Source organism: Kitasatospora sp. NPDC057015, from assembly GCF_042673745.1.
Classification (GTDB): domain Bacteria; phylum Actinomycetota; class Actinomycetes; order Streptomycetales; family Streptomycetaceae; genus Kitasatospora.
Window position 1 is genome coordinate 1 of the sequence record NZ_JBHUSG010000009.1, and the last position, 44,353, is coordinate 44,353.

A 44,353-nucleotide genomic window follows, 5' to 3' on the forward strand; every position below is an offset into this window, starting at 1 on the left:
AGTTGCATGCCCAAGACCCGAAGCGGAGTGATCTAGCCATGGGCAGGTTGAAGCGGAGGTAAGACTTCGTGGAGGACCGAACCCACCAGGGTTGAAAACCTGGGGGATGACCTGTGGTTAGGGGTGAAAGGCCAATCAAACTCCGTGATAGCTGGTTCTCCCCGAAATGCATTTAGGTGCAGCGTCACGTGTTTCTTGCCGGAGGTAGAGCACTGGATAGGCGATGGGCCTCACCGGGTTACTGACCTTAGCCAAACTCCGAATGCCGGTAAGTGAGAGCGTGGCAGTGAGACTGTGGGGGATAAGCTCCATGGTCGAGAGGGAAACAGCCCAGAACACCGACTAAGGTCCCTAAGCGTGTGCTAAGTGGGAAAGGATGTGGAGTCGCAGAGACAACCAGGAGGTTGGCTTAGAAGCAGCCACCCTTGAAAGAGTGCGTAATAGCTCACTGGTCAAGTGATTCCGCGCCGACAATGTAGCGGGGCTCAAGCACACCACCGAAGTCGTGTCATTGCAGCAATACCCCCAACGGGGGCTGTGATGGGTAGGGGAGCGTCGTGTTCCGGGTGAAGCAGCGGAGGAATCCAGTTGTGGACGGGACACGAGTGAGAATGCAGGCATGAGTAGCGATACAAGAGTGAGAAACTCTTGCGCCGATTGACCAAGGGTTCCTGGGTCAAGCTGATCTGCCCAGGGTAAGTCGGGACCTAAGGCGAGGCCGACAGGCGTAGTCGATGGACAACGGGTTGATATTCCCGTACCCGCTTTGAAGCGCCAACGTCGAACCTCTGAATGCTAAAGCCGCGAAGCCGGCCCGGAGTCTTCGGACAATGGGACGTGGTGGAGCCGCTGACCCAACAGGGTAGTAGGTGAGCGATGGGGTGACGCAGGAAGGTAGTCCAGCCCGGGCGGTGGTTGTCCCGGGGTAAGGGTGTAGGCCGAGTGATAGGCAAATCCGTCACTCATTAAGGCTGAGACCTGATGCCGAGCCGATTGTGGTGAAGTGGATGATCCTATGCTGTCGAGAAAAGCCTCTAGCGAGTTTCATGGCGGCCCGTACCCCAAACCGACTCAGGTGGTCAGGTAGAGAATACCGAGGCGTTCGGGTGAACTATGGTTAAGGAACTCGGCAAAATGCCCCCGTAACTTCGGGAGAAGGGGGGCCGGAACTGGTGATCGGATTTACTCCGTGAGCTGGGGCCGGCCGCAGAGACCAGCGAGAAGCGACTGTTTACTAAAAACACAGGTCCGTGCGAAGCCGTAAGGCGATGTATACGGACTGACGCCTGCCCGGTGCTGGAACGTTAAGGGGACCGGTTAGTCGAGATTCGTCTCGGCGAAGCTGAGAACTTAAGCGCCAGTAAACGGCGGTGGTAACTATAACCATCCTAAGGTAGCGAAATTCCTTGTCGGGTAAGTTCCGACCTGCACGAATGGCGTAACGACTTCTCGACTGTCTCAACCATAGGCCCGGTGAAATTGCATTACGAGTAAAGATGCTCGTTTCGCGCAGCAGGACGGAAAGACCCCGGGACCTTTACTATAGCTTGATATTGGTGTTCGGTTCGGCTTGTGTAGGATAGGTGGGAGACTTTGAAGCAGCCACGCCAGTGGTTGTGGAGTCGACGTTGAAATACCACTCTGGTCGTGCTGGATGTCTAACCTGGGTCCGTGATCCGGATCAGGGACAGTGTCTGGTGGGTAGTTTAACTGGGGCGGTTGCCTCCTAAAGAGTAACGGAGGCGCCCAAAGGTTCCCTCAGCCTGGTTGGCAATCAGGTGTTGAGTGTAAGTGCACAAGGGAGCTTGACTGTGAGACCGACGGGTCGAGCAGGTGCGAAAGCAGGGACTAGTGATCCGGCGGTGGCTTGTGGAAGCGCCGTCGCTCAACGGATAAAAGGTACCCCGGGGATAACAGGCTGATCTTCCCCAAGAGTCCATATCGACGGGATGGTTTGGCACCTCGATGTCGGCTCGTCGCATCCTGGGGCTGGAGTAGGTCCCAAGGGTTGGGCTGTTCGCCCATTAAAGCGGTACGCGAGCTGGGTTTAGAACGTCGTGAGACAGTTCGGTCCCTATCCGCTGTGCGCGTAGGAATATTGAGAAGGGCTGTCCCTAGTACGAGAGGACCGGGACGGACGAACCTCTGGTGTGCCAGTTGTCCTGCCAAGGGCATGGCTGGTTGGCTACGTTCGGGAGGGATAACCGCTGAAAGCATCTAAGCGGGAAGCCTGCTTCGAGATGAGTATTCCCACCTCCTTGAGAGGGTAAGGCTCCCAGTAGACGACTGGGTTGATAGGCCGGATGTGGAAGCCCTGTAAGGGGTGGAGCTGACCGGTACTAATAGGCCGAGGGCTTGTCCTCAGTTGCTCGCGTCCACTGTGTTGTTCTGAAACAACGACCCCGCTTTTCCCGGGCCACGGGAAGATGCGGTGCGGTGACAGTTTCATAGTGTTTCGGTGGTCATAGCATGAGGGAAACGCCCGGTTACATTCCGAACCCGGAAGCTAAGCCTCATTGCGCCGATGGTACTGCAGGGGGGACCCTGTGGGAGAGTAGGACGCCGCCGAACAATCATTCCGAAGAACCCCCACCCGATTCCGGGTGGGGGTTCTTTGCGTTGGTGCGGGATACGATCGCGGTATGGCACGACCTGGCCCCAAGGCCCACCCCGAACCCCAGCCGCGTACCGAGCCCTTCAGCTTGTCGACCGACCCCTTCGCCATGGAGACCTCGCACGAGGTCGCCGGCCTGTACCTGGCGCCCCCGGAGCGGGTGCTCGCGCTGCACGTGGACGCGGAGACCCTGCTGCGGCCCAAGCTCCGGACCGCGCTGGAGACGCTGAAGGACGAGCCGCTGCCGGCCGCCGTCTCCGATCTGCTCGCGACCCTGGACAGCACCACCGACCGGGTCTCCGGGACGCTGCACCGCCGCCGTCGCGGCGTCGCCTTCCGGCAGTACCTGGCCCGGCTGGACAAGGAGCTGCCCGAGGGCGGCGAAGTCCACCTGATCTGCGACAACTACTTCACGCACAAGTCGCCGACGGTCATCAACTGGCTGCGGGTGCATCCCCGTTTCACCATGCACTTCGCGCCGGACGAGTCGGCCTGGCTGGCGCACGTCGAGCGCTGGTTCGCCTACCAGGCGGCCCGTGAGGGGTTCCACGGGGACAAGTCCTCGGCGGTCGCGCTGGCGGCGGGGGTGGCCGACTGGCAGAACCGGTCCGGGATCGGCCCCGCGGAGGAGGACGAGGACGGCCACGCGGGCGTGCACGTCTGGGTCAAGCCCCGCTACTAGGGTCTTCGCGCGCTGCCTGCATGCCTTGCGGTCGAAGGCAGCGGGCGGCCCGGCGGCGGCCTCAGTCGTGGTTGCGGGGTTCCGGCTGCATCGAGCGCGCCGGCTCGGCGACGTGCCGGGACTGGGCCGCGGACAGGCGTCGCGCTCCGTCCTGGGCGATGTCCGGCACCCATCGCGCGGCCGCGGCGTCCGACGGCACCAGGTCGTCCGGGACGGGCATCCCGGCGAGGACGAACAGGTCGACGGCGTGCAGCCCCGAAGCGGCGGCGAGCCGCCGAAGCAGTCCCGCCGCAGGAGGTGCCCCGGCGAGCACCGCCCGGATGTCCGACGGCAACGCTCCGGCGCGGTCGGCGAGTTCCGGCACGCCGAGCTCACGGTGGCGCAGCAACCGGCCCAGCATCGCGCTGAATGGGAGGGGCTCCGTCATGGCAGCAGTCCAGGTGTTCCGTCCCAGGGGGCGGCTCGGTGGTCAGCACGGTGAGCGTGACACCGTGCGCCCGCGGTCAGGCGCCGGCCGGTGCCGCGGATGCCAGGCGTGGCGCCGGCGGTAGCGGTGCGTGGTGCGGGCAGGCTTCGAACGCCTGGATCGCCAGCGCTGCGAAGCGTCGGGAGGCCATGACCCGGGTGGCGGTGGATGCGGCGTGGATCCCCTTGTTGGCCATGAGCATGAGGATGAGGTCGTCCAGAACGAAGTCCGGCCTCAGGTGCCCCGCGTCCTTGGCTCGCTGGGCGAGTCCGGCAACCGCTTTCACCGTGTACTCACGTCCCGCGGCGTCCGGGGCTCCCGGGAGGGTCGACAGGAAGGCTTCGGTGAAGCCCCGATCGCGTGCGTGCAGCTCACAGATCCGCTCGATCACCAGGCGCAGGCCGCGCCACGGATCAGGATCTGCGCACCCCTCGTCGACGATGGTGCGACATGCGCGCAGCTGGTCGGCGAAGGCTTCGGCGACCAGCACCTGCTTGGTCGGGAAGTGACGGTACAAGGTGGCAGGTCCCACCCCGGCCCGCCGAGCGATCTCCCGCATCGGCACATCCAGGCCCTCGGCCGAGAACAGTGCCCGGGCCGCGTCCTGGATGCGGTCGCGGTTGTCCATCGCGTCGGAACGCAGCTTGTGAGGCAAACGGTCGGTCACCGCTCTCACTTTAGCCAAGCGGACGGGGGCGTCCGTTACCGTCCCGGAAGGTAGGGGCTCGCCGAGATCATCGGGGCGCGCAGGAGCGGGACCGACGTGGGCCGCGGTGCGAAGCCCCGTCCCGCCGGGCGGCGATCGGTGGCGGGCACGGAGCACGGCCGCGCTCGAGCGGCCGGAGAACGTGGAGACGACATTGAAGGCGATCGCGATCCAGACGTACGGCGGCCCCGAGGGTCTGGCCGTTGTCGACCTGCCGGCCCCCGCACCCGCTGCCGGGCAGGTGCTGATCACCACCGAGGCGGTGGGCGTCGGCGGTGTCGACACCCTGATCCGAAGCGGGGCTCTGGCCGCCTACGGCTTCAAGGAGGGTCACATCCCGGGTGGCGAGGTGGCGGGCACCGTGACCGCGGTCGGCGACGGCGTCGACGCGTCGTGGATCGGCCGGCGGGTGTGGGGCTCCACCGGTACCGGCGGAGGCTACGTCGAACAGGCCGTCGTGCCGGTCGAGGAGATCGTTCCGCTGCCCGGTGGCCTGTCGGCCGTCGACGCGGTGACGCTCGGCAGTTCCGGTGTGGTGGCCCACTTCGGCCTCCGGCACGCTCGTTTCGCTCCCGGGGAGAGGGTCCTGGTGCGTGGCGCGGCCGGCAGTATCGGGATCATGGCGGTGCAGCTCGCGGCTCGTGGTGGTGCCGCCGCGGTGGCGGTCACGACCTCGTCGGTGGAGCGCGGAGAGCGGCTGCGCCGGCTCGGAGCGAGCCACGTGCTGGACCGCTCCGGAGACGGAGGGGAGGAGGCTCCCGCGGGCTATGACGTCGTCATCGACGTCGTGGCCGGTGAGGCCATGCCGTCGTTCTTCGACAGGCTCAACCCGAACGGCCGCCTGGTGGCCGTGGGCGCCGTCGCGGGTCAGCCGCCCGCGGACTTCGGCACGAGGATCATGGCGGCGTTCCAGAAGTCGTTGTCCTTCGCCGCCTTCAGTGCGGCCACCGTCACCCGAGCCGACCGGCGTGCCGTGCGCGCCGAGCAGTTCGCCGCAGCCGGCCGCGGCGAGATCGAAACGGTGGTGCACGAGGTGCTGCCACTGGACAAGGCGGTACTGGCGCATCAGAAGATGGCTGCGGGTGAGGTCTTCGGGAGGATCGTGCTGACGCCGTAGCCGAAGGTGTCCACGCCGGGACTGCCACGACCCCCGCGCAGTCGAGGCGAGGGAGTCCCACGGACACCGACCGCACCGGTCGGCCGGTGCCGCGGGAGGTCCGTCAGAGCCGGCCGGCCGCCTTCAGGGCGAGGTAGGCGTCGGCGAGGGCCGGGGCCAGGGCGGCGGGCGGGGCGTCCAGCACGGTCACGCCGAGCCTGGTGAGGTGCTCGGCGGTGCGGCGGCGGTCGGCCCGGGTCTGCTCGGCGGCGGCCGCCGCGTACACGGCGTCGAGGGTGCCCCGGCCCGCGGCCAGGGCGTCGAGGTGCGGGTCGGCGACCGAGGCCAGGACGACCTCGTGGCGCTTGGTCAGCAGCGGCAGCAGGGGCAGCAGGCCGTCCTCGACGGGGGCCGCGTCGAGACCGGTGACGAGGACGATCAGCGACCGGTGCGGCGCCATCCGCAGGGCGGTGGAGACCAGCGACCGCATGTCGGTCTCGAAGAGCGCGGGCTCCAGCACGGCCATCGCGTGGGTGAAGGCGGGCAGGATCTCGGACGCCGAGCGGCCGACCACCGAGGCCCGCCGGCGCACGTCGTGGGCGAGCAGGTCGACCCGGTCGCCGGCCTTGGTGGCGAGTGCGGTGAGGAGCAGCGCGGCGTCCAGCGCCGCGTCCAGCCGGGGGGCGTCGCCGACCCGGCCGGCGGAGGTGCGGCCGGTGTCGAGGGCGATCAGGATGTGCCGGTCGCGCTCGGGTCGCCAGGTGCGGACGGCCACGGTGTGGCGCCGGGCGCTGGCCCGCCAGTCGATCGAGCGGACGTCGTCGCCCGGCAGGTACTCGCGCAGGGAGTCGAACTCGGTGCCCTGGCCGCGGGTCAGCACCGAGGTGCGACCGTCCAGTTCACGCAGCCGGGCGAGGCGGGACGGCAGGTGCTTGCGGCTGGTGAACGGCGGCAGCGCGCGGACCGTCCACGGCACCCGGTGGGAGCCCTGGCGCCCGGCCAGGCCCAGCGGGCCCAGCGAGCGGACCGTCACCCGGTGCGCGTGGTGATCGCCGCGCCGGGTCGGGGTGAGCACGGTGGTGATCCGGCGTCGTTCGCCGGGCGGCACCAGCAGTCGGTGCCGGGACGCGGCCAGGGCGGTACCCGGCTGCCAGGCCGAGGGCGGCCAGGCGTCCCGGACGGCGCTCCGGAGCGGGCGGCCGGAGGGGTTGGTGACGGTCAGTTCGACGGCCGCCGGCTCGCCCAGCCGGACGGCGGTGTCCCCGGCGCGGTCGATCAGCAGCGGGCGGACCGGAGCAGCGAGCAGCAGATCGACGAGCACGGCCAGCAGCAGGGACCCGGTGACCACGCCGATCCCCGCCCAGGAGGGCAGCAGCAGGCCGACGACGAGCGCGCCGAGGGCGGCGAGCAGGGCGGTGCGCCCGGTGACGGCCATGCGGGGACTCCCAAGCGGGTGGCGGACCGCCGGCAGGCGGGGGCCGGCGGGGTGGTGGGGTGGCGACGGGTCAGCGCGGAGCGGGGGTCTGGGCGAGGACGGCCTGGATCACCGAGTCGGCGGTGACGCCCTCCATCTCCGCCTCGGCCCGCAACTGGACGCGGTGCCGCAGGGCGGGCAGGGCGAGGGCCTTGACGTCGTCGGGGGTGACGAAGTCGCGGCCGGCCAGCCAGGCCCAGGCGCGGGAGGCGTTCAGCAGGGCGGTGGCCCCGCGCGGGGAGACCCCCATCGACAGCGACGGGGACTGCCGGGTGGCCCGGCAGAGGTCGACGATGTAGGCGAGCACCTCGGGGGAGACGGTGACCTTCGCGATCCGGGCCCGGGCGGCCAGCAGGTCGGCCGGGCCCGCCACCGGGCGCACCCCGGCGGCCGCGAGGTCGCGCGGGTCGAAGCCGGCGGCGTGCCGGGCCAGCACCTGGAACTCCTGGTCCCGGGAGGGCAGCGGCAGGATCAGCTTCAGCAGGAAGCGGTCCAGCTGGGCCTCGGGGAGCGGGTAGGTGCCCTCGTACTCCACCGGGTTCTGGGTGGCGGCGACCAGGAAGGGCACGGGCAGGGCGCGGGGGACGCCGTCGACGGTGACCTGGTGCTCCTCCATGGCCTCCAGCAGGGCGGCCTGGGTCTTGGGCGGGGTGCGGTTGATCTCGTCCGCGAGCAGCAGGTTGGTGAAGACCGGGCCGGGCTGGAAGGAGAACTCGGCGGTGCGGGCGTCGTAGACGAGCGAGCCGGTGACGTCGCCGGGCATCAGGTCCGGGGTGAACTGGATCCGCTTGGTCTCCAGGCTGAGGGCCGTGGAGAGGGTGCGGATCAGCAGGGTCTTGGCGACCCCGGGGACGCCCTCCAGCAGCACGTGGCCGCCGCAGAGCAGTGCCACCACCAGGCCGGTGACGGCCGCGTCGTTGCCGACCACGGCCTTGGCGATCTCGGCGCGCAGGGCGGTGAGCGCCTGACGGGGGTCGTCGTCCGCCGTGCCGGTGGCGGTGAGGGGGGTGGTGGCGGTGGCCTGCTCGGTCACGGCTGTCGTACCTGCCTTTCAAGGGCGTCCAGGTCGTCCGCGAGCCGCAGCAGCGCGGCGTCGTCGGTGGGGGCCGGGCCGTACAGCAGGAACTGGACGGCGGCGGCGGTGGCGTCGCCGGCGAGCCGCTCGGCGACGGCCGCGCAGAGCGCGACGGGGTCGGGTGCGCCGTGCACCGACGGGATCCCGAGGACGGGGGCGATCCGGTTCAGCGCGGCGCGGCGCAGCGCCTCGGCGGCCCGGCCGCGGGCCCGGGCCCGCCGGTAGAGCCGGGCCCGGCCCTCGGTGGTCTCGGCGGCCCGGACCACCACGGGCAGGTTCTCGCTGACCACCGGGCCGAGCCGGCGGGCGCGCCAGGCGGCGGCGAGCAGGGCGGCGACGCCGAGCTGCAGGCCGGCCCAGTACCAGCCCCGCGGGATGAAGTCGGTGATCTGCGTCTGCCGCTCGGCCGGGGTGGGGGCGCTGTAGTCGGGCAGGTACCAGGTCAGCCGGGGCTGGGAGCCGAGCAGGCCGAGGGCGAGGGAGGCGTTGCCGTCCTCGCCGAGCCTGGCGTTGGTGAGGAAGGAGCCGTCGCCGAGGACCAGGACGTCGCCGCGCGGGCCGCCGGGCGCCAGGACCAGCGGGTAGGCGTTGTGCCGCGGGTAGCAGCCCTCGCCGTGCGGGCCGGGCCGGTAGAGGTACCCGCCGAGCCGGGCGGTGCCGGCCCGGACGGCGTCCGGCAGGGCGCAGGCCGCCGCGGTGCCGGTGGGCGGGGCGTAGTCGGGTCGCTCGCCCTGGCCGGCCTGGCTGACCTCCGGGGCCAGGGCCGCGAGGGTCTCGCCGCCGGGCGCGATCAGCACCAGCCGGGCGTGGTGCGCGGCGGCGAGCGCGCGCAGCTGGCCGGCGTCCAAGCGGTCGGGATCCGGGACCACGAAGGTGTCGGAGCCCGGGGTCGGGGCGCCCGGGTCGGTGGTGGTGCCGACGGCGAGGCCCTGTGCTTCCAGGAGGCGGACGACGGCGTGGGTGCCGCCGGGGTCGGTCGAGCGCGGGTCGAGCGGGGGGTACCGGTCCTCGCCGCTCTGGAGGGCGGCGAGGAGTACCCCGGTGGTCAGCAGGATGCCGGCGGAGAGCAGGTACCAGCGGGAGCGGAGCCAGCGGGTACGGCGGGTCGGGGTCAGGCTGGTGCCGGCGTCCGGGGCCGCGAGGGGCTCGGCTGAGGACGCGGCAGGGCCCGGTGCGGCCGGTAGCGCCGGGGCGGGTGTGGCGGAGGCCGGTGTCGGAGTGCCGGTGCCGGTCATGTCGCGCCCTCCGGGGACTGGGCGTGGGCCTGGGCCGGGACGAGGGTCGGGCGGGTGCGCTCCAGGGCCTGGTCGAGCTCGCTCAGCAGCTGGTAGGCGCCCTGGTCGGCGGGCCGGTCGCCGAAGGCGATGGCGTCGAAGGTGCGGGCGGCCGCGGTCAGGGCGGCGGCGTGCTGGGGCAGGGTCCGGCCGGCTTCGGCCGCCGCCTCGTCGGCGGTGCGCCCGGGGCGCGGGTCGAGCAGGGTGCGCTCCTCCAGCGAGCGGACGAGGGCGCGCATCTGTTCGCGGACGGCCTCGGACCAGCGGCCGGCCGCCGCGTGCCGGCGGGCCTCGGCACGGTACCCGTCGGCGCTGAGCGGGCCCCGGGTGTCGAAGAGCTCGGTGGCGGTGCGGGCGGCGCGGCCGGGTGCGCCGAGGCGCCACCAGACGGCGGCGACGAGGACCACGGCGACGATCAGGAACAGCACCAGCCCGGTGGTGCCGGTGGTGGCGGTGCCGACGCCGTCCAGGGCCTTGCCGATCTGCTCGAAGAACCAGTCGCCGATCCGCTGGATCAGGCTCGGGTCGTGCCGGTGGTAGGCGGGGTTGAGCAGCTCCTGCCGGGCGGCGTCACGGGCCGGGTCGCGCGGGACGGTGACCGGGGCGCCGCCGGCCAGCAGCGCCCCCTCCCCCCAGGTCGGCATCCGGTCAGAGCCTCGCCGCCGCCGGGTCGCCGTCGGCCGGTCCGGCGGGGCCGGGCTCGGCCAGACCGGCCGCCCGGGTCAGCTCGATGTCGAGGGCCTCGCGGCGGATCCGCTGGTCCACGTAGATCAGCACGTTGATGGCGGCGCTGGCCGGGATGGTGAGGGTGCCGCTGATCAGGCCGCCGAGGGCGATCACCACCAGGGCGGCGGGCGGCAGGCCGGGGTCGAACCCGGCGGCCGCGGAGTCGCCGAAGAGCTCGTCGCCGGCCATCACCATGCCGGCGATGCTGAACGGGGCCTGGATGATCCCTGCGACCACGACGACCAGGATCCAGGCGAGCGCGCTGATGCCGAAGACCCGCCACCAGGACCCGCGGACCAGTCGGCGGGATCGGGAGAAGGCGGCCCGGACGCCCTGCTTCTCCAGCATCAGGGCGGGGGCGGCCAGGCCGAGCTGGATCGCGACCCAGAAGGCCGCCGCGATTCCGGCGATTGCGACCAGGACGAGCAGGACGACGAGCCCGGGGTTCGGGTCCGGCGAGGTGGCGACCAGGTAACCGATCAGCGGTGCGGCGGCGAGCAGGACGATCCCGAGCATGATCAGGGCGTTGAGCAGGGTCAGCCCGAGGAGCTGGAGCAGCCGGGGCCGGGCGTCGCGCCAGGCCTCGCCGATCGTGACCGGCCGGCCCAGGATGGCCCGGCTGACCACCATGGTGAGCAGCGCGGTGGCGACCACCCCGATCAGCAGGGCCAGCGGCACCGAGACGAGGGTGGCCACGGCGGGCAGCACGCTGTCCGGGTTCTTGTAGGACTGCCACTGGACGAGCACGATGATCGTCTGCTGCAGGGCGGCGAGCCCGAGCGAGATGCCGAGCGTGGTGCGCCAGTGCCGGCGGACGGTGGACACCGCGCCGTCCAGGATCTCGCCGACGCCCAGCGGGCGCAGCGGGATGACGCCGGGCTTGGGGCTCTGCGGCCAGCCCCAGGGCTGTCCGCCCCACGGCTGTCCGCCGGGCGCGCCGCCCCAGGGCTGCGGGCCGCCGGGCGGGGGGCCGCCGTAGCCGCCGCCCCAGGCGGGCGGCGTGCTGGCGTGCGGTGATGACTGCCCGGGCACGGTGGCGGGTGCGGCGGCCGGCGGCCGGCCTTCCTCGCCGGGCTGCTCGGACGAGCTGGGCGGTGCCCAGCCCGGGGTGTCGGTCATCACTTGCTCCTGGGAGGGGGCTCGGTTCACAGGCCGGATCGGCGTCCTGTGCGGCCCATCGTGCCATGGTGGGTGCGCACGCCCCAGGGGTATCCCGTTGCTGATCGACAACGGGCGTCCCTGGACCTGCGGGGGGTCGCTGTTCGTCCGGTTTGCACGTGTTTCGTCTAGGGCTGAGGGAAGAAATGGCACTGCTGTGGGCCAGGTCACAATCCGGTAATGAGAAGATGGAAGCATGAAGGGACGCGTCCTCGTCGTTGATGACGACTCCGCACTGGCCGAGATGCTCGGCATTGTGTTGCGTGGTGAAGGTTTTGAGCCGTTTTTCGTCGCCGATGGGGACAAGGCACTAGCCGCGTTCCGGGAGACCAAGCCCGATCTGGTCCTGCTGGACCTGATGCTGCCCGGCCGTGACGGCATCGACGTCGCCCGCCAGATCAGGGCGGAGTCCGGCGTCCCGATCGTCATGCTCACCGCGAAGACCGACACGGTCGACATCGTGGTGGGCCTGGAGTCGGGTGCTGACGACTACGTCGTCAAGCCGTTCAAGCCCAAGGAGCTGGTGGCGCGGGTGCGGGCCCGGCTGCGGCGGGCCGAGGAGCCGACGCCCGAGCAGCTGACGATCGGCGATCTGGTGATCGACGTCGCCGGCCACTCGGTCAAGCGGGAGGGCCGGGGCATCCCGCTCACCCCGCTGGAGTTCGACCTGCTGGTCGCGCTGGCCCGCAAGCCCTGGCAGGTGTTCACCCGTGAGGTGCTGCTGGAGCAGGTCTGGGGCTACCGGCACGCCGCCGACACGCGCCTGGTGAACGTCCATGTCCAGCGCCTGCGGTCCAAGATCGAGAAGGACCCGGAGCGGCCCGAGATCGTGGTGACCGTGCGGGGCGTCGGCTACAAGGCCGGGCCCAGCTGACGTGAGGTACGAGGCTGACGACTCCCCGCCGGGCACCGACGCCGACGGGGAGGCCGCCCTGCGCGGGGACGTGCTGAGCTCCACGACCGAGGGCCGCCGGCCCCGGCGCGGTCCGGCCGCCCTGCTGGCGATGGTGGCGCGTCAGCTGCGCCGCCCGCTGCTGCGGGTGACGGCGCTCTACCGGCGCTCCATCCAGCTGCGCGTGGTCGCGGCGACGCTGTTGCTGTCCGTCACCGTGGTGCTGGTGCTCGGCGTCGTCGTGGTCGCCCAGGTCAGGGCCGGGCTGCTGGACACCAAGAAGCTGTCGGCCCGCAGCCAGGCCGGCGGCGGGTTCCAGAGCGAGCAGAAGAAGATCAACGAGGCGGCCGCCCTCAAGTCCAAGGTGGGCAGCGCCGGCGACCCGACCACCGACGAGATCGGCACCTGGCTGCTCAAGCAGGTCTCCGACCTGGCCATCAGCGGTCAGGGCCTGTACTCCGTGATCGCGATGGTGCCCTCCACCGGCGCCCACGTGTCCGCGAAGAGCTCCGACCTGCTCGGCCCGCGCTACTCCGGCGACATCCTGCCGAGCAGCATCCCGACGGCGCTGCGCGAGCAGGTCGCCGCCGAGCCCGGCGCCTCCTTCGAGAAGCCCACCGTCATCGACCGCTCGGCCGACGGCGGCGCCGACCCGCGGCACGATCCGGGCCTGGCGATCGGCAAGCAGTTCACCGGCCCGGGGGACATCGAGTACCAGCTGTACTACGTCTTCTCCTTCGAGCAGGAGAGCAAGACCCTCGACCTGGTCACCGGGACCCTGGCCACCGCCGGCCTGTTCGTGGTGATCCTGCTGGTCGGCATCGCCTGGCTGGTGGTGCGGCAGGTGGTCACGCCGGTGCGGATGGCCGCCGGGATCTCCGAGCGGCTCGCCGCCGGGCACCTGGAAGAGCGGATGAAGGTCACCGGCACGGACGACATCGCCCGGCTCGGCGACTCCTTCAACCGGATGGCGAACGGCCTGCAGGCGCAGATCCGCCAGCTGGAGGAGCTGTCCCGGGTGCAGCGGCGCTTCGTCTCCGACGTCTCGCACGAGCTGCGCACCCCGCTCACCACCGTGCGGATGGCCGCCGACCTGATCTACGACAGCCGCGAGGACCTGGACCCGATGGCGGCCCGCTCCGCCGAACTCCTCCAGGGCCAGCTGGACCGCTTCGAGTCGCTGCTCGCCGACCTGCTGGAGATCAGCCGGTTCGACGCGGGCGCCGCCATCCTGGACGCCGAGCCCGTCGACCTGCGCGACATCGTCGCGCGGGTGGTCGAGGCCGCCGATCCGCTGGCCCAGGCCAAGGGCAGCGCGGTGGTCATCCGCGGCGACGGCGAGCCGGTGGTGGCCGAGGTCGACTCCCGGCGGATCGAGCGGATCCTGCGCAACCTGGTGGTCAACGCGCTGGAGCACGGCGAGGGCCGCGACGTGGTGATCCGCCTCGGCTCCGCCGAGGGCGCGGTCGCGGTCGGCGTCCGGGACTACGGCATCGGCCTGAAGCCCGGCGAGGCCTCCCGGGTCTTCCACCGCTTCTGGCGGGCCGACCCCTCCCGGGTGCGCACCACCGGCGGCACCGGGCTGGGCCTGTCCATCGCGGTGGAGGACGCGCACCTGCACGGCGGCTGGCTCCAGGCCTGGGGCGAGCCCGGCGGCGGCTCGCACTTCCGGCTCACCATGCCCCGCACCCGCGGCGGCGAGATCAACCGCGCGCCGTTCCGGCTGGAGCCGGAGGACTCCCGCAACAACCGGGGCCTGGGCTCGACCGGGACGCCGTACCGCCGGGCCGCGCGCCCGGCCGGGGCCACCGCGCTCACCGCGGCGGGCGAGCCGACGGTCGTCCCGGAGACGCCGGACGGCGGCCTCAGCGGCTTCGGCAGCGGCCTCGGCGGGGTGCTGAGCATCGGCCCCGGCCTGGGCGCCCGCCGGGCACCCGAGGCACCTCGCTCGGACCCCTCGGACGTCAGTGCGGCCGGGGCGGGATACGGTGCCACCGGGGCCCAGATCGTCGTCGACCGGACGGTCGCACGGCCCTCCGTCGCGCAGCGCACGGCCGGGCCGGACACCGTGGTGGGCGTGGACGCCGACAGCGGGGCGCAGCCCGGGACCAGCAGGGCCGGGACGGACACGGAGGGGTCGCAGCGTGCGAAGGACCAGCACCAGGAGGGCTGACCCGCGCCGGTCCGCGGTGGCCGGGGCCGTGCTGGCCTCGCTGCTGCTGGGCGGCTGCGCGGCCATGCCGGACTCCGGCCCGGTCAGCAAGGTGGAGTTCTCCCAGGGCGCCGCGGACAAGAACCTGCAGGTGCGGGTCTTCCCGGTGGCCCCCTACAAGGGCGAGGAGCCGCGCGGCCTGCTCGCGGGCTTCCTGGACGCCTCGATCGCGGACGAGGAGAACTACGACACCGCCCGCAAGTACCTCACGGAGGCCGCCGGGGCCCGCTGGAACGCCGCGGCCGGCATCGTGGTGCTCGCCACCGACCCGACGGTCAGCGGCAGCCCGGAGCTCAGGGAGGGCGACACCTCGGCCTCCCTGACCGCCTCCGGCACGCAGGTGGCCCGGATCGACGACCGGCACTCGTACCGGTACGCCGACGGGGAGACGAAGCTGGACTTCAGCTTCGTCAAGGAGAACGGCGAGTGGCGGATCGACCGGCTGCCGGACGGCCTGCTGGTCAACCAGACCAACTTCCGCAACAGCTACCGGCAGTTCTCGCGCTTCTTCTACACCGCCGCGGACCCCTCGCTGCCGAGCGCGCGCGAGGTGCTGATCGCCGATCCGATCTACCTGCGGCGGCGAATAGATCCGCTCGCCACCGCCGCCAAGGCGCTGGCCACCGGCCCCTCCGAGTGGCTCGCGCCGGTGGTCACCACCACGCTCGACGGCGTCACCGTCCAGCAGGTCGCCGTCGACGACAGCAAGGTCGCCCGGGTGGAGATCGCGGGCGTCGACCTGGCCGGCCGGCCGCAGCTCTGCCAGCGGATGGCCGCGCAGTTCTTCTTCACCCTCGCCGACCAGGGCAAGGGCCAGATCGACCGGCTGGAGCTGCGCAGCGGCACCGGCGCCTGCTCGACCAGCAGGTCGCTCGCCGAGCAGGTCGCGCCCGGCAGCCTGGCCGGCGGGTCCACCGCCACCAGGCAGTACTACCAGCGCCACGACACCGGGCAGCTGATGGCCGCCGCCGACCAGGGCGAGGGCACGGCGGTGCCGGGCGAGCTGGGCAAGGCCCCGGCGCCGGGCGGCCGGACGCCGCTCGGCACCGTCGCGGTGCGCCGGGACGGCCAGCGGGCCGCCGCCGTCAGCGGCGACGGGCAGCAGCTGTACACCGTGAACGTCACCGAGGGCAGCGCCCTCGGCCAGGCCGTGCTGACCAGCGCCGGCCACCCCGCCAAGCCGGAGGACGGCCTGGCCTCGCCGAGCTGGGACGGCCGGGGCGACCTCTGGGTGGTGGACCGGACGGCGCCCGCCCCGCGGGTGCACATGATCCGGGACGGCAAGGCGGTCGTCGTGCCGGTGGACGACCTCGGCGGCCGGACGGTGCAGAGCCTCAAGGTCTCCTCGGACGGCGCCCGGGTCGCGCTGGTCCTGAAGGACGAGACCGGTGCCCGGACCCTGGCGCTGGCGCTGGTCGTGCACAGCGGCGCTCCCGGTACCCAGCAGGCGCGGATCTCCGGGCTGCGCACGGTGGCGCCCCTGCTGGCCGAGGTGGCCTCGGTGTCCTGGGCGGACACCGACCAGCTGCTGGTGCTCGGCAAGGAGAAGGACCGCCTCCAGCAGCTGTACTACATCAGCACGGACGGCTCGCAGAGCGCCGACGCCCCGCTGCAGGGCGGCGAGGGCATGGCCACGGTGGCGGCCTCGGAGGGCCGGGAGAACGGCGGCGTGCCGCCGGTGCTGGCGGTGCAGACCACCGAGAGCAAGATCTACCGGCTGATCGGCAACCAGTGGCGCGAGCTCGTCCTGCCGTACACGGCGAGTTCGTTCATCTACCCCGGGTGACGGTCCCGTCCTGGGCCGGCCGGGCCGCCGCCCGGGTGCGGTGCAGGGCGGCCGCGGCCACGGTGGCGCAGGCGTCCGGCGGGGCTCCGGCGAGGGTCAGCGCGCGGGCCGCCTCGGCGAGGCTGGCGCCGGTGGTGACCAGGTCGTCCACCAGGACGAGCCGGCACGGTGCCGGTCGGCCGGCTGCCCGGCCGGCCGCCCGTCCTGGGGCCCGGCCTGGTGACCGGCCGGCTGTGCGGCGGGACGCCGGCTGACCCGGTGTCGGGTGACCCGCCGCCGGGTGAGTGCGCGTCGGACGGCCCGCCGCCGGGTGAGTGTCCGTCGGCTGATGCGCCGCCGGGTGACCGGCCGTCGGCCGACAGGGCGCCAGCCGGCCCGCGAGCCGGGCCGGTACGGTCAGTGCGCCGTCCAGGTTGAGCCGCCGCTCGGCGGCCGACAGCCCGGCCTGGTCGGCCACCCGCCGGGTGTGCCGCAGGACGGGGGCGACCGCGGCGGGCCGCCCGTCGCGGCGCAGCGCCCGGGCGGCGGCCCGGGCCAGCCGCAGGGTGGGGTCGTGGCCGCGGGCCCGGACGGACTCGCGGGTGGAGGGCATCGGGACCAGCAGCACCGGGCAGCCGCCCCCGTCCGGGCCGAGGGCCGTGCGGACGGCTCCGGCCAGCGCCTCGCCCAGTGGCGCCGCGAGCGGCAGCGCGCCGCGCTCCTTGTGGGCGATCAGCAGCCGGCGGACCGGGTCGGCGTAGGTCGTCGCGGCGTACACGGCGGTGCCGGCGGTTGGGGCGGGCCGGGCGCCGGTGAGGAGGGCGCGGCAGGAGTGGCACAGCTGGATCCGGCCGGCGCCGCAGCCGGCGCAGGGAACGGGCAGCAGCAGGCCCAACAGCTCGCTGAACAGGGACAAGACGCCTCCTGACCGCTCGTGGGCACGGAGAGTGAGGCCCAGAATGAGCCGTCCGAGTGGAGTTGTCGAGGTGTTTACCCGTATTTCACTCACAGGGGGGTAGGCAGGGTGCAACAGCTTTACAGCCAGCCCGGCCGCGCTAGGTTCGAATCGTTCCACCCGCTGAAGAGGCGAAATCCCCGTGTGAGGTGTTCCATGAGGCTCCAGGGGGTTTCAAGCGTCCCTGGTGGGGAGGAAGTGAGGTGAGGGCCAGTCGCGCTCGCCGCCCGCGGCGACGCGGAGGGCCGGCAGAGAATGGGCTGGTCCGGCTGGGTCTCAGCCCGATCCGGTAGTCAATCCGGGTCGGCGTCAGCACGAGGGATCGGAGTTCTGCGTGGACATCGTCGTCAAGGGCCGCAAGACCGAGGTGCCCAAGAGGTTCCGCGAGCACGTGGCCGAGAAGCTGGAGAAGGTCCAGAAGTTCGACGGCAAGGTGATCAGCCTCGACGTCGAGGTGTCCAAGGAGCACAACCCGCGGCAGGCCGACCGGTCCGAGCGGGTGGAGATCACTCTCCGTACCCGTGGCCCGGTGATCCGGGCCGAGGCCGCCGCCGCCGATCCGTACGCGGCCCTCGACCTGGCCTCGGCGAAGCTCGACGCGCAGCTGCGGAAGTCCGCCGACCGGCGGCGGGTGCACAAGGGCGGCAACGGCCGTACCCCGATCAGTGTCGCCGAGGCGACCGCCGCGCTCGCGGCCCTGCCGGAGGCCACGAAGCCCGAGGCCGGCGCCAACGGGGCGGTCCGCAAGACCAAGATGGGTTCCCTGGAGGTGGAGGGCGACGGCCCGCTCGTCGTCCGCGAGAAGACGCACCCCGCCGCGCCGATGGCGCTGGACCAGGCGCTCTACGAGATGGAGCTGGTCGGCCACGACTTCTACCTCTTCGTCGAGAAGGACAGCGGCCTGCCGAGCGTGGTCTACCGCCGGCACGGCTACCACTACGGAGTCATCCACCTCAAGGCCGACGGGAGTGCCGTCGAGGGTGAGGCCGGTGGCGCCGGAGGTGCGATCGGCGGTCCCGACGACGAGGACTGACCGACCGCGGCGCTGATCCGCGGGTGACCCCGGCGGCCGATGCCGCCGGGGTCACCCGTGCGCCGGCGCGTGCGCGGGCGCGTGCGCCCTCGTGACCGAAGCGGAACCGGGCCGACTCGGAGTGTGATCGGGGAGTGCGTCATTCGTGGAATGATTGGCGCGACGACGACCGGCGACGGGGGAGGAGCGGATGGGGGATCACTTCGGGCTGGGGCCCACCGGTGGGCCGGTCTCGGGAGGGCCCGCAGGCGCGGGGGAGGCCGTGGAGTCCGACTACTCCCCGCGGCGGGGGGAGCCCATCCGCGTCCTGGTGGTGGACGACCACGCACTGTTCCGCCGCGGCCTGGAGATCGTGCTGGCCGAGGAGGAGGACATCAAGGTCATCGGGGAGGCGGGGGACGGCGCCGAGGCGGTGCTGAAGGCCGCAGACCTGCTGCCGGACATCATCCTGATGGACGTCCGGATGCCGCGCCGCAGCGGGATCGAGGCCTGCACCGCGATCAAGGACGTGGTGCCCAGCGCCAAGATCATCATGCTGACGATCAGCGACGAGGAAGCCGACCTCTACGAGGCCATCAAGGCCGGCGCGACCGGCTACCTCCTCAAGGAGATCTCCACCGACGAGGTCGCCACCGCGATCCGCGCGGTCGCCGACGGCCAGTCGCAGATCAGCCCCTCGATGGCCTCCAAACTGCTGACCGAGTTCAAGTCGATGATCCAGCGGCGGTCCGACGACCGTGACCTGGTGCCCGCCCCCCGGCTCACCGACCGGGAGCTGGAGGTGCTCAAGCTGGTGGCGACCGGGATGAACAACCGGGAGATCGCCAAGGAGCTCTTCATCAGCGAGAACACCGTGAAGAACCACGTCCGGAACATCCTGGAGAAGCTGCAGCTGCACTCCCGGATGGAGGCCGTGGTCTACGCGATGCGGGAGAAGATCCTCGAAATAGGGTGAGGCCCCGGGCGCCCGGTCAGCCGCCCAGCGACTTCTCCAGGGCCGGGCGCAGCGACTCGTCGTCGAGCAGCTCCACCCGGACGTCGGTGCAGCCCACCCAGTCGGCCGCCTCGCGCAGCGCGCGGGCCAGCGGCTCGACGTGGCGCGCTGCGTCCAGCGAGATCTGACGGGCCACCAGGGTCCTTCCCTCGCGGGCCGGGTCGACCCGGCCCACCAGCCGGCCGCCGGTCAGCAGCGGCATCGCGAAGTACCCGTGCACCCGCTTGTGCCGGGGCGTGTACGCCTCCAGCCGGTGCGCCATGCCGAAGATCCGCTCGGTCCGGGCGCGGTCCCACACCAGCGAGTCGAACGGCGAGAGCAGGGTGGTGCGGTGGCGCCCGCGCGGTACGGCGGCGAGCGCCGCGGGGTCGGCCCAGGCCGCGGCCGGCGCACCCTGCGGGCCCCAGCCGGCCACCTCCACCGGCACCAGGCCGGAGTCGGCCAGGGCGGCGTCCACCTGCTCGGCCCGCAGCCGGTGGTAGTCCGCCAGATCCGCCCTGGTCGCCACCCCGAGGGCGGCGCCGGACTGCGCGACCAGGGTCCGCAGGCAGCTGAGGTCGTCCGGGTCGCGGCCGAACAGCTCGGCGGGGACGGCCCGTTCGGCCAGCTCGTAGACCCGCTTCCAGCTGCGCCGCTCGGTGCAGACCACGTCGCCGAAGGCCAGCGCACGCTCCACCGCGATCTTCGTGTCGGACCAGTCCCACCACTCGGCCGTGCGCTTGGCGCCGCCCAGCTCGGTGGAGGTCAGCGGGCCCTCGGCGCGGAGCTTGTCCAGCACGTACCGGTACGTCTGCGGGGTCACCTGGTGCCCCCAGAGGTTGCCGCGGTCGCGGTAACGGCGGCGCCGGAAGGCGAACAGCGGCCACTCCTCGACCGGCAGCACGCAGGCCGCGTGCGACCAGTACTCGAAGCTCGACCCGCCACCCCAGTAGGCGGCCTCGACGGCGGGCCGGCCGACCGCGCCGAGCCGGGCGTACGGGATCAGTTCGTGCGAGCGGGCGAGCACGGAGATGGTGTCCAGCTGGACGGCGCCCAGGTGCCGCAGCACCCCGCGGACCCCGCCCCGGCGGTCCGGCGCCCCGAGGAACCCCTGCGCGCGCAGCGCGATCCGGCGGGCCTCGTCAGCGGTCAGCGTGGTGACGGTCATGCCTGGCAGCGTAGGGCGCGGCACCGACAACCGGCCGGTCCGATGACCGGTTTGACCCGGTAGGCAGGGCTATCGGGGGAAGTGCTCTCAGGGGTGACACGGGAATAGCGTGCTGACGCACCTCCCGGGGCATTGGACTCCTCGCATACGATGGCCCGTGCGGTGGGGTGGACCCCCCGTGCAGTCGTCCAGTGCCAATACAGGCAAGGAGCCCGCTCTAGTGTCCGTCTTCGACAAGATCCTGCGCGCCGGCGAAGGCAAGATCCTTCGCAAGCTGCAGCGGATTGCCGCCCAGGTCAACTCCATCGAAGAGGACTTCGCCAACCTCACGGACGCCGAGCTGCGTGCGCTCACCGACGAGTACAAGCAGCGGCTCGCCGACGGTGAGACCCTTGACGACCTCCTGCCCGAGGCGTTCGCCACCGTCCGTGAGGCCGCGAAGCGGGTGCTCGGCCAGCGGCACTACGACGTCCAGATCATGGGCGGCGCCGCGCTGCACCTCGGTTACGTCGCCGAGATGCGCACCGGTGAGGGCAAGACCCTCGTCGGCACGCTCCCGACGTACCTGAACGCGCTTACCGGCAAGGGCGTTCACCTCATCACCACCAACGACTACCTCGCCGAGCGCGACTCGGAGTGGATGGGCCGGGTGCACCGCTTCCTCGGCCTGGAGGTCGGCGTGGTGCTGGGCAGCATGACGCCCGCCGAGCGCAAGCGCCAGTACGGGATGGACATCACGTACGGCACCAACAACGAGTTCGGCTTCGACTACCTGCGCGACAACATGGCCTGGTCGAAGGACGAACTCGTCCAGCGCGGCCACAACTTCGCGGTGGTCGACGAGGTCGACTCGATCCTGATCGACGAGGCCCGTACCCCGCTGATCATCTCCGGCCCGGCCGACCAGGCGACCAAGTGGTACGCCGACTTCGCCAAGCTGGTGCAGCGCCTCAAGATCGACCGCGACTACGAGGTCGACGAGAAGAAGCGCACCGTCGGCGTCCTGGAGGAGGGCGTGTCGCGGGTCGAGGACTACCTCGGCATCGACAACCTCTACGAGTCGGTCAACACCCCGCTGGTCGGGTTCCTGAACAACGCCATCAAGGCCAAGGAGCTCTACAAGGCGGACAAGGACTACGTCGTCATGAACGGCGAAGTCATGATCGTCGACGAGCACACCGGCCGCATCCTGGCCGGCCGCCGCTACAACGAGGGCATGCACCAGGCGATCGAGGCCAAGGAGGGGGTGGAGGTCCAGAACGAGAACCAGACGCTGGCCACCATCACCCTGCAGAACTTCTTCCGCCTGTACGACAAGCTCTCGGGCATGACCGGTACCGGCACCACCGAGGCCGCCGAGTTCCACCAGATCTACAAGCTCGGCGTGGTGCCGATCCCCACCAACAAGGATCCGCGCCGGATCGACCAGCCCGACCTGATCTACAAGTCGGAGCCGGCGAAGTTCGCCGCGGTGGTCGAGGACATCGCGGAGAAGCACGAGAAGGGCCAGCCCGTCCTGGTCGGCACCGTCTCGGTCGAGAAGTCCGAGTACCTGTCCCAGGAGCTGCGCAAGCGCGGCATCCCGCACGAGGTGCTGAACGCCAAGCACCACGAGCGCGAGGCGCAGATCGTCGCCCAGGCCGGCCGCAAGGGCGCCGTCACCGTCGCCACCAACATGGCCGGCCGCGGTACCGACATCATGCTCGGCGGCAACTCCGACCACCTCGCGGCGGCCGAGCTCGCGCAGCGCGGCCTCACCCCGACGGACACGCCGGAGGAGTACGAGGCGGCCTTCCCGGAGGCCCTGGAGAAGGCGAAGGCCTCCGTCAAGGCCGAGCAGGACGAGGTCCGCGAGGCCGGCGGCCTGTACGTGCTGGGCACCGAGCGGCACGAGTCCCGCCGGATCGACAACCAGCTGCGCGGCCGCTCCGGCCGTCAGGGCGACCCGGGCGAGTCCCGGTTCTACCTCTCGCTGGGTGACGACCTGATGCGCCTGTTCAAGGCCGGCATGGTCGAGCGCGTGCTGTCGATGGCCAACGTGCCGGAGGACGTGCCGATCGAGTCCAAGATGGTGACGCGGGCGATCGCCTCGGCCCAGACCCAGGTCGAGCAGCAGAACTTCGAGATCCGCAAGAACGTCCTGAAGTACGACGAGGTGCTGAACCGCCAGCGCGAGGTCATCTACGGCGAGCGCCGCCGCGTCCTGGAGGGCGAGGACCTCCAGGAGCAGATCGGCCACTTCATGGACGACACCGTCGAGGCCTACGTGAAGGCCGCGACCGGTGAGGGCTTCGAGGACGACTGGGACCTCGACAAGCTGTGGACCGCCCTCAAGCAGCTCTACCCGGTCACCCTCGACCTGGAGGAGCTGGAGGAGGAGGCCGGCGGCCCCGCGGGCCTGACCTCCGAGTTCCTCGTCCGGGCCGTCCAGGAGGACATCCAGGGCCAGTACGGCGCCCGCGAGGACCAGCTCGGCGCGGAGATCATGCGTGAGCTGGAGCGCCGCGTGGTGCTCTCGGTGCTGGACCGCCGCTGGCGCGAGCACCTCTACGAGATGGACTACCTGCAGGAGGGCATCGGCCTGCGGGCGATGGCCCAGCGCGACCCGCTGGTCGAGTACCAGCGCGAGGGCTTCGACATGTTCACCGCCATGATGGAGGGGATCAAGGAGGAGTCCGTCGGCTACCTGTTCAACCTGGAGGTCCAGGTCGAGCAGCAGGTCGAGGAGGTCCCGGTCGCGGACGGCGACGGCGAGATCTCGCTGGAGAAGGAGAGCCGGCCGGAGATCCGGGCCAAGGGCCTGGAGGCGCCGAAGCCGCAGCGGCTGCACTACACCGCGCCGACGGTCGACGGTGACGACACCGTGATCGAGGGCGACTTCGAGGACCTCGCGCCGGAGGACGAGGGCGACGGCCTCACCCGGGCCGAGCGCCGCAAGGCCGCCAAGTCGACCAAGGGTCGCCGCCGCAAGGCCTGAGCAACGGCCGCCGGCCCAGGCCGGCAGGAAGGGCGCCGCCCCCGATCCGGGGCGGCGCCCTTCGCCGTGCCCGGGCCGCGCCCATGGCGCCCGCTCGGGGCTCGGCCCGGGCCGGGCCCGGTGCTTCGAGGGCGGGCCCGCTCAGCGGCTCTCGACGGTGGCGCACTGCCACTGGCCGGTCCGGCGGTGCCGCTCCAACCGGAACGCCACCACGCACTGGCGGGCGCCGAGCTCCACCCGGACGCACGCCTCCAGCACGCCGCCGGAGGGCGCGCCGTGGTGGACCCGGCCCAGCCGCGGGCGGGCCGCGGCGTGGCCGCGCGGGCGCAGCGGCCCCGAGCGGACGAGTGCGGTGAGCCGGCCGTAGCCGTCCAGGGTGGTGTGGCGCTGGAGCTGGCCGGCCGGGCGGACGCCGGCGAGCACCTCGACCAGCCGCAGGGCGAAGCGGCCGGCCAGCTCCGCGCGCAGGGCCCGCTCGACGCCGCCGTCCGGGGAGCCCGGACCGCCGGGAGAGTCGGGGGAGCCGTGCGGGGCCGGTGCGCAGGCGGCTCGCGGGTGGCGGGGCAGGCGCGGACCGGCGGGCGGGTGCGGGTGCGGGTGCGGGTGAGCGGTGTGGTGCGGCGCCTGCTGAGTGGCGGCGGGCCCGGCGGCGGGCCCGGCGATCCCGTGGCGGCGGGCCTCGTGGTGCTGGGCGAGGGGCCGGATCCGCGGGGTGCGGACGGCGGGCGGCAGCGGGCGGGCGTGCCGGACCGCGCCGTGCTGGCCGGCGCCGTGCGGGGCGGCGATGTGCTGCGGGGCGCCGGTGGGCCGGCCGGCGCCGTACTGGGTGGCGGTGGACTCGATCATGCGCGGTACCCCCGGTTCGGGCAGGAAGGGCGGGCCGGGCTCGGCTCACGCCGGGCGCGGCCCCGTCGCAACCTGGCCGCAGCCTTGGTATCGGCTCCCGGGAGGCGGGCGAGAGCGGCCCGGCGGGGGCCGGGCGGGCCCGCCCCGGTGTCACCTATCCGGGTGAGCACGCCTGGCACCGCCGGGGCCGGCCGTGGTTCGCCCCGGCGCCCGGTTGACGCCCCGCACCCGGGGAGAGGCCTCGAAGGGGGACGGCCCGGCCTGTGAATTCTGTGGGTCGGGTCGAGCGTGGCGGGGATACTACCCGCCGGTAGCGCGGAGGATCGGGACGGGGCCCCGCCGGGAGCCCGCGGAGACGAGGGGCGGCTGGCGATGGTGACGCAGGCTTCGACGAGCGACGGCAGGGCGGCGGCGCCCGCCGCGGGCGCGGTCAGGCGCGGTCTGGTCCTCGGCGGTGGCGGCATGCTCGGCGCGGCCTGGACGATCGGCGCGCTCTGCGCCGTCGAGGAGGCGACCGGGCACCGGTCCGGCCGGGCCGAGGTGCTCCTCGGGACCTCGGCCGGGTCCATCCTGGGCGCCCTGCTGGCCGGCGGCGTCCGTGCGGAGGAACTGCGCGACCACCAGCGCGGCCTGCCGATCACCAGCGGGCCGCTGGCCGGGGTGGACTTCGACTACGAGACGGCGGTCGGCGGCGCCCTGCCGCCCCGGCCCCGGGCCGGCATCGGCTCGCCCGGCCTGCTGCGGGACGCCGTCCGGCACCCGCGCGAGTACCCCTGGCTGACCATGGTGTCGGCGGTGGTGCCCACCGGGCGCGGCTCGGTGGCGCCGGTGGGCGAGTTGGTCCGCTCGCTGGCCGGCCCGGGCGGCCGGCCGCAGGACACGGCCCTGCGGGTGGTGGCGGTCGACTACCGCACCGGCCGCCGGGTGGTCTTCGGCGACCCCGGCGCGCCGCCCGTCGAGACGGCGGAGGCGGTGATGGCCTCCTGCGCGATCCCGGGCTGGTTCGCCCCGGTGGAGGTGGCGGGCAGCCCCTACGTGGACGGCGGCTGCTGGTCGGCCACCAACGCCGACCTGATGCTCGGGCGCGGCCTGGACGAGGTGTACGTGCTCGCCCCGATGGCGCTGCGACTGCACCCGCGCGGCCCGGCCGAGCCCGGCCGGGGGACGCTGTCGGCGCTGCGGGAGTGGCGCGAGCGGGACCGCCCGCGGGGCGTGCTGGCGCAGCTGGTGAGCCGCTACCGGCGCTCGGTGACCCGCCAGCTGCTGCGCGAGGCCCGGCAACTGCGGTCCGCCGGCATCCGGGTGCAGCTGCTCGCGCCGACGCTGGAGGACCTCGCGGTGATGGGCCCCAACATGATGGACCCGGCCCGTCGCGGCGCCGTGCTGGAGACCGCGCTGCGCACCAGCCGGGCCGCGCTGGCCGGGGTGCACTGAGCGCCGGGGGCCCGGCCGGGGGCGGGTGGCGGGCGCCCGGGGGTTCCGCGCGGGCGAACGGGATGAACCGGCGATCACGGGCGCCGTATTCTCTGTCGTAGCCGTCCGAAGGCCGTGCCGTACGAAGACCTGGAGAGTGCCCCGATGCGCGTGTACGTGCCCACCACCCTGAACGGCCTGGCGGCGGCGCATCCGGGCGGCGCGCTGGAGCAGTCGGCGGCGTACGCCGTGACCCCCGCGCTGCGCGAGTGGTACGTCAGCGAGGACCTGGAGGAGCTGGAGTACGCGGCGCTGAACCGGGCCGCCCAGTCCTCGCTGCGGCTGCTCGCCGTCGACCCCGACGCTCCGCGCCGACGCGTGGTGCTGGCCCTGGACGTGCCGGACGCGGCGGTGCGGCCGTACCCCGGCGACGAGTACCAGGACCAGGCCTCGCTCGGCCGGATCGTGCTGACCGGGCCGGTGCCGCTGGCGAAGGCCGCCGCCGTGCACGCGGACCCGGCCGACGGGGACGTGGTCGAGGACGTCGCCGCCGCGGTGGCCGCGATCACCGCCGCCGACGCGGGCGACCAGGACGCCCAGTTCACCGTGGACGGCGCCGAGGACCACGACCTGCTCTGGTTCGCCACCCAGGAGATCCCGGCCCTGCTGGCCTGAGCCCCGGCTCCGCCACGGCCGGTCGGGCCCGGGTCCGCGCCGGGGTCCGCCGCCGGGACTTCCGGTCGGCCGGGCGCTCCGGTTACCGTTCCGAGGTGCGCACTCACATCGTCTGGGACTGGAACGGCACGCTCTTCCACGACATGGAGGCGGTGCTCGGCGCGAGCAACGCCGCCTTCGCGACCCTCGGCATCGCGCCGCTGAGCCTGCAGGAGTACCGGGAGCAGTACGAGATCCCGATCCCGCGGTTCTACGAGCGGCTGCTCGGACGGCTGCCCAGCGACGCGGAGTGGATCCTGCTCGACGACGCGTTCCACGACCGCTACCACGAGCTGAGCCCGACCTGCGGGCTGACCGAGGGTGCGCTCGGGCTGCTGAGCTCCTGGGGCGAGGCCGGCCACAGCCAGTCGCTGCTGTCGATGTACGAGCACGACCGGCTGGTGCCGGTGGTCGAGCGGTTCGGGATCAGCGGGCACTTCGCCCGGGTCGACGGCCGCAGCGGGCCCTCGGGCGGCCAGAAGGCGGGCTACCTCTCCCGGCACCTGGCGGCGCTCGGGGAGCGGGTGGACCCGGCCCGCACCGTGCTGATCGGCGACGCCGCCGACGACGCCCGGGCCGCACTGAGCGTCGGCGCCCACGCGGTGCTCTACACCGGCGGCTCGCACACCCGCGAGAAGCTGGAGCCGGTCGGGGTCCCGGTGGTGGACACCCTGGCGGAGGCGGTCGAGCTGGCCGGCCGGCTGACGGCCTGATCCGGCCGGCCGGGCGGAGGGCCCCGGTCTGACGGCGTGTCGGGCGCCACGCGGCCGAGGGCGTGTCAGACCGGCGCGAACGGTGCGGAACTGGTCAGTCTGGGACGAACGCCATCCACGGCGCGTACCGGAACGAGCGGAGCCAGCATGCCCATCGACGCAGTGACCCAGGTCCCGACCCCGGTCAACGAACCGGTGCACGGCTACGCGCCGGGCAGCCCCGAGCGGGCCCGGCTGGAGCGGAGACTGGACGAGCTGGCGGCCGAGGCGATCCCGCTGCCGATGACCGTCGCGGGTGAGCAGCGGTTCGGCGGCGGCGAGCGGATCGACGTCGTCCAGCCGCACCACCACGCGGCCAAGCTGGGGGTGCTCGGCAACGCCACTCGGGAGGACGCCCGCCTCGCGGTGGACGCGGCGCTGGCCGCCGGGCCGCGCTGGCGCTCGCTCTCCTTCGACGACCGGGCGGCGGTGTTCCTGCGCGCGGCCGAGCTGCTGGCCGGCCCGTGGCGGGAGACCGTCGCGGCGGCCACCATGCTCGGGCAGTCCAAGACGGCGCAGCAGGCCGAGATCGACGCACCCTGCGAGCTGGTCGACTTCTGGCGGTTCAACGTGCACTTCGCCCGGCAGATCCTGGCCGACCAGCCGCTCTCCTCGCCGGGCCAGTGGAACCGCACCGACCACCGGCCGCTGGAGGGCTTCGTCTACGCGGTCACGCCGTTCAACTTCACCGCCATCGCCGGCAACCTGCCGACCGCGCCCGCCCTGATGGGCAACACCGTGGTCTGGAAGCCGGCGCCCGCCCAGACGCTCTCCGCCCACTACCTGATGCGGGTGCTGGAGGAGGCCGGACTGCCGCCCGGCGTGATCAACATGGTGACCGGGGACGGCGTGCAGGTGTCGCAGGTGGCGCTGGCCGACCCCGCCCTGGCCGGGCTGCACTTCACCGGCTCGACCGCCACCTTCCAGTCGCTGTGGAAGGCCGTCGGCGCCAACATCGCCGGCTACCGGACCTACCCGCGGATCGTCGGCGAGACCGGCGGCAAGGACTTCCTGCTCGCGCACCGCTCCGCCGACCCGGACGCCCTGCGGACCGCGCTGATCCGCGGCGCCTTCGAGTACCAGGGCCAGAAGTGCTCGGCGCTCTCCCGGGCCTACCTGCCGCGCAGCCTCTGGCAGCGGATCAAGGACGAGTTCCTGGCCGAGGTGGACGCGATCACCGTCGGCGACGTCTCCGACCTCAGCAACTTCATGGGCGCCCTGATCGACCGGCGGGCCTTCGAGCGGAACAGGGGGGCCATCGACCGGGCCGTGCAGGACCCGACCGTGGAGCTGGCGGCGGGCGGGCAGTACGACGACGCCATCGGCTGGTTCGTCCGCCCGACCGTGCTGGTGTCGGCCGACCACCGCAACGAGATCTTCCGGACCGAGTACTTCGGGCCGATCCTCGCGGTGCACGTGTACGAGGACGCCCGCTGGGACGACGTGCTGCGCCGGGTCGACGCGGGCGCCGCGTACGGCCTGACCGGCGCGGTGATGGCGCGGGACAGGTTCGCCGTCGCCCAGGCGCTGGAGGAGCTGCGGTTCGCGGCGGGCAACGTGTACGTCAATGACAAGCCGACCGGCGCGGTGGTGGGGCAGCAGCCGTTCGGCGGCGGACGGGCGTCCGGCACCAACGACAAGGCCGGCGCGGCGCAGAACCTGCTGCGCTGGACCTCGGCGCGCTCGATCAAGGAGACCTTCGTGGCGCCGGCCGAGTACCGCTACCCGCACATGGGCTGAGCGCCGGGTGGCCGGCGGCTGAACCCCCGGCGGCGGCCGGTCGGACCGGCGCCGGTCCGCGGCGGGCCTTTGGACAAGGTGTCCAGGACGGACCGGTCTTCCTGCGGGATTGTGCCTACCTGTCCCCTGACACCTTCGTTTCCTCCGGTTAGGCTGACTGACGTCGTCGGGTTGGCTCCGCAGGCCAAAACACCGTCTCTTACCCGGCTGACGGGCATTTCATGCGTGCCATGAACGCCTTTCAGTCGGAAGGTGCGGCAGGATTGCGGACGTGGCCCGGCGGTGCACACCCACACACCACCGAGTCACGCAACGGCGCGCGACAGGAGCCAAACAGCCATGCAGACCAAGCTGGACGCAGCCAAGGCCGAACTGCTCACCAAGGCAGCAGCAGCCGCTGAGAACAGCCAGGTGGGGGGAGCGGCGCCAGGGGAGGGTCTGAGCAACGGTGCTCTGACCGCGTACCTGCACCACTACTACCTCCACACCGCCCCCGAGGACCTGCTCAGCCGGGACCCGGTCGACGTGTACGGGGCCGCCGCCTCGCACTACCGCCTCGGGCTCAAGCGGCCCCAGGGGACCGCCGAGGTCCGGGTGCACACCCCGAGCGTCGAGGAGAACGGCTGGTCCTGCGGCCACACCGTGGTCGAGGTCGTCACCGACGACATGTCCTTCCTGGTCGACTCGGTGACCAACGAGCTGTCCCGCCAGGACCGCGCGATCCACGTGGTGATCCACCCCCAGCTGGTCGTCCGCCGTGACATCACCGGCAGGCTGCTGGAGATCCTGGACATCGACGCCTGCTCGCGCAGCCAGGCCGCCGGCGCCGAATGGCCCGCCGACGCCGTGGTCGAGTCCTGGATGCACATCGAGATCGACCGCGAGACGGACCGCGAGGACCTCCGCGCCATCGAGTCCGACCTGCGCCGCGTCCTCGGTGACGTCCGCGAGGTCGTCGAGGACTGGTCGAAGATGCGCGAGTCGGCGCTGAGACTGGCCGACGAGCTCGCCGAGGAGCCCCCGGCGCACCTGCCCGAGCAGGAGGTCGGCGAGGCCTGGGAGCTGATGCGCTGGCTCGCCGACGACCACTTCACCTTCCTCGGCTACCGCGAGTACGACCTGGTCGAGCACGAGGGCGAGGAGGTCCTGCGGGCCGTCGCCGGCACCGGCCTGGGCATCCTGCGCTCCGACCCGCTCAGCCACGACACCGACCACCACCCGGTCAGCGAGGCCTTCGGCCGGCTCTCCGCGCCGGTCCGCGCCAAGGCGCACGAGAAGAAGCTGCTCGTCCTCACCAAGGCGAACAGCCGGGCCACCGTGCACCGCCCCGCCTACCTCGACTACGTCGGCGTGAAGCGGTTCGACGCCAACGGCGAGGTGATCGGCGAGCGCCGCTTCCTCGGCCTGTTCTCCGCCGCCGCGTACACCGAGTCGGTCTCCCGGATCCCGGTCGTGCGCCGCAAGGTGCAGGACGTGGTGAGCGCCTCCGGCTTCTCCAGCGACAGCCACGACGGCCGCGACCTGCTCCAGATCCTGGAGACCTTCCCCCGCGACGAGATCTTCCAGACCCCCGCCGAGGAACTGCTCCAGATCGCCACCAGCGTGCTCTACCTGCAGGAGCGCCGCCGGCTGCGGCTGTTCCTGCGCCAGGACGAGTACGGCCGGTACTTCTCCGCGCTGGTCTACCTGCCGCGCGACCGCTACACCACCCGCATCAGGCTGCGCCTGATGGACATCCTGATGCAGGAGCTGAACGGCGCCGCGATCGACTACACGGTGTACGCCACCGAGTCGGTGCTGACCCGCCTGCACTTCGTCGTCCGGGTCACCCCCGGCAGCGAGCTGCCGCACCTGTCGGACGCCGAGGTCGAGCGGATCGAGGGCAAGCTCGCCGAGGCCGCCCGGTTCTGGATGGACGGCTTCAACGACCAGCTGCACATCGAGCTGGGCGAGGAGCGGGCCGCGGACCTGTCCCGCAGGTACGCCAACGCCTTCCCCGACGGCTACCGCGCCGACTTCACCGCGCGCACCGCCGTCGCCGACCTCAAGCAGATCGAGTCGCTGGCCGGCGAGGGCGACTTCCGCCTGAACCTGTACCAGCCGGTCGGCGCGGGCGACGACGAGCGCCGCTTCAAGATCTACCGGGTCGGCGGCCCGATCTCGCTGACCGAGGTCCTGCCCGTCCTGCAGCGCCTGGGCGTCGAGGTGCTCGACGAGCACCCGTACGCGCTGACCCGCTCGGACCACAGCACCGCCTGGGTCTACGACTTCGGCCTGCGGCTGCGCGAGGGCACCGAGCTGACCGACGAGGCCCGCGAGCGCGTCCAGGAGGCCTTCGCCGCCACCTGGACCGGCCAGGCCGAGAACGACGGCTTCAACGGCCTCGTGCTCACCGCCGGGCTCACCTGGCGCCAGGCGATGATGCTGCGCGCCTACGCCAAGTACCTGCGCCAGGCCGGCAGCACGTTCTCCCAGGACTACATGGAGGACGCGCTCCGCAACAACGCCCACACCACCCGCCTGCTGGTCAACCTCTTCGAGGCCCGGCTGAGCCCCAGCCACCAGCTGGGCGCGCTGGAGCTGACCGAGGGCATCGTCGAGGAGCTGTCCGGCGCCCTCGACGAGGTGGTCTCGCTGGACGAGGACCGCATCCTGCGCTCCTTCCTGCACCTCATCCAGGCGACCCTGCGCACCAACTTCTTCCAGCACTCCAGCGAGACCGGCGACTGGCACCGCTACGTCTCGATGAAGTTCGACCCCCAGGCGATCCCGGACCTGCCGGCCCCGCGCCCGGCGTTCGAGATCTGGGTCTACTCCCCGCAGGTCGAGGGCGTGCACCTGCGCTTCGGCAAGGTCGCCCGCGGCGGGCTGCGCTGGTCCGACCGGCGCGAGGACTTCCGCACCGAGATCCTCGGCCTGGTCAAGGCCCAGATGGTGAAGAACACCGTCATCGTCCCGGTCGGCGCCAAGGGCGGGTTCGTCGCCAAGCAGCTGCCGGACCCCTCGGTGGACCGCGACGCCTGGCTGGCCGAGGGCATCTCCTCGTACAAGACCTTCATCTCGGCGCTGCTCGACATCACCGACAACCTCAAGGCCGGCGAGGTCGTCCACCCCGCCGACGTGGTCCGCCACGACGAGGACGACACCTACCTGGTGGTCGCCGCCGACAAGGGCACCGCGACCTTCTCGGACATCGCCAACGGCGTCGCCGAGTCGTACGGCTTCTGGCTGGGCGACGCCTTCGCCTCCGGCGGCTCGGCCGGCTACGACCACAAGGGCATGGGCATCACCGCCCGCGGTGCCTGGGAGTCGGTCAAGCGCAACTTCCGCGAGCTGGGCCACGACACCCAGAGCGAGGACTTCACGGTCGTCGGCATCGGCGACATGTCCGGTGACGTGTTCGGCAACGGCATGCTGCTCAGCGAGCACATCCGCCTGGTCGCCGCCTTCGACCACCGGCACATCTTCCTCGACCCGAACCCGGACGCGGCCGTCTCCTACGCCGAGCGGCGCCGGCTCTTCGACCTGCCGCGCAGCTCCTGGGACGACTACGACAAGTCGCTGGTCTCCACCGGCGGCGGCGTGTTCCCGCGCAGCGCCAAGTCGATCCAGCTCAGCTCGCAGGCGCGGGCCGTGCTCGGCATCGCGCAGGCCCGGCTCACCCCGGCCGAGCTGATGAAGGCGATCCTGCAGTCGCCCGTCGACCTGTTCTGGAACGGCGGCATCGGCACCTACGTCAAGGCCTCCACCGAGACCAACGCCGAGGTCGGCGACAAGGCCAACGACGCCATCCGGGTCAACGGCAGCGACGTCCGCGCCCGGGTCATCGGCGAGGGCGGCAACCTCGGCTGCACCCAGCTGGGCCGGATCGAGTTCGCGGCGTCCGGCGGCCCCGAGCAGACCGGCGGCTGGATCAACACCGACGCCATCGACAACTCGGCCGGCGTCGACACCTCGGACCACGAGGTGAACATCAAGATCCTGCTCAACCAGGTCGTCGCCGACGGCGACATGACCGTCAAGCAGCGCAACAAGCTGCTCGCCGAGATGACCGACGAGGTCGGCCACCTGGTGCTGCGCAACAACTACGCGCAGAACGTGGTGCTGGCCAACGCCGTCGCGCAGGCCGTCAGCATGGTCAACGTGCACTCCCGGATGATCAACCGCCTGGAGGCGGACGGCCGGCTCGACCGGGCGCTGGAGTTCCTGCCCACCGAGCGGCAGATCCGCGAGCGCCAGCAGAACGGCCGCGGGCTCTCCCAGCCCGAGCTGTCCGTCCTGCTCGCCTACACCAAGATCACCCTGGCCGACGAGCTGCTCGCCACCGAGCTGCCCGACGACCCGTACTTCCGCACCGCCCTCCAGGAGTACTTCCCGAGCGCCCTACGGGCCCGCTTCGCCGAGGCGATCGACGCCCACGCCCTGCGCCGGGAGATCATCACCACCCTGATCGTGAACGACACGATCAACCGCGGCGGCTGCACCTTCGCCTTCCGCCTGCGGGAGGAGACCGGCGCGACGTACGAGGAGATCGCCCGCACCCACACCGCGGCCCGCGCGGTCTTCGGCCTGGAGCAGATCTGGGCCGAGATCGAGGGCCTCGACACCAGGGTGTCGGCCCGGGCGCAGACCAAGATGCGCCTGCACTCCCGCCGGCTGGTCGAGCGCGCCACCCGGTGGATGCTCAACAACCGCCGCCAGCCGCTGGACATCGCCGGCACCATCGAGTTCTTCCACGACCGCGTGAACCAGGTCTGGGGCTCGCTCCCCAAGCCGCTGCGCGGGGAGGACCTCGTCTGGTTCGAGTCCGTCTACGGGGAGCTCGCCGCCGCCGGCGTCCCGGAGGGCCTCGCCACCCGCATCGCGGGCCTGTCCTCGACCTTCCCGACCCTGGACATCACCGAGGTCGCGGACCGCTCCGGCAAGGACGTCGCCGAGGTCGCCGACCTCTACTACGACCTCGCCGACCGCCTGCAGATCACCCACCTGCTGGACCGCATCATCGAGCTCCCGCGGGTCGACCGCTGGTCCTCGATGGCCCGCGCGGCCATCCGCGAGGACCTCTTCGCGGCCCACGCGGCGCTGACGGCCGACATCCTGGCCTGCGGCGGCGAGGGCGCCACCCCCGAGGAGCGCTACACGGCCTGGGCCGAGCTCAACGCCACCCTGCTCAACCGGGCCAAGAGCACCCTCGACGACATAAGGGGTTCGGACAACTACGAGCTGTCCAGCCTCTCGGTCGCCATGCGGGTGATCCGTACGCTGCTGCGCACGGGCTCGATGCGCTGACGCAGGCAGGCACTCCGGGCGAGGGCGGGACCGCACACGGCGGCCCCGCCCTCGCCCGTTGCGCTACCCTCCGGCCGTCGGCCCGCGCCCGCCCCGCGCCCGGGCCGCACTGTGGCCCGGATCACACGGAACCCGGCCGGCCCGGCGGACAGGTGGGGGTGTGGAACTGTCACTGCGGGCCCGGCTGCGCGCCGGGGACCAGACCGCGCTGGGGGAACTGTTCGACGAGCAGGCACCGGACCTGTACCGCTACGCGGTGCGGGCGTCGGGGGACTGGGCGACGGCCGAGGACGTCGTCTCCCTGACCTTCCTGGAGGCCTGGCGACTGCGCGGGAAACTGCGCGAGGAGGGGGAGAGCGTACGGCCCTGGCTGTACGGGATCGCGGCGAACGTGCTGCGCAACACCGCCCGGGCCGCCCGGCGCCACCAGGCGGCACTGAGCAGGATGCCGGCCCGGGGGGTGGTGCCCGACTTCGCCGACGAGCTGGTCGGGCGGCTGGACGACAGCGCGCGACTGGCGGCCGCGCAGCGGGCGCTGGCCCGGCTGCGGCGCGGGGACCGCGAGGTGTTCACGCTCTGCGTGTGGGCCGGACTGGACTACGCGGGGGCGGCGCAGGCGCTGGGCGTGCCGGTGGGGACGGTGCGCTCCCGGTTGTCCCGGGCCCGGACCAGGCTGCGCGAACTGGCGCGGGAGGAGCTGGAATCCGGTCGGGAACCCGGCGGTGGCAGCGGACAGGTACAGGGTGGCCGCACGAACGCGGCCCGGTCGATGCGGGAGACGAGCCGATGAACGCCGAGCACGACGAAGCCCGGGAGCGGGCGGAGCTGAGCAGCCTGCTGCCGGCCCCGGCGGAGCCGGAACTACCCGTGGACCGTCACCGGTTGTTGAGGGGACACCTGATGAACGAGATCACCGAGGCACCGCGGCCGGCACCCCGCCGCACCCGCCGGCTCGGCTGGCTGGCACTGCCGGCGCTGGCCGGGGGCCTGGCGCTCGCCGTGGTGCTGGCCGACGGAGGGGCCGGCGCCCCGGCCGCGCCGCCGGCGGCGGAGGGCGCGCCGCTGAACGTGGCGCCGGTCGCCGTCGCCCAGGTGCTGGACCACGCGGCGCAGGTCGCGGAGAGCAAGCCAGCCACGGCCGTGACGGGCGGACAGTTCACCTACGTCAAGAGCCTGGTCGCGTTCAGCGGCGTGACCGCGTCCGCCGGCGGCGTCTCCGAGGTCACCCATGACGCCCCGCACCAGCGGGAACTCTGGCTGTCGGCGGACGGCAAGCAGTGGGGGGTGCTGATCGAGGAGGGCTGGAAGCCGGTGCCGGCGGAGCCGCGCGGCGGCAAGGACAAGTCCAGGCCGGGCGAGCCCGCGCCGCGCACGGACGGCGGCCAGTGGCTGGAGCCGAACACCAGGCCCGGGCTGAACGGCCCGACCTACGAGTACCTGGCGGGGCTGCCGACCGACCCGGAGACCCTGCTGCGGAAGGTGTACAAGGAGACCAAGGGCCAGGGGCAGACCCCCGACCAGGAGGCCTTCGTGACCATCGGCGACCTGCTGCGCGAGCAGGTCGCGCCGCCGGCGGTGAGCGCGGCCCTGTACCGGGCGGCGGCCCGGATCCCCGGCGTCAGCGCCCTCGACGACGCGGTCGACGCCTCGGGCCGGCACGGCGTGGCGGTGGCCCTGGTGCACGGCGGCGTCCGGACGGAGTGGATCTTCGACCGGAGCAGCTACGAGTTCCTGGGCGAGCGCGAGGTGGTGGTGGACACCGGCAACGCCTGGGGCGCGCCGGGCACGGTGGTCGGCCAGAGTGCGGTGCTGGGCCGCGGGGTCGTCGACGCGGCGGGGGAGCGCCCGCAGCGGTAGCCGGGCGGGCGGCGGGTGCGGGGGCGGACCCCGTACCCGCCGTTCCTGTTCGTCGGGCCCGTTCGCTGGGCCGTTCGTCGGGCCCGTTCGCTGCGGCCGTCCGCTGTGCCCGTTCGCCTACCTGCCGGGCGCCCGCCCGGCTACTGCGCCGCGGCCCGCTGCAGCGCGCTGGCGAGCAGGGCCAGGTCGGTCGGCCCGTTGCCGAGCTCACGGACCGGGCGGCGGGCCGGCGGGGCGCCGAGCCGGGCCGGGTCTATCGCGACGACGGTCGGCCGCAGGGTCGCGGTGCGCGGGATGCGACCGCTGATCCGGGCGGTCTGGAACGCCGACACCCCGCCGTCCGGCAGCCGCAGGTAGCCGCGGCCCGGGGTGTGCTCGTCCAACGCGGCGGCGTCGCCCAGGTGGATCAGCAGGTCCGAGTCGGACGGGTAGTCGGTGCGCAGGGCGATCCGCAGCAGTGCGGCCTCGTCCACCTCGGTGCCCGCCGTCTCCTCCGGCTGGCCGGTGGTCACGACCAGGTGGACGCCCAGCGGCCCGCCGCGCCGCGCGACCGCGGCCAGGGCCCGGGCCAGCGGGCGACCGGCCGCGGAGGTGGGGGAGAGCAGTGCCTCGTAGTCGTCGACCGCGACGATCAGGCGGGCGGGTGACTCGGCGGGCCCGCCGGCGGGGGCCGGGGCGGCGGAGCCGTCCCGCGGCCGGCCGACCCGGACACCGGCCTCGGCCGGGCCGCCGCCCGCCGCCCCGGTGGGGGTCGGGTCGCCGGGGGCGCCACCGGCTCGGGCCGCCGCGGCGACGGCGCCGACGCCGGCGAGGGCGGTGGCCGGCGCGGGGCCGCCGCCGTTCAGGCCGTACGCGTCGAGTCCGGGGCCGCCCGGGGCCCGCCCGCCCCGGCCGTGCCCGCCCAGGCGTTGCCCGTCCAGGCTGTGCCCGTCCAAGCTGTGCCCGTCCAAGATTCTGGCCGCGTGCCAGGAGGCGAAGTCCAGCCCGTCGAAGAGCCGCTCGCGCCGGGTGAGCTCGTCGAGCAGGGCCTCGGCGGTCAGCAGCGCCTGCCGGGGGTCGGCGGCGGCGTTCACGTGGGTGGTGACGTGCGGCAGCTCGGTACAGCCGCGCAGGCCCGACTGCTCGTCGCCGTCGGCCGGGGCGCGGCCCTCGACCACCATCACCGAGAGCCGCTCCGGGCGCTCGGAGACGGCCAGCGAGGCGATCAGGGAGCGCAGCAGTTCGGTCTTGCCCGAGCCCCGCGCGCCGCCGGCCAGCAGGTGCGGGCCGCCCGGGTCGGGGGAGGGCAGGGTGAGCTCGGGGTCGGCGAGGTCGATGCCGCAGAGCTCGTCCCGGGTGGTGCCGATCAGGGCGGTCGCGGTGGCGATGCCGGTCGGCAGGGCCTGCCAGCGGGCGGAGAGCTTGGCGGGGGTGACGCTGTCCAGCTGGAGCAGGTCGAGCAGCCGCAGGGAGTCGGGCAGCGGGCCGCGGGTGGCGGGGGTGGCCTCCCGCAGCGGGGCGAGGTGGCGGGCCAGCCGCTCCGCCCAGGCGTCCGAGACGCCGTCCAGCGAGACGTCCCGGATGCTCTCGCGCCCGCCGGCGACCGGGCGCTCGACGGTCAGGTGGGTGCCGACCTCGCCGGTGATCACGGCCCGGGCGCCGAGGCCGGCGGGCAGTAGCTCCGGCCGCTCGGCCAGGCAGACGGGGAACACGCCGACCGCCGGGCCCTGGCGCAGCAGCAGGTCCAGCGCCTGCCGGGCGGCCTCGGTGCCGGGCACGCCGTCGACCAGCAGGACGGTGGCGGGCAGGCCGGCGGCGCTGTCGGGGGCGGTGAGGCGGGCGGTGAGCTCGGTGAGGCGGGCACCCGCCTGCTCGTCGTCGAGGCCGAGCAGCAGCCGGCAGTCCTGGCCGTGCTGCGGGCGCAGGTGCGGCAGCCACAGGGCCCAGGCCCAGGTGTCGGCGCGGTCCTGCGGCGGCCGGGCGGCGTCGGCGTCGACCACCACGAGGCTGAGGCCGGTCGGCGGGTGCAGCGCGGCGAGCTGGGCGACCACGGCCCGGGTGAGCGCGTCGAGGCGGGCGCGCGGGCCGGCCAGGCCGAGGCTGCCGGCGGTCTGCAGGTCGAGCGTGACGGGGACGGCCGGCAGCAGGGCGCCGGGGCCGCCCGTCGGCGCTCCACCGGCCGGGGACTGCGGGAGGTCGCCGGTGCCCAGGCGCAGGGTCAGCGCGTCGGGGTGCGAGGGGCCGCGCTCCCAGAGCCGGGGGCCCGGGCCGAGCGCGTTGAGCAGCAGCGTGGCGAGGTCGGGCCAGCGCTCGCGCTGGGCGGCGGCCTGCCGGGCCCGGGCGGCGCTCTGCTGCTGCGCCGCGCCGTCGCGGTCGGCGTCGGCGGGTGCCGCGCCGCGTCCGAGGCGGCGGGAGAGCAGGGCCCGGGCCCGTCCGGCGGCGGGGGCCTCGGGGGCGGTCGGCGGCTCCGGCGCCGGCTGGGCGGGTTTGGGTGCGGCGGGGGCGGAGAGCTGGAGGTGGCCCAGGCCGTCGGGGAGGGCGGACCGGGCGGACGGCCCGGCGGGGGCGCCGCCGGCGGCGCCGGCGGTGGTGACCTGGAGGGTGGACTCGCCGAGCCGCAGCAGGCCGGGCTCGCCGAGCGGGACGGCCTCGTCCGGGCTGACGAAGCGGCCGTCCAGGGTGGTGCCGTTGGTGGAGCCCAGGTCGCGGACGGTCACGGTGCCGTCGCTCTCCAGGTGCAGGGAGAGGTGCAGCCGGGAGACGTCCGGGTCGTCGAGCGGGACGTCGGCCTCGCTGGAGCGGCCGACGGTGATCTCGCGGCCGTGCAGCCGGTGGACGCCGCCGGCGTCCGGGCCGCCGGTGATCCGCAGCTCGGCGGCGGCGGGGTCGGGCGCGTCGTCGTCGGCGGCCGGGTCGGGCTCGCCCAGGCTGAGGACGGCGCCGTCGAGCAGCGGCGGGTGGCCGAGCAGGGTGTGCTCGTCGACCCGGCGCGCGCCGGCGTACAGGTGCACGTGCGTCGCCGCGCGCGGGCCGCGTACGCCGACGGCACCGGCGAGGGCGCCGGCGACGGCGCCGAGGGCCGTGCCGACGGGGGCGGTGACCAGCACGTCCACGTAGGGGATGGCGGAGCCGGCGGCTGCCGGGCCGCTGCGCGGTCGGAGGACGGTCAGCCGGATCTGCATCTCGCCCGCGGTCCCTTCTGCTGGTACTGACGCCTGGTGCCGAACGCGTGCCGCCGTCCGCGGCGTGCCGGCGGAGGGCCTGGTGCGGTCTTTCTGCCTGGTGCGGTGCTGCTGCCTGCTGCGGTGCTGCTCGTACCCGGTGCCCGCCTGCCCGGCCCCGACCACGGGCCGCCCCGGGGGCGCCGCCGCCGTGGGGACGGATGGCCGCGCCGACCTTTGGGCCACAGGAGTGGTCAGCTCATCCTGCCATCCATCGCCGACAGTCCGCGCACGGTACCGGATTTGACGATCTTGCGATCATCGCCATGGTGGTGGCGACGGCCAGTCAGGTCAACCGCCGCCGCCCGGCCGGCGTCCTTCCCTGTGGAGGCCCCCGTCCGCGGGCCCGGCGGACCACCCCTGCGGGATGTCCCCGGGGCCCCGCGTGGCGGGCGGTCCGGACACATCGGAATCAGGATCCGTCACCGTTAGAGTGGCCCGAACACGGGCCCGGCAGGCTCACCGCACCGGCGGCGAGCGCCCCGCGGCAGCGGCCACGGCGAGGAGTGCGACAGGTGCGGCCAGTCGGCAGCAAGTATCTGCTTGAGGAGACCCTCGGACGGGGGGCCACCGGCACCGTGTGGCGTGCCCGGGTGCGCGAGGACGCCGTCGTGCCCGGCAGCGAGCCGGGCCAGCTGGTCGCGATCAAGGTGCTCCGGGAGGAGCTGGCGGCCGATCCGGACGTCGTGATGCGCTTCCTGCGGGAGCGCTCCGTCCTGGTGCGGCTCAGCCACCCCAACATCGTCCGGGTCCGCGACCTGGTGGTGGAGGGCGAGCTGCTGGCCCTGGTGATGGACCTGGTCGAGGGCCCCGACCTGTTCCACTACCTGCGCGGGAACGGCCCCTTCAGCCCGATCGCCGGGGCGCTGCTGATGGCCCAGATCGCCGACGCGCTGGCGGCCAGCCACGCCGACGGCGTCGTCCACCGCGACCTCAAGCCCGCGAACGTCCTGCTCGCCACCGTCCGGGTCGACGGCGCCGAGCAGATGCACCCGATGCTCACCGACTTCGGCATCGCCCGGCTCGCGGACTCCCCGGGCATCACCCGGACCCACGAGTTCGTCGGCACCCCGGCGTACGTCGCCCCGGAGTCCGCCGGCGGCCGGCCGCAGACCTCGGCGGTGGACGTCTACGGCGCCGGGATCATGCTGTTCGAGCTGGTCACCGGCCGACCGCCGTTCCAGGGGGACGGCCCGCTGGCGATCCTGCAGGCCCACCTGGCGCAGGAGCCGCAGCGGCCCTCGACCATGCCCGAGCCGCTCTGGACGGTGATCGAGCGCTGCCTGCGCAAGGACCCGGCGCAGCGGCCGAGCGCCACCTCGCTGGCCCGCGCGCTGCGGGTGGTCGCGGCCGGGGTCGGCGTGCACGCCTCCCCGGCGGCGGTGGACGAGGCCCTCGCGGTCGGCGCCCTGCTGCTGCCGGACCCGCAGCCCGCGCCGGTGGCCGGCGGGGACGTCACGGTGCCCGGCCTGCCGGGTGCGCCGTTCCTGCCGCCGCCGGTGCCGGCCGGCTCCGCGGACGCCACCCAGGTGCTGCCCGCCGGGGCCCGGTTCGCCCCGGCCGGCGACGGCTCGGCGGCCACCCAGGTGCTCCCGCCCGCCGGGTCGTACGGGTCGGCCGACCGGACCCGGATGATGCCGCCGCTGGAGCCGCCGGCCGGGCCGCCCGCGGCTGGCCGCGCCCCGGACCAGCCGGAGGCCCCGCACCCGTGGCAGACCCAGCTGCGGGCCGCCCGCGACCGCAACCAGCAGACCGAGATCGGTTACCTGGACCCGGAGGACCTGCAGGCCCCGCAGGTCGCGCCGCAGCCCTACCAGGCGGGCCGGCAGCAGCCGCCGCCGGCGGGCCCGTACGGGCCGCCGCAGGGGCGTCCGCAGGGGCCGGGCCAGGGGCAGCAGCAGCCGGGCTACGGGCAGGACCCGCGGCAGGGCGGACGGCAGGCCCAGCCGCCGGGCGGCTACGCCCAGCGGCCGCCGGTGGCCCCCGCGCCGTACCAGCCGTACCAGCCCGGCCGCCCGCCGCAGGGCGGGCCGCAGCAGTACGGGCAGCCGCAGGGGCCGCCCCAGGGCGGGCCGCAGCAGTACGGGCAGCAGGGGTACGGACAGCAGCAGCCCGTGCGCCAGCAGCCCCCGGGGCACCAGCAGCCGCAGCAGTCCCAGCAGCCGCAGGCGGGCCGCTACCAGGCCGGGCCGCCGCAGGGCGCCCAGGGCGGCCACCCGCCGGCCCCGCCCGCGGTGCCGCGCCGCGCCGAGCCGCCGGCCCCGCAGCGGCGGGAGCCGCAGCCGGCCCGCCGCGAGCCGCCCGTCCGCGAGCCCGCGCCCGAGCGCGAGCCGCGGCGGCGCAGCCGCAACCGGATGTACATCCCGGGGCTGGGCTGTCTGAAGGGCTGCCTGATGGTGCTGCTGGTGCTCGCGCTGGCCGCGCTGGCGCTGTGGAACTTCACGCCGCTCCCCGAGTACTGGGCCGACGTCCAGACCTGGATCGGGGATGCCAGCGACTGGATCAGCACCACCTGGAAGTCGTTCGGCGGCTGACCGCCGGGCCGGCGGTCCCGGCTCCGCCCGTCGGAGCCGGGATTGCCGACATGTCGACACTTCACGATATTTCCCGCCAAGTCCCGCCTGCCGGAACGCCCGCGGCGTCCCCCGGCGGCGGTCCGGACGCGTAGGTTGGTCGCTGACGCACCGACCTACCGAGCGCACAGCCACCCTCCGTGCGCTCCCGCCGCCCACGGAGCAGCATTGGCACGCAAGATCGGCAGCCGGTACACCGTCCACCAGGTGATCGGCCGTGGTTCGGCCGGGACGGTCTGGCTCGGCGAGGGCCCGGACGGCCCGGTGGCGGTCAAGCTGCTGCGCGAGGACCTGGCCGCCGACCAGGTGCTCGTCGGCCGCTTCGTCCAGGAACGGGCCGCCCTCACCGGCCTCGACCACCCCCGGGTGGTCGGCGTGCGCGACATGGTCGTGGACGGGGACGACCTCGCCCTGGTGATGGAACTCGTCCAGGGCACCGACCTGCGCTCGCGGCTGGAACGCGACGGCGTGCTGCCCCCGCAGGCCGCCGTCTCGGTGATCGCCGACGTCGCCGACGGCCTGGCCGCCGCCCACGCGGCCGGGATCGTCCACCGGGACGTCAAGCCGGAGAACGTCCTGCTCGACCTCGCCGCCCCGCCCGGCCCCGGCGGCGCACCGCGCGCCAAGCTCACCGACTTCGGCATCGCCCGCCTCGTCGACGCCCCCCGCCGCACCCGGGCGACCCGGATCATCGGCACCCCCGACTACCTCGCCCCGGAGATCATCGAGGGCCTGGAGCCGCGGGCCGCCGTCGACATCTACGCCCTGGCCACCGTGCTCTACGAGCTGCTGGCCGGCTTCACGCCGTTCGGCGGCGGCCACACCGGCGCGGTGCTGCGCCGGCACGTGACCGAGAGCGTGCCGCCCGTGCCGGGCCTGCCGGACGGGCTGTGGCGGATCATCGCCGAGTGCCTGGCCAAGGCACCGGCCTCCCGACTGCGGGCCGCCGAGCTGGCCGAGCGGCTGCGCGAGCAGCTGCCCGCCCTGGCCGGCCTGCCCGGCATCGTGGTCCCGGCGCAGGGCCGGGCGCCGGCGGAGGAGGCGCTGACGCCCGCCGAGGCGGTCTACGCCGAGGTGGACGCCGGACCGGGCACCCACCGGCGCCGGCGCGGCCCGGCCGTCCCGCTGGTGCCGGCCACGAACCCCGACTCCACCCGGGACACCCACACCAGCCTGCGCCGCCCCTCCCCGCAGGAGCTGGCCTCGTACGCCGCGGAGTCGCGGGCGCAGCGCGCGGTGCCCGCCGCCGGGCACCGCAAGGGCCGCCGCGCGCTGGTCCGCCGGCGCCGGCTGCTGGCCGTGCTGCTGGCCGTGGTGCTGCTGCTGGCGGGCGCCGCGGCCGCCTGGACGGCCTTCGCCGCCGAGCCCGGCGCGGGGGCGGGCGGCGGCGCCGGGACGCACGCCGGGGCCCCGCCGCGGGGCCCGCTGCCCCCGGTGTCGCCGATCGCCCCTCGCTAGCCATTAGGCTGGTGGCGTGGCAGCCGTCGATCCTTCCGAAGAAATCAAGTCCCTCGAAACGACCATGGGGTCCATCGAGGCCGTCCTCGACCTGGAGAAGATCCGGGCCGACATCGCGCGTCTGGAGGAGGAGGCAGCCGCCCCCAACCTGTGGGACGACCTGGCCAACGCGCAGAAGATCACCAGCCGGCTCTCCTTCCTCCAGGGCGAACTGCGCCGGGTGGAGAACCTGCACAGCCGCGTCGACGACCTCTCGGTCCTGTTCGAGCTGGCCGAGGCCGAGGACGACGCGGACACCCGCGCCGAGGCCGAGGTCGAGCTCGCGTCCGTGAAGAAGGCCGTCGAGGAGCTGGAGGTCCGCACCCTCCTGTCCGGCGAGTACGACGCCCGCGAGGCACTGATCAACATCCGCGCGGAGGCGGGCGGCGTCGACGCCGCCGACTTCGCCGAGCAGCTGATGCGGATGTACCTGCGCTGGGCCGAGCGGCACGGCTACCCGACCGAGGTCTACGACACCTCGTACGCGGAGGAGGCCGGCATCAAGTCCGCGACCTTCACCGTGAAGGCGCCGTACGCCTACGGCACCCTCTCGGTCGAGCAGGGCACCCACCGCCTGGTGCGCATCTCGCCGTTCGACAACCAGGGCCGCCGCCAGACGTCCTTCGCGGGCGTCGAGGTGCTGCCGGTCGTCGAGACGAGCGACCACGTGGAGATCGACGAGACCGAGCTGCGGGTGGACGTGTACCGCGCGTCCGGCCCCGGCGGCCAGGGCGTCAACACCACCGACTCGGCGGTGCGCATCACCCACCTCCCGACCGGCACCGTGGTCTCCTGTCAGAACGAGCGCTCGCAGATCCAGAACAAGGCCTCGGCGATGAACGTCCTCCAGGCCAAGCTGCTGGAGCTGCGCCGCAAGGAGGAGCGGGCCGCGATGGACGCCCTCAAGGACAGCGGCAGCTCCTGGGGCAACCAGATGCGCTCGTACGTGCTGCACCCGTACCAGATGGTCAAGGACGTCCGGACCGAGTTCGAGGTCGGCAACCCGCAGGCCGTCCTGGACGGCGACATCGACGGCTTCATCGAGGCCGGCATCCGCTGGCGCAAGCAGCGCGAGACCGCTGCGGAGTAGCCGCGGCACGGCGATACGAGAGGGGCCCCGACGGCGACGCCCGCCGGGGGCCCGGGGTATCGCCGCGGGGGCCGTGCGGGGCGGGCAGGTGGTGCGGGGGGGGTAACGGCACAGCGCGCCGTGCCCCCCCGGACGC

The 44,353-nt window shown here is 73.4% G+C and carries 29 protein-coding genes and 2 rRNA genes; 20 read left to right on the plus strand and 11 right to left on the minus strand.

Annotation, left to right across the window (positions count from 1 at the left end; all coding sequences use genetic code 11):
• The 3 genes from ACFTWP_RS11270 to ACFTWP_RS11280 all read left to right on the plus strand — a co-directional run.
• Positions 1-2,363 (plus strand): 23S ribosomal RNA (locus tag ACFTWP_RS11270); the annotation flags it as partial.
• A 91-nt stretch (positions 2,364-2,454) separates the two neighbouring features.
• Positions 2,455-2,571 (plus strand): 5S ribosomal RNA (gene rrf / locus ACFTWP_RS11275).
• Between the two features lie 71 nt (positions 2,572-2,642).
• Positions 2,643-3,296, plus strand: coding sequence for a transposase (locus ACFTWP_RS11280; protein ID WP_380264217.1), 654 nt, complete (start codon positions 2,643-2,645; stop codon positions 3,294-3,296).
• 61 nt (positions 3,297-3,357) lie between these two features.
• On the opposite strand, the gene ACFTWP_RS11285 is transcribed toward ACFTWP_RS11280, so the two are convergent.
• Both ACFTWP_RS11285 and ACFTWP_RS11290 read right to left on the minus strand, forming a co-directional pair.
• Positions 3,358-3,723, minus strand: coding sequence for a hypothetical protein (locus ACFTWP_RS11285; RefSeq protein ID WP_380264218.1), 366 nt, complete (start codon positions 3,721-3,723; stop codon positions 3,358-3,360).
• A 76-nt stretch (positions 3,724-3,799) separates the two neighbouring features.
• The gene (locus ACFTWP_RS11290; RefSeq protein WP_380264220.1) at positions 3,800-4,429 is read right to left on the minus strand and encodes a TetR/AcrR family transcriptional regulator; all 630 of its coding nucleotides are present in this window, start codon (positions 4,427-4,429) and stop codon (positions 3,800-3,802) included.
• A 193-nt stretch (positions 4,430-4,622) separates the two neighbouring features.
• Here ACFTWP_RS11290 and ACFTWP_RS11295 point away from each other — a divergent pair, with 193 nt between their 5' ends.
• Positions 4,623-5,585, plus strand: a complete 963-nt coding sequence (locus tag ACFTWP_RS11295; RefSeq protein WP_380264407.1) for a zinc-binding dehydrogenase — start codon at positions 4,623-4,625, stop codon at positions 5,583-5,585.
• A gap of 103 nt (positions 5,586-5,688) precedes the next feature.
• On the opposite strand, the gene ACFTWP_RS11300 is transcribed toward ACFTWP_RS11295, so the two are convergent.
• The 5 genes from ACFTWP_RS11300 to ACFTWP_RS11320 form a co-directional block, all read right to left on the minus strand.
• Positions 5,689-6,999 carry a DUF58 domain-containing protein gene (locus ACFTWP_RS11300; RefSeq protein ID WP_380264221.1) on the minus strand — a complete coding sequence of 437 codons (1,311 nt, stop codon included), beginning with the start codon at positions 6,997-6,999 and terminating at the stop codon, positions 5,689-5,691.
• A gap of 70 nt (positions 7,000-7,069) precedes the next feature.
• Positions 7,070-7,990 carry an AAA family ATPase gene (locus tag ACFTWP_RS11305; RefSeq protein ID WP_380264408.1) on the minus strand — a complete coding sequence of 307 codons (921 nt, stop codon included), beginning with the start codon at positions 7,988-7,990 and terminating at the stop codon, positions 7,070-7,072.
• A 77-nt stretch (positions 7,991-8,067) separates the two neighbouring features.
• Positions 8,068-9,348 (minus strand): DUF4350 domain-containing protein, encoded by a 1,281-nt coding sequence (locus ACFTWP_RS11310; RefSeq protein ID WP_380264222.1) that lies wholly within the window; start codon positions 9,346-9,348, stop codon positions 8,068-8,070.
• A complete protein-coding gene (locus ACFTWP_RS11315) occupies positions 9,345-10,031 on the minus strand; it encodes a DUF4129 domain-containing protein (RefSeq protein ID WP_380264223.1) in 687 nt (228 codons plus the stop codon). The genes ACFTWP_RS11310 and ACFTWP_RS11315 overlap by 4 nt, the downstream gene beginning before the upstream one ends.
• Positions 10,032-10,035: 4 nt before the next feature.
• Positions 10,036-11,232, minus strand: a complete 1,197-nt coding sequence (locus ACFTWP_RS11320; protein WP_380264224.1) for a hypothetical protein — start codon at positions 11,230-11,232, stop codon at positions 10,036-10,038.
• Positions 11,233-11,467: 235 nt separating this feature from the next.
• On the opposite strand from ACFTWP_RS11320, the gene mtrA reads away from it, so the two are divergent.
• The 3 genes from mtrA (at position 11,468) to ACFTWP_RS11335 (ending at position 16,161) form a co-directional block, all read left to right on the plus strand.
• The gene (mtrA, locus tag ACFTWP_RS11325) at positions 11,468-12,145 is read left to right on the plus strand and encodes an MtrAB system response regulator MtrA (RefSeq protein WP_380264225.1); all 678 of its coding nucleotides are present in this window, start codon (positions 11,468-11,470) and stop codon (positions 12,143-12,145) included.
• 130 nt (positions 12,146-12,275) lie between these two features.
• The gene (gene mtrB, locus ACFTWP_RS11330) at positions 12,276-14,336 is read left to right on the plus strand and encodes an MtrAB system histidine kinase MtrB (protein WP_380264409.1); all 2,061 of its coding nucleotides are present in this window, start codon (positions 12,276-12,278) and stop codon (positions 14,334-14,336) included.
• Positions 14,308-16,161, plus strand: coding sequence for an LpqB family beta-propeller domain-containing protein (locus tag ACFTWP_RS11335; RefSeq protein ID WP_380264226.1), 1,854 nt, complete (start codon positions 14,308-14,310; stop codon positions 16,159-16,161). Before mtrB ends, ACFTWP_RS11335 begins: the two co-directional genes overlap by 29 nt.
• On the opposite strand, the gene ACFTWP_RS11340 is transcribed toward ACFTWP_RS11335, so the two are convergent.
• Entirely contained in the window at positions 16,145-17,056 is a 912-nt protein-coding gene (locus ACFTWP_RS11340) for a ComF family protein (RefSeq protein WP_380264227.1), read from the minus strand. The two genes, ACFTWP_RS11335 and ACFTWP_RS11340, sit on opposite strands and share 17 nt — an antisense overlap.
• 373 nt (positions 17,057-17,429) lie before the next feature.
• Between ACFTWP_RS11340 and hpf the strand changes: the two genes are divergently transcribed.
• Both hpf and ACFTWP_RS11350 read left to right on the plus strand, forming a co-directional pair.
• Positions 17,430-18,128: a ribosome hibernation-promoting factor, HPF/YfiA family gene (gene hpf, locus ACFTWP_RS11345; protein ID WP_380264228.1), complete on the plus strand. Its 699-nt coding sequence runs from the start codon at positions 17,430-17,432 to the stop codon at positions 18,126-18,128.
• A 190-nt stretch (positions 18,129-18,318) separates the two neighbouring features.
• Entirely contained in the window at positions 18,319-19,083 is a 765-nt protein-coding gene (locus tag ACFTWP_RS11350; RefSeq protein WP_380264229.1) for a response regulator, read from the plus strand.
• A 16-nt stretch (positions 19,084-19,099) separates the two neighbouring features.
• On the opposite strand, the gene ACFTWP_RS11355 is transcribed toward ACFTWP_RS11350, so the two are convergent.
• On the minus strand, positions 19,100-20,269 hold the full coding sequence (locus ACFTWP_RS11355; protein WP_380264230.1) for a winged helix-turn-helix domain-containing protein: 1,170 nt from the start codon (positions 20,267-20,269) through the stop codon (positions 19,100-19,102).
• 220 nt (positions 20,270-20,489) lie between these two features.
• On the opposite strand from ACFTWP_RS11355, the gene secA reads away from it, so the two are divergent.
• A complete protein-coding gene (gene secA / locus ACFTWP_RS11360) occupies positions 20,490-23,246 on the plus strand; it encodes a preprotein translocase subunit SecA (protein ID WP_380264231.1) in 2,757 nt (918 codons plus the stop codon).
• Between the two features lie 141 nt (positions 23,247-23,387).
• Here secA and ACFTWP_RS11365 read toward each other — a convergent pair whose 3' ends face one another.
• On the minus strand, positions 23,388-24,092 hold the full coding sequence (locus ACFTWP_RS11365; RefSeq protein ID WP_380264232.1) for an Rv3235 family protein: 705 nt from the start codon (positions 24,090-24,092) through the stop codon (positions 23,388-23,390).
• A 372-nt stretch (positions 24,093-24,464) separates the two neighbouring features.
• Here ACFTWP_RS11365 and ACFTWP_RS11370 point away from each other — a divergent pair, with 372 nt between their 5' ends.
• The 7 genes from ACFTWP_RS11370 to ACFTWP_RS11400 all read left to right on the plus strand — a co-directional run bounded on the left by ACFTWP_RS11370 (position 24,465) and on the right by ACFTWP_RS11400 (position 35,857).
• On the plus strand, positions 24,465-25,526 hold the full coding sequence (locus tag ACFTWP_RS11370) for a patatin-like phospholipase family protein (protein ID WP_380264233.1): 1,062 nt from the start codon (positions 24,465-24,467) through the stop codon (positions 25,524-25,526).
• Positions 25,527-25,670: 144 nt separating this feature from the next.
• Positions 25,671-26,180, plus strand: a complete 510-nt coding sequence (locus ACFTWP_RS11375) for a DUF6912 family protein (RefSeq protein WP_380264234.1) — start codon at positions 25,671-25,673, stop codon at positions 26,178-26,180.
• A 95-nt stretch (positions 26,181-26,275) separates the two neighbouring features.
• Positions 26,276-26,932, plus strand: a complete 657-nt coding sequence (locus ACFTWP_RS11380) for an HAD family hydrolase (RefSeq protein ID WP_380264235.1) — start codon at positions 26,276-26,278, stop codon at positions 26,930-26,932.
• Positions 26,933-27,085: 153 nt separating this feature from the next.
• The gene (gene pruA, locus ACFTWP_RS11385; RefSeq protein ID WP_380264410.1) at positions 27,086-28,711 is read left to right on the plus strand and encodes an L-glutamate gamma-semialdehyde dehydrogenase; all 1,626 of its coding nucleotides are present in this window, start codon (positions 27,086-27,088) and stop codon (positions 28,709-28,711) included.
• 339 nt (positions 28,712-29,050) lie between these two features.
• Positions 29,051-34,000, plus strand: coding sequence for an NAD-glutamate dehydrogenase (locus tag ACFTWP_RS11390; RefSeq protein WP_380264236.1), 4,950 nt, complete (start codon positions 29,051-29,053; stop codon positions 33,998-34,000).
• A gap of 160 nt (positions 34,001-34,160) precedes the next feature.
• Positions 34,161-34,790 carry an RNA polymerase sigma factor gene (locus tag ACFTWP_RS11395; protein WP_380264237.1) on the plus strand — a complete coding sequence of 210 codons (630 nt, stop codon included), beginning with the start codon at positions 34,161-34,163 and terminating at the stop codon, positions 34,788-34,790.
• Complete coding sequence (locus ACFTWP_RS11400) at positions 34,787-35,857, plus strand: CU044_5270 family protein (RefSeq protein ID WP_380264238.1); 1,071 nt, start codon at positions 34,787-34,789, stop codon at positions 35,855-35,857. The genes ACFTWP_RS11395 and ACFTWP_RS11400 overlap by 4 nt, the downstream gene beginning before the upstream one ends.
• Positions 35,858-35,997: 140 nt before the next feature.
• Here ACFTWP_RS11400 and ACFTWP_RS11405 read toward each other — a convergent pair whose 3' ends face one another.
• Positions 35,998-39,018, minus strand: coding sequence for an FHA domain-containing protein (locus tag ACFTWP_RS11405; protein WP_380264239.1), 3,021 nt, complete (start codon positions 39,016-39,018; stop codon positions 35,998-36,000).
• 554 nt (positions 39,019-39,572) lie between these two features.
• On the opposite strand from ACFTWP_RS11405, the gene ACFTWP_RS11410 reads away from it, so the two are divergent.
• The 3 genes from ACFTWP_RS11410 (at position 39,573) to prfB (ending at position 44,217) form a co-directional block, all read left to right on the plus strand.
• The gene (locus ACFTWP_RS11410; RefSeq protein ID WP_380264240.1) at positions 39,573-41,591 is read left to right on the plus strand and encodes a protein kinase; all 2,019 of its coding nucleotides are present in this window, start codon (positions 39,573-39,575) and stop codon (positions 41,589-41,591) included.
• A 207-nt stretch (positions 41,592-41,798) separates the two neighbouring features.
• Positions 41,799-43,088 (plus strand): serine/threonine-protein kinase, encoded by a 1,290-nt coding sequence (locus tag ACFTWP_RS11415; RefSeq protein ID WP_380264241.1) that lies wholly within the window; start codon positions 41,799-41,801, stop codon positions 43,086-43,088.
• 16 nt (positions 43,089-43,104) lie between these two features.
• Positions 43,105-44,217, plus strand: coding sequence for a peptide chain release factor 2 (prfB, locus tag ACFTWP_RS11420; RefSeq protein ID WP_380264242.1), 1,113 nt, complete (start codon positions 43,105-43,107; stop codon positions 44,215-44,217).
• Positions 44,218-44,353 lie beyond the last annotated feature (136 nt).

Coding starts and splice junctions, on each gene's coding strand:
- ACFTWP_RS11315 (WP_380264223.1), bottom strand. CDS start 10,031: ATGCCGACCTGGGGGGAGGGGGCGCTGCTGGCCGGCGGCGCCCCGGTC.
- ACFTWP_RS11310 (WP_380264222.1), bottom strand. CDS start 9,348: ATGACCGGCACCGGCACTCCGACACCGGCCTCCGCCACACCCGCCCCG.
- ACFTWP_RS11280 (WP_380264217.1), top strand. CDS start 2,643: ATGGCACGACCTGGCCCCAAGGCCCACCCCGAACCCCAGCCGCGTACC.
- ACFTWP_RS11370 (WP_380264233.1), top strand. CDS start 24,465: ATGGTGACGCAGGCTTCGACGAGCGACGGCAGGGCGGCGGCGCCCGCC.
- mtrB (WP_380264409.1), top strand. CDS start 12,276: ATGGTGGCGCGTCAGCTGCGCCGCCCGCTGCTGCGGGTGACGGCGCTC.
- ACFTWP_RS11375 (WP_380264234.1), top strand. CDS start 25,671: ATGCGCGTGTACGTGCCCACCACCCTGAACGGCCTGGCGGCGGCGCAT.
- ACFTWP_RS11400 (WP_380264238.1), top strand. CDS start 34,787: ATGAACGCCGAGCACGACGAAGCCCGGGAGCGGGCGGAGCTGAGCAGC.
- ACFTWP_RS11320 (WP_380264224.1), bottom strand. CDS start 11,232: ATGACCGACACCCCGGGCTGGGCACCGCCCAGCTCGTCCGAGCAGCCC.
- ACFTWP_RS11300 (WP_380264221.1), bottom strand. CDS start 6,999: ATGGCCGTCACCGGGCGCACCGCCCTGCTCGCCGCCCTCGGCGCGCTC.
- ACFTWP_RS11350 (WP_380264229.1), top strand. CDS start 18,319: ATGGGGGATCACTTCGGGCTGGGGCCCACCGGTGGGCCGGTCTCGGGA.
- ACFTWP_RS11285 (WP_380264218.1), bottom strand. CDS start 3,723: ATGACGGAGCCCCTCCCATTCAGCGCGATGCTGGGCCGGTTGCTGCGC.
- mtrA (WP_380264225.1), top strand. CDS start 11,468: ATGAAGGGACGCGTCCTCGTCGTTGATGACGACTCCGCACTGGCCGAG.
- ACFTWP_RS11405 (WP_380264239.1), bottom strand. CDS start 39,018: ATGCAGATCCGGCTGACCGTCCTCCGACCGCGCAGCGGCCCGGCAGCC.
- ACFTWP_RS11390 (WP_380264236.1), top strand. CDS start 29,051: ATGCAGACCAAGCTGGACGCAGCCAAGGCCGAACTGCTCACCAAGGCA.
- ACFTWP_RS11365 (WP_380264232.1), bottom strand. CDS start 24,092: ATGATCGAGTCCACCGCCACCCAGTACGGCGCCGGCCGGCCCACCGGC.
- ACFTWP_RS11355 (WP_380264230.1), bottom strand. CDS start 20,269: ATGACCGTCACCACGCTGACCGCTGACGAGGCCCGCCGGATCGCGCTG.